General features: G+C 62.1%; 46 protein-coding genes, 1 pseudogene and 2 riboswitches (1 of these 49 running past the window's edge). Of the genes and pseudogenes, 4 read left to right on the forward strand and 43 right to left on the reverse strand.

Annotated features, from left to right (window positions below; genetic code table 11):
• From LKX83_RS23935 to LKX83_RS23955, 5 genes are all read right to left on the reverse strand, one after another.
• Nucleotides 1-978 (reverse strand): transposase (locus tag LKX83_RS23935; RefSeq protein WP_227885357.1); only part of this gene is annotated, 978 nt, incomplete at its 3' end.
• A gap of 427 nt (nucleotides 979-1,405) precedes the next feature.
• A complete protein-coding gene (locus LKX83_RS23940) occupies nucleotides 1,406-3,079 on the reverse strand; it encodes a ribulokinase (RefSeq protein ID WP_227885358.1) in 1,674 nt (557 codons plus the stop codon).
• A 66-nt stretch (nucleotides 3,080-3,145) separates the two neighbouring features.
• Entirely contained in the window at nucleotides 3,146-3,874 is a 729-nt protein-coding gene (gene araD, locus LKX83_RS23945; protein ID WP_304518348.1) for an L-ribulose-5-phosphate 4-epimerase, read from the reverse strand.
• Nucleotides 3,875-4,105: 231 nt separating this feature from the next.
• On the reverse strand, nucleotides 4,106-5,203 hold the full coding sequence (locus tag LKX83_RS23950) for a GntR family transcriptional regulator (protein WP_227885359.1): 1,098 nt from the start codon (nucleotides 5,201-5,203) through the stop codon (nucleotides 4,106-4,108).
• Between the two features lie 156 nt (nucleotides 5,204-5,359).
• Nucleotides 5,360-6,034 (reverse strand): HAD family hydrolase, encoded by a 675-nt coding sequence (locus LKX83_RS23955; protein WP_227885360.1) that lies wholly within the window; start codon nucleotides 6,032-6,034, stop codon nucleotides 5,360-5,362.
• 262 nt (nucleotides 6,035-6,296) lie between these two features.
• Here LKX83_RS23955 and map point away from each other — a divergent pair, with 262 nt between their 5' ends.
• The gene (gene map / locus LKX83_RS23960; protein ID WP_227885361.1) at nucleotides 6,297-7,049 is read left to right on the forward strand and encodes a type I methionyl aminopeptidase; all 753 of its coding nucleotides are present in this window, start codon (nucleotides 6,297-6,299) and stop codon (nucleotides 7,047-7,049) included.
• 126 nt (nucleotides 7,050-7,175) lie between these two features.
• Here the strand turns inward: map and LKX83_RS23965 are convergent, their stop codons facing one another.
• The 7 genes from LKX83_RS23965 to LKX83_RS23995 form a co-directional block, all read right to left on the reverse strand.
• Nucleotides 7,176-7,757 (reverse strand): permease, encoded by a 582-nt coding sequence (locus LKX83_RS23965; RefSeq protein WP_227885362.1) that lies wholly within the window; start codon nucleotides 7,755-7,757, stop codon nucleotides 7,176-7,178.
• 90 nt (nucleotides 7,758-7,847) lie between these two features.
• The gene (locus LKX83_RS23970; protein ID WP_227885363.1) at nucleotides 7,848-8,438 is read right to left on the reverse strand and encodes a TetR/AcrR family transcriptional regulator; all 591 of its coding nucleotides are present in this window, start codon (nucleotides 8,436-8,438) and stop codon (nucleotides 7,848-7,850) included.
• Nucleotides 8,419-9,174 (reverse strand): MBL fold metallo-hydrolase, encoded by a 756-nt coding sequence (locus LKX83_RS23975; RefSeq protein ID WP_227885364.1) that lies wholly within the window; start codon nucleotides 9,172-9,174, stop codon nucleotides 8,419-8,421. The genes LKX83_RS23970 and LKX83_RS23975 overlap by 20 nt, the downstream gene beginning before the upstream one ends.
• Before the next feature lie 284 nt (nucleotides 9,175-9,458).
• On the reverse strand, nucleotides 9,459-10,082 hold the full coding sequence (locus LKX83_RS23980; protein WP_227885365.1) for a hypothetical protein: 624 nt from the start codon (nucleotides 10,080-10,082) through the stop codon (nucleotides 9,459-9,461).
• A complete protein-coding gene (locus tag LKX83_RS23985) occupies nucleotides 10,055-10,492 on the reverse strand; it encodes a DUF4362 domain-containing protein (protein ID WP_227885366.1) in 438 nt (145 codons plus the stop codon). The genes LKX83_RS23980 and LKX83_RS23985 overlap by 28 nt, the downstream gene beginning before the upstream one ends.
• Before the next feature lie 311 nt (nucleotides 10,493-10,803).
• Nucleotides 10,804-11,823 carry an NAD-dependent epimerase/dehydratase family protein gene (locus LKX83_RS23990; RefSeq protein WP_227885367.1) on the reverse strand — a complete coding sequence of 340 codons (1,020 nt, stop codon included), beginning with the start codon at nucleotides 11,821-11,823 and terminating at the stop codon, nucleotides 10,804-10,806.
• 61 nt (nucleotides 11,824-11,884) lie between these two features.
• Complete coding sequence (locus LKX83_RS23995) at nucleotides 11,885-12,097, reverse strand: cysteine-rich CWC family protein (RefSeq protein ID WP_227885368.1); 213 nt, start codon at nucleotides 12,095-12,097, stop codon at nucleotides 11,885-11,887.
• A gap of 257 nt (nucleotides 12,098-12,354) precedes the next feature.
• Between LKX83_RS23995 and LKX83_RS24000 the strand changes: the two are divergent.
• Nucleotides 12,355-13,317, forward strand: a pseudogene (locus LKX83_RS24000) (D-2-hydroxyacid dehydrogenase).
• Between the two features lie 25 nt (nucleotides 13,318-13,342).
• On the opposite strand, the gene LKX83_RS24005 reads toward LKX83_RS24000, so the two are convergent.
• The 6 genes from LKX83_RS24005 to LKX83_RS24030 form a co-directional block, all read right to left on the reverse strand.
• Nucleotides 13,343-17,053, reverse strand: coding sequence for a glycosyltransferase family 39 protein (locus LKX83_RS24005; RefSeq protein WP_227885369.1), 3,711 nt, complete (start codon nucleotides 17,051-17,053; stop codon nucleotides 13,343-13,345).
• Between the two features lie 236 nt (nucleotides 17,054-17,289).
• The gene (locus LKX83_RS24010) at nucleotides 17,290-18,144 is read right to left on the reverse strand and encodes a nucleotidyltransferase domain-containing protein (protein WP_227885370.1); all 855 of its coding nucleotides are present in this window, start codon (nucleotides 18,142-18,144) and stop codon (nucleotides 17,290-17,292) included.
• 125 nt (nucleotides 18,145-18,269) lie between these two features.
• Nucleotides 18,270-20,840, reverse strand: a complete 2,571-nt coding sequence (locus LKX83_RS24015) for a GH116 family glycosyl-hydrolase (RefSeq protein WP_227885371.1) — start codon at nucleotides 20,838-20,840, stop codon at nucleotides 18,270-18,272.
• Between the two features lie 34 nt (nucleotides 20,841-20,874).
• Nucleotides 20,875-21,699, reverse strand: coding sequence for a carbohydrate ABC transporter permease (locus LKX83_RS24020; protein ID WP_227885372.1), 825 nt, complete (start codon nucleotides 21,697-21,699; stop codon nucleotides 20,875-20,877).
• A gap of 15 nt (nucleotides 21,700-21,714) precedes the next feature.
• A complete protein-coding gene (locus LKX83_RS24025) occupies nucleotides 21,715-22,608 on the reverse strand; it encodes a carbohydrate ABC transporter permease (protein WP_227885373.1) in 894 nt (297 codons plus the stop codon).
• Nucleotides 22,609-22,677: 69 nt separating this feature from the next.
• A complete protein-coding gene (locus tag LKX83_RS24030; protein WP_227885374.1) occupies nucleotides 22,678-23,988 on the reverse strand; it encodes an ABC transporter substrate-binding protein in 1,311 nt (436 codons plus the stop codon).
• A gap of 329 nt (nucleotides 23,989-24,317) precedes the next feature.
• Here LKX83_RS24030 and LKX83_RS24035 point away from each other — a divergent pair, with 329 nt between their 5' ends.
• The gene (locus LKX83_RS24035) at nucleotides 24,318-25,304 is read left to right on the forward strand and encodes a LacI family DNA-binding transcriptional regulator (protein WP_227885375.1); all 987 of its coding nucleotides are present in this window, start codon (nucleotides 24,318-24,320) and stop codon (nucleotides 25,302-25,304) included.
• A gap of 346 nt (nucleotides 25,305-25,650) precedes the next feature.
• Complete coding sequence (locus LKX83_RS24040; protein ID WP_227885376.1) at nucleotides 25,651-27,108, forward strand: RCC1 domain-containing protein; 1,458 nt, start codon at nucleotides 25,651-25,653, stop codon at nucleotides 27,106-27,108.
• Between the two features lie 356 nt (nucleotides 27,109-27,464).
• On the opposite strand, the gene LKX83_RS24045 is transcribed toward LKX83_RS24040, so the two are convergent.
• From LKX83_RS24045 to LKX83_RS24165, 25 genes are all read right to left on the reverse strand, one after another.
• Nucleotides 27,465-27,935 carry a hypothetical protein gene (locus LKX83_RS24045; RefSeq protein ID WP_227885377.1) on the reverse strand — a complete coding sequence of 157 codons (471 nt, stop codon included), beginning with the start codon at nucleotides 27,933-27,935 and terminating at the stop codon, nucleotides 27,465-27,467.
• A gap of 481 nt (nucleotides 27,936-28,416) precedes the next feature.
• A complete protein-coding gene (locus tag LKX83_RS24050; protein WP_227885378.1) occupies nucleotides 28,417-31,167 on the reverse strand; it encodes a discoidin domain-containing protein in 2,751 nt (916 codons plus the stop codon).
• Between the two features lie 48 nt (nucleotides 31,168-31,215).
• Nucleotides 31,216-33,633, reverse strand: coding sequence for a glycoside hydrolase family 31 protein (locus LKX83_RS24055; RefSeq protein WP_227885379.1), 2,418 nt, complete (start codon nucleotides 33,631-33,633; stop codon nucleotides 31,216-31,218).
• A gap of 249 nt (nucleotides 33,634-33,882) precedes the next feature.
• Nucleotides 33,883-35,340 (reverse strand): ABC transporter substrate-binding protein, encoded by a 1,458-nt coding sequence (locus LKX83_RS24060; RefSeq protein ID WP_227885380.1) that lies wholly within the window; start codon nucleotides 35,338-35,340, stop codon nucleotides 33,883-33,885.
• 140 nt (nucleotides 35,341-35,480) lie between these two features.
• Entirely contained in the window at nucleotides 35,481-36,350 is an 870-nt protein-coding gene (locus tag LKX83_RS24065; RefSeq protein ID WP_227885381.1) for a carbohydrate ABC transporter permease, read from the reverse strand.
• Nucleotides 36,347-37,270 carry a carbohydrate ABC transporter permease gene (locus tag LKX83_RS24070; RefSeq protein ID WP_227885382.1) on the reverse strand — a complete coding sequence of 308 codons (924 nt, stop codon included), beginning with the start codon at nucleotides 37,268-37,270 and terminating at the stop codon, nucleotides 36,347-36,349. Before LKX83_RS24070 ends, LKX83_RS24065 begins: the two co-directional genes overlap by 4 nt.
• A 129-nt stretch (nucleotides 37,271-37,399) precedes the next feature.
• Complete coding sequence (locus tag LKX83_RS24075; RefSeq protein ID WP_227885383.1) at nucleotides 37,400-38,722, reverse strand: response regulator; 1,323 nt, start codon at nucleotides 38,720-38,722, stop codon at nucleotides 37,400-37,402.
• A 5-nt stretch (nucleotides 38,723-38,727) separates the two neighbouring features.
• Complete coding sequence (locus LKX83_RS24080) at nucleotides 38,728-40,563, reverse strand: cache domain-containing sensor histidine kinase (RefSeq protein ID WP_227885384.1); 1,836 nt, start codon at nucleotides 40,561-40,563, stop codon at nucleotides 38,728-38,730.
• 492 nt (nucleotides 40,564-41,055) lie between these two features.
• Nucleotides 41,056-41,424: a hypothetical protein gene (locus LKX83_RS24085; protein WP_227885385.1), complete on the reverse strand. Its 369-nt coding sequence runs from the start codon at nucleotides 41,422-41,424 to the stop codon at nucleotides 41,056-41,058.
• Between the two features lie 347 nt (nucleotides 41,425-41,771).
• Nucleotides 41,772-42,230, reverse strand: coding sequence for a DinB family protein (locus LKX83_RS24090; RefSeq protein WP_227885386.1), 459 nt, complete (start codon nucleotides 42,228-42,230; stop codon nucleotides 41,772-41,774).
• A 52-nt stretch (nucleotides 42,231-42,282) separates the two neighbouring features.
• Nucleotides 42,283-43,113, reverse strand: coding sequence for a histidinol-phosphatase HisJ (gene hisJ / locus LKX83_RS24095; RefSeq protein WP_227885387.1), 831 nt, complete (start codon nucleotides 43,111-43,113; stop codon nucleotides 42,283-42,285).
• Between the two features lie 275 nt (nucleotides 43,114-43,388).
• The gene (dgoD, locus tag LKX83_RS24100) at nucleotides 43,389-44,537 is read right to left on the reverse strand and encodes a galactonate dehydratase (RefSeq protein WP_227885388.1); all 1,149 of its coding nucleotides are present in this window, start codon (nucleotides 44,535-44,537) and stop codon (nucleotides 43,389-43,391) included.
• A 79-nt stretch (nucleotides 44,538-44,616) separates the two neighbouring features.
• Nucleotides 44,617-45,291 (reverse strand): FadR/GntR family transcriptional regulator, encoded by a 675-nt coding sequence (locus LKX83_RS24105; protein WP_227885389.1) that lies wholly within the window; start codon nucleotides 45,289-45,291, stop codon nucleotides 44,617-44,619.
• 165 nt (nucleotides 45,292-45,456) lie between these two features.
• Nucleotides 45,457-46,620: an iron-containing alcohol dehydrogenase gene (locus LKX83_RS24110; protein ID WP_227885390.1), complete on the reverse strand. Its 1,164-nt coding sequence runs from the start codon at nucleotides 46,618-46,620 to the stop codon at nucleotides 45,457-45,459.
• Nucleotides 46,621-46,637: 17 nt separating this feature from the next.
• The gene (locus tag LKX83_RS24115) at nucleotides 46,638-47,666 is read right to left on the reverse strand and encodes an LLM class flavin-dependent oxidoreductase (RefSeq protein ID WP_227885391.1); all 1,029 of its coding nucleotides are present in this window, start codon (nucleotides 47,664-47,666) and stop codon (nucleotides 46,638-46,640) included.
• Between the two features lie 72 nt (nucleotides 47,667-47,738).
• Complete coding sequence (locus LKX83_RS24120; RefSeq protein ID WP_227885392.1) at nucleotides 47,739-49,103, reverse strand: LLM class flavin-dependent oxidoreductase; 1,365 nt, start codon at nucleotides 49,101-49,103, stop codon at nucleotides 47,739-47,741.
• A gap of 177 nt (nucleotides 49,104-49,280) precedes the next feature.
• Nucleotides 49,281-50,426 (reverse strand): hypothetical protein, encoded by a 1,146-nt coding sequence (locus LKX83_RS24125; RefSeq protein WP_227885393.1) that lies wholly within the window; start codon nucleotides 50,424-50,426, stop codon nucleotides 49,281-49,283.
• Nucleotides 50,423-50,947: an RNA polymerase sigma factor gene (locus LKX83_RS24130; protein ID WP_227885394.1), complete on the reverse strand. Its 525-nt coding sequence runs from the start codon at nucleotides 50,945-50,947 to the stop codon at nucleotides 50,423-50,425. Before LKX83_RS24130 ends, LKX83_RS24125 begins: the two co-directional genes overlap by 4 nt.
• Nucleotides 50,948-51,261: 314 nt before the next feature.
• Nucleotides 51,262-51,654: a glycine cleavage system protein GcvH gene (gene gcvH / locus LKX83_RS24135; protein ID WP_227885395.1), complete on the reverse strand. Its 393-nt coding sequence runs from the start codon at nucleotides 51,652-51,654 to the stop codon at nucleotides 51,262-51,264.
• A 59-nt stretch (nucleotides 51,655-51,713) separates the two neighbouring features.
• Nucleotides 51,714-53,177 (reverse strand): aminomethyl-transferring glycine dehydrogenase subunit GcvPB, encoded by a 1,464-nt coding sequence (gene gcvPB / locus LKX83_RS24140; protein ID WP_227885396.1) that lies wholly within the window; start codon nucleotides 53,175-53,177, stop codon nucleotides 51,714-51,716.
• Complete coding sequence (gene gcvPA, locus LKX83_RS24145; RefSeq protein WP_227885397.1) at nucleotides 53,174-54,529, reverse strand: aminomethyl-transferring glycine dehydrogenase subunit GcvPA; 1,356 nt, start codon at nucleotides 54,527-54,529, stop codon at nucleotides 53,174-53,176. The genes gcvPB and gcvPA overlap by 4 nt, the downstream gene beginning before the upstream one ends.
• Entirely contained in the window at nucleotides 54,526-55,650 is a 1,125-nt protein-coding gene (gene gcvT / locus LKX83_RS24150; RefSeq protein ID WP_227885398.1) for a glycine cleavage system aminomethyltransferase GcvT, read from the reverse strand. The genes gcvPA and gcvT overlap by 4 nt, the downstream gene beginning before the upstream one ends.
• 105 nt (nucleotides 55,651-55,755) lie before the next feature.
• Nucleotides 55,756-55,862, reverse strand: a riboswitch (glycine riboswitch).
• Between the two features lie 3 nt (nucleotides 55,863-55,865).
• A riboswitch (glycine riboswitch) is annotated at nucleotides 55,866-55,961 on the reverse strand.
• An 89-nt stretch (nucleotides 55,962-56,050) separates the two neighbouring features.
• Nucleotides 56,051-56,440 (reverse strand): DUF350 domain-containing protein, encoded by a 390-nt coding sequence (locus tag LKX83_RS24155; RefSeq protein WP_227885399.1) that lies wholly within the window; start codon nucleotides 56,438-56,440, stop codon nucleotides 56,051-56,053.
• Nucleotides 56,437-57,135: a hypothetical protein gene (locus LKX83_RS24160; RefSeq protein ID WP_227885400.1), complete on the reverse strand. Its 699-nt coding sequence runs from the start codon at nucleotides 57,133-57,135 to the stop codon at nucleotides 56,437-56,439. The genes LKX83_RS24155 and LKX83_RS24160 overlap by 4 nt, the downstream gene beginning before the upstream one ends.
• Nucleotides 57,136-57,671: the end of a glutathionylspermidine synthase family protein gene (locus LKX83_RS24165; protein WP_227885401.1), read on the reverse strand. Its footprint extends 661 nt past the window's final position; 536 of the gene's 1,197 nt are visible here — the last part of the coding sequence; the start codon falls outside the window, past its right edge — the gene reads right to left on this strand; its stop codon occupies nucleotides 57,136-57,138.

A 57,671-nucleotide genomic window follows, 5' to 3' on the forward strand; every position in this document is an offset into this window, starting at 1 on the left:
CAAGCTTCGGTCCAGCGATTGCTGAATGGCTTGAGCGTTTTCGAAGATTCGTACGCCAGGCAGATCCAGAGGTGGATTTCCATCCTCGAGCAAAACCGAACGAACAGCTGCCAAGTTATCCTTAGCGATCTCGGCTTCAGGCGTGGTCTCTTTTTCGACTTGTTTTTCGATTTCCCGGATGCCGCGAAGAGTTTTCTTGATACCCGTTTTCAACTTACGATCCGCGTCCACCACGGGCTTGGCGATGTCTTTCAGGTAATGATACTGGCAGTACTGGTAGGGAACATTTGGCCAAAGGCTTGCCATAGCTAGCCGAATCGATTGCTGTCCGTCGCTAACGAGACCAATGACCGGAAATCCGAGATCCTTTACGGGCTGCAGAAGTGCTTGAAGTTCGCTAGACGATCCGCTTTTTAAATTTTGGGCCGCCAAGATCGTGCCGCTGAATACTTCACGAACGACGTAAAGAGTCTCATTGCCTTTCTCGGGCTGAACGCCGTCCATGGAGAGCATAATCCCTCGGTTTTGTTGAACAACACGTTCTAACTCCAAACGGATTTGCTCCGTAACCGAAGCCCTTAGCAGGGTTAGATAGCGCTCGTATAGGCGCATGGAATTGCGCACGGATGTTGCGATTCCGCGTCTCGTAAGCTCTTCGGTGATTTCGGCAATGGTTTGATGATGCTTGAATCGAAGTTCTCCGACGAGAGCCAATACGTCAAAGCCGTATGAGGTATGTTTCATGCAGAGCGCGTCTGCCTCAGCAGAACGAAAATAGCGGGTGAGGTTTCCGCACTCCTCGTGAGGGCAGTGGTAAGCCATATTCCACACTTGAATGACGCCATGGAGCGTGGAAATATTCTTTTTCCACGCGGTATGGTGCCGTCTCAATTTACGGCCGCAGTCAGGGCAATCCTCGATCTCTGCACGAAAGTATATTTTCTTTTCGGGTACAATTCGATTTTTGGGCAAGGGCATAAAGAAGGACCTCCGTCAATGAACTAATAAATACTTCGACAGAGGTCTTGGAATATCCTGTTAGTTAATTGGACATTCGTAGTTTTTTTTCCCCGCAGGCCTCCCCAGATAAGAACGTCATCTTTCCGCCCACACCTGCCCAAGTTTACGGCTGCAGCCCTTGGCAGCTTTAGATTTCGTCATGTATAGGTGACTCATCCAACTGCAACCGCCTCAAATTGGATTCGTGTACCTCAGGTCGTGCGTTTGCCTCCAGCTTCCTTCAGATTCCGCCTCGCGGCGGACACCCTTGCTCTTGGCTAATGGTAGGCGCTTGCCAGCCCCCATTCCGGACTTTCACCGTAGAGATGACGCCCATGCTGGGCGTACCACCAAAAAGCCGCTGCGCCCTCCCGGGCACAACGGCTCTAAGCGTCGCTCCTGCACCTTACCGCGAAGCCTCGTCCTTCAGCGTCCTCAGCCGCTTCATGACGTCGTTCGCCCCGCGGCCGAAGTAGTCGTGCAGCGCGCGGTACTCGGCGTACAGGCGCTCGTAGACGGCGACGTTTTCCGGGATCGGCTTAAACGTCTCCTCCCGCACCCGCGCCATCGCCTTCGCCGCCTCGACCACGTTGTCGTAGCCGCCCTTCGCGCTCCCCGCCGCGACGGCCCCGAACATCGCCGCCCCGACGGCCGGCGTCTGCTTCGAGTCCGCCACCTTGATCTCCCGGTTCGTCACGTCCGCGTAGATCTGCATCAACAGCCGGTTTTTCTGCGGCAGGCCGCCGCAGGCGTACACCTCGCGCACCGGTACACCGCTGCCGTGGAACGCGTCGATGATCGTCCGCGTCCCGAACGCCGTCGCCTCCAACAGCGCCCGGTACACTTCCTCCGGCTTCGTCTGCAGCGAGTAGCCGACGATGACGCCGCTCAAGTTCGTGTCCACGAGCACGGAGCGGTTGCCGTTCCACCAGTCGAGCGCCACGAGCCCCGTCTGCCCCGGCCGATACCGTGACGCCTGCTCGGTCAGCCACTGGTGCACGTCCACGCCCTCCTGCGCAGCCGCTTCCTTCACATACGCCGGCACGCCCTCCTCGACGAACCATTCGAAGATGTCGCCCACCGCCGACTGGCCGGCCTCGTAGCCCAGATAGCCGGGGATGATGCCATCCTCGACGACGCCGCACATGCCTTCGACTTCCACTTCCTCCGCGCCGAGCAGCATATGGCAGATCGACGTGCCCATCGCCATGACGAGCTTGCCCTCGGAGACGACGCCGACCGCCGGCACCGCCGCATGCGCGTCCACGTTGCCTACCGCCACCGCCGTCCCTGCCCGAAGGCCGGTCAGCGCCGCCATCTCCGGCGTCAGCTCTCCCGCCTTCGTGCCGAGCGGCGCGATGTCGCCCCGCAGTTTCGTCGCGGTCAGATCGGCGAGGCGGGGATCCAGTGCGGCGAAGAAGTCCCTGCTCGGGTAGCCCTCGCGCTTGTGCCAGATCGCCTTGTAGCCGGCCGTGCAGCTGTTGCGGATGAGCGTGCCGGTCAACTGCGAGATAACCCAGTCGGTCGCTTCGGTGAACCGGTCCGTCGCCTCGTACACCTCGGGTGCCTCGTTCAGAATTTGCCATACCTTGGCGATCATCCACTCGGACGAGATTTTCCCGCCGTAGCGGGGTAGGAACTTCTCTCCGCGTGCGGCCGCGATCGCGTTGAGCCGGTCGGCCTCGTCCTGCGCCGCATGGTGCTTCCACAGCTTCACCCAGCCGTGCGGGTGATCCCGCCACTGTGGCGTGAGGCACAGGGGCACGCCCTGCGCGTCGATCGGCAGCATCGTGCATGCCGTAAAGTCGATGCCGAGACCGATGACCTCCTCCGGCGGGATTCCGGCATCGCGCAGGACGGCGGGCACCGAGCGGCGCAGCACCTCCAGGTAGTCGTCCGGATGCTGCAGCGCCCAGTCGTGTCCGAGGGGACGGCCGGAGCCCGGCAGCCGCTCGTCGATGACCCCGTGCGGATACGGGGTGACGTGATCGGCGATCTCCCGCCCGTTCGACAGATCGACGAGCACCGCGCGCCCCGACTGGGTGCCGTAGTCGATGCCGATGGCATAATTATGGCTCATGTGATCCTCCTATGCGGATGAAATAATAAATGGGAGCGGTTGCAAATTGGCGAGCGAAACCCGCCGTCAGCGGGACGACTCCGTTCTCCGCGCGCCGCCGCGATCCCCTGGCTGTCCGTAATAAGCGTTCGCCCCGTGCTTGCGCAAGTAATGTTTGTTCAGCAGCGCTTGCTGCATGGAGGGGATCCCCGCGTTTAACTGACGGGTATGATACGCCATCTTGGCCACTTCCTCCAGCACGACCGCGTTGTGCAGGGCGTCCGTCGCATCCTTGCCCCACGCGAACGGAGCATGGCTGTAGACGAGCACGCCGGGTACCTGCAGCGGATCGACGCCGTCGAACGTCTCCACGATCACATGGCCCGTCTCCCGCTCGTAAGCGCCTTCGATTTCCTTCGTCGTCATCGGCCGGGTGCAGGGGATCGTCCCGTAAAAATAATCGGCCTGCGTCGTTCCGAGCGCGGGAATGCCCTGACCCGCCTGCGACCAAACGGTCGCCCACGGCGAATGCGTGTGCACGATTCCCCCGATGCCCGGAAACGCCCGGTACAGTACCAAATGCGTCGGGGTATCGGAAGACGGGCGCAAATCGCCCTCGACGACGTTGCCGTCCGGATCGACCACCACCATCTGCTCCGGTCTCAGCTCTTCGTACGGGACGCCGCTCGGCTTGATGACCATCAAGCCCGACTCCCGGTCGAAGCCGCTGACGTTGCCCCACGTGAACGTCACCAATCCGTACTTCGGCAGCTCCGCGTTCGCCTGGCATACCGCTTCTTTAAGTGCCTCCAGCATAGATACACCTCCATCGAAACGAGCCGTCATGGTCTACGGGAACATTATACACTTGTACGTACATGTATGTCGATAGTAGGTTCGCAAGCAACAGGTTGTCCGATCATGAAACATCGCGAAAAAAACAAAAACCGACCCGCGCAAAGCGGATCGGCACTCCTCTGGCGTAAATGCCGTTGCCTGGCGTCACGCTCGGAATACGGACAGCGCAACGGTCTGCTCGGCTGTGCTCTACGATCGCAAAGGAGCGGTCGACGCCCGCACGACCAGTTTCGGCTCGTAGAGCTTGCCCTGCCGCGGGGAAGGCCGCCGGCCCTCGAGACGGTCCAGCAGCAGGCCGACCGCGTCTTCTCCCATTTGCGCCTTCGGGTGCGCCACCGTCGTCAGCTTGATCTCGGTCGCCGTCGCCAGGAACGAGTCGTCGAAGCCCGTGAGCGACAGATCTTCGGGCACCCGCAGCCCCGCCTCTCGAACGACATCCAGCAGCGCCACCGCGAGCTCGTCGTTGTAGCAAACGATCGCCGTCGGCGGCTCGGCGTCGGAGAGCAGCTGGCGGAGCGCTTCCCCGGGCCTGCCGATCTTGTCCTCGGTCGCATAGCGCACGAGCAGCTCCGGGGGCACGGTAAGCTGCCGGTCCCGGTGGGCTTGCAAAAAGCCTTTCATCCGCTGCACGCCTTGCATATCGTCGGCCTTGAAGAAGCCCGCGATCCGGCGGTGGCCCAGGGCGATCAGATGCTCCGCCGCGAGGCGCCCGCCCGCCGCGTCGTCCAGCTTTACGCAAGGCCAGTCCAAGTCCGGATACTGCTCGTTGATCATGATCATCGGGATGCCGTGATATTCCAGCGCCATATAGGCTTCGAAGTTCGGGTTGCCTTCCGCGCTTTTCGTCGGTTCGACGATCAGGCCGCTTACGCCCTGCGTCAGCATCGTCTCCAGGCTTTCGCGCTCCCGGTCCTTGCGGTTGTCCGTGCTGGATAAGAGCAGGCGGTAGCCCCTCGCTTTGAGGGCGGCCTCGGCTCCGCGCACGATGGACGGGAAAATGTAGTCCGAGATATAGGTCGTGACGAGCCCGATTGTTTTACTGACGCCTGCGGAACGCCGCTCGGCCGGCTGCCGCGACACGAACGTCCCTTTGCCCTGCTCGCGGTTGAGCCATCCCTCCTGTACCAGCTCGCCGATCGATTGGCGGACGGTCTGCCGGCTCAGGCCGAATTGCTCGGACAGCTCGTTCTCCGAAGGCAGCTTGTCGCCCGGCAGGTACCGTCCCCCGGCGATCCAGGATACGAGTTCTTCTTTTAATTGCAAATATTTGGGGGACTGCGCGTTCAATCCGTTCACCTCATGCGAAGGTATTGGCTGTAATGACCATTATACCATACCATGCAACTTGTACGTACATTCGAGTCCGAGCCGCTCTGGCATGAGCGTGAACGCATGAAAAAAAGGGAAGACGTCCGATGGGGACAGCCTTCCCGTTCCTTTCCTTTATCGTGCGCTTCCCGGCGATTGCAGGTGCGCGAGGATCGCGTCCAGCTTCTGGCCGTCCAGCGACGGGACGACGAGGTCCGCCTCGGAGAAGTCCATGTTCGCCGTCATCGGATTAGGCACAACGACGCCGTAGAGACCGGCGCCCTTGGCCGCCCGGAGGCCGTTCAGCGAGTCCTCGATCGCGACAGCTTGACTGCCCTCGAGGCCGAACGAGACGAGCGCGCGCTTGTACAGCGCCGGATCCGGCTTCACCCGCTCCACGTCGTCGGCGGTATGGATCGCATCGAAATACGGCAGCAGGCCGAAGCGCTGCAGATGCGGCTCGATCCATTTCCGGTAGGAGCTCGTCGCCAGCCCGACCTTCAAGCCGAGCCTCTTGGCCTCTTCTAGCGCGTCCAGGACGCCTGGCAGCAGCGGCACGTGATGCACCGCCCCGTAATAATAATCGTTGAACATCTCGTCGATCGCCTTGCGGTCGACGGGACGGCCCGTCCCCGCCTCCAGCTCCCGATAGGGGTCGAACGGACCGTGCATCGTGCCGATCGCCTCCGCCCACAGCGCCAGCGGCAACTCTAGATCGTGCTTGCGAAAGACGTTGCGAAACGCTTCGTAAGCCACCGTCTCCGTGTCCATAATCGTTCCGTCGAAATCGAATACGACCGCTTTGATCAATCTCGCCCACTCCAATCCCGATCTGTCATAGGCGGACGCGACTTACGCGCCGCCTCTTCTTCTTCTCCGCCCCGCCCCCTCATTCCTGCGCAAGCGACGAACCATCGATCCGCTGCTTGACGATTGCATCCCGCAATCGCACCTGGCGGAAGCCATGAATAGGATGGGAAGACGGCAGATCGCCGCGCGGCGGTCGCGCGTTCCGTTGACTTGCGGCTGCGAAAAGGAGTATGTTGGCCCTACCGGAAAGGAGCGAAACGAAATGATCACGTTAAAGTCCCCGGGCGAAATCGAACAGATGAAAGCGGCCGGCGCGGTCGTGGCCGCTTGCCACAAGGAGATCGCGAAAGTCATTCGCCCGGGCGTCACCACTTGGGACATCGAGGAGCTGGTGGAGGACGTGCTGGCCCGCCACGGCGCCAGAGCTTTCACCAAAGGGTATAACGGCTATCGTTACGCGACCTGCGCCTCGGTGAACGACGTTATCGCGCACGGCTTTCCGAACCGGACGCCGCTGAAGAGCGGGGATCTGGTCAAGATCGATATCGTCGCCGAGCTGGACGGATGGCTGGGCGACTCCGCTTGGTGCTACGGTGTCGGGGAGCTGTCGCCGGAGGCGGCGAAGCTGATGCGCGTGACCAAAGAATGCCTCGACATCGGCATCAAGCACGCCGTCGTCGGCAACCGGGTCGGCGACGCGATGCATTCGCTCCAGCAGCACGCCGAGTCGCACGGGTATTCCTGCGTTCGAGAGCTGATGGCGCACGGGATCGGCCGCAAGCTTCACGAAGAGCCCAACTTTATCCATGTCGGAACGCCGGGCAAAGGCTTTCGCTTCAAGGAGGGCATGGTCATCACGATCGAGCCGATGATCAACGCGGGCACGTGGCAGATGACGATCGACGACGACGGATGGACGGCCCGCACCGCGGACGGCAAGCTGTCCGCCCAATTCGAGCATACGATCGCGATCACCAAGGACGGCCCGGTCATTTTGACCGCCCATGACGATTGAGCCGCGCAGGGACGGAGACCGGCAGCCGGCCTGCGATTGTGAATGCGAATGCGAATTAGAACGTGCAAGCCGTCCCCTCCTGACGGAAAAGGACGGCTTGCAGCATGCCGGATTGCTCGCTAAATCTTAACCGACGCCCAGCCAGTCCGAGACGAGCGACAGGACGAGCAGCGCGCCCATCACGCCGCCGGCCGCATAGATTCCGCGGGAAGAGGCGGCGGGCGACCTTTTTTCCCGGTACAGCGAACCGATATACAGGAGAAGTCCGACGGCGATGAGAAGCACCTCCATCGCGCTGGCAACAACGGGATAGCGCCAGAGCCCGAACCCGAGCAGCGGCAAATCCCCCCAGTTCCCGGGCAGGATCGGCATGTCGGCGCGATGCACGAGCAGATCGAGCACCCAATGGCTCATGACCGTGGCGCCGATCGCGATTCCGCCGCGTTTGCCCCACCGCCGCATGGCCAGCCACCCCGCTATGGCGGAGATCAGCAGCGCGCTTAGCAGCGCGTGCGTGTAATCCGCGTGGATGATGTTTCCTCCATAGGAGAAAGTTTCCCCGACCGGCTCCAACGTCTCCACCCCAGACAAGTACAAAGGCGCGAAAATGATATCCAAAAGCTGCGTGCTCACCATGAGGGCCCACAATGGCACCTCGGGCGACCGGGCTTTTACCGCGGCCGCCAATCCGAAATGTCCTGCAAACATCGCTTTACGCTCCTCTCTTCAATCGGGCGCGAACCCGCGCGTCCAACATGCCGCATCCCACGGCGAACAACAGAACGAACAAGATAAAGCTCATCTCGTTTGCGCCTCCTCCGCTTTGGCTTGCATCGCTTTTACGCCTTCCAGAAACGTATCCACCAACAGACGAAAGGTTACGTCCAAATCCAGCTTCAGACCGAATCCTCCCTGCCGTTCCAGCGAAACGAATCCATGCAGCACGCTGCGGATCCCGCGGACCGCGTGAAGCGCGGCGTCACCCTTCAGCCCGTAGCTTTCGAGAGCGATGACCGTCATCTGCACGACGCGCCCGCCAGCTTCCTTCAACTGCTCGTCGTCCGGCTCGGGCGCCCGCTGGATCGCTTCGTACAAGCCGGGATGCGCCCTGGCAAAGGCGAGATAGGCATAGCTGAACGCCCGGACCGAGTCATCCCCGGTCTGCCCCTCGATGGCCCGTTCGAACAGCTCCGTCATTTGCGTCAGCCCGGACAGCGCCATTTGGCGCCGCAGGTCCGGCAGGCCGTTCACGTGGTTGTAAAGCGAGGGCGAGCGAATTTGCAGCTTTTGGGCGAGGGAGGCGAGGGTGACGGCTTCCAGCCCTTGGGCGTCGGCCAGCTCGGCGGCGGCGCGTACGACGGTCGGCAGATCAAGTCCGATTCTTGGCATGGATATCGTTCCTTTCGGGGTGCGTATTCAGCTTGCGTTCCGCGGCGGCGATGGCTGCATCGAGACGCTCCTGCGGGCGTTCTACCATGTTGCCGTGGCCGACGGCGAGCAGGGACGGGTTTAGCGCGCGCAGCTTGCGGGCGGAAGCCAGCGCGACTTCCGCGCTCCAGGTCGCCATCGCGGGGAAGGGGAATAGCGGCTTCATGTGGCCGGAAACGGCCATCCCCCCGCGCGTCTGGAGCGCGTCGCCGGCGATAAGCGCCTGATTGCGCGTATCGAGGAAGGCCATGTGTCCCGGCGTATGCCCGGGAGTCGCGACCGCGAGCAGCGATCCGATCCGGTCGCCGTCCTGCAGCAGCACGTCCGGCTCGGTGCGGATCGCGCCGGGCTTCGGCACGCCGCCGCGAACGGGAGCGGACGGCTCGCTCGGCTCGAGCGAGCCGTCGCCCTTCAGCAGCCTGGCGTCGCGCGCCGAGATGTACACCTTCGCGTCCGGCAGCGCCGCCTTCAGCGCGTCCAGCCCGCCGATGTGATCGCTGTGCGCGTGCGTCAGCACGATTCGCGCGATCGGCTTGCCGATTCGTTCGGCGGCTTTCAGGATGCCTTTCACGCCGAACGGCATCGCGGTGTCGATGAGCGTCAGGCTGTCCGGCTCCTCGACCAAATAGGCATTGACCGGGAAAAAGCGGGGCATGAAGGTAACTTGATATATCGTTTGCTTTTGGATGACGCGCATCGCAATCGCTCCTTTTTTTCGTTAACTAATCTCGTTAGTTTTATAATAACTAATAACATTAGTTTTTGCAAGCGGAAAAATAAAAAAAAGGAGCCTCATTTTGTTGCGGCATCCTCTTCCGTCTCCAGTATCCCCCGATTGCCGAGGCGTTATCCGATTTTGGCGGTGATCTCGGCGCTTCGAACCCCAAATCTCGCTGCGTTATCCCGTATCGACGGACATCTTGGCGCTCCAAGTCCCAAATCCCGGTGCGTTAACCCGTTTCGGCGGACATCTCGGTACAACTACTCCACAACCGCGTTGATGACGATCGCAAAGCGGACGCGCTTCAACGTTTCCGGCGTAAAGTCGACCGATCTCATCGCATTTCTATCCGTCGATTGAAAGCCCCACAGCGGCGTCTTGCCGGCCGGATCGCCGTCGAAGGCTTTGACGTGTTCGATCAAGCCCGAGCCCATGTAGGGGCCGCTGCCTTCAATGATCTCGTTCATCGAACTTAGGCCGTCCTTTACGACGACGACCGTCGTAAAGTCATAGTTCGTATCGGCGCCTTCCGCAATGACCGGCTCGGCAGAGAAAATGAGCTCATGATCGGCGGCATTCGGCTTCTTGTCCGTCTTGCCGTTCGCCGGCTTGTTGCTCATGCTCGTGATTTCAAAAGTTCGCGTCTTTTCCCCGTCTTCCCAGACGTCCGCCTCGATCCGCATCCCGTCCCTGTCGCCCCGGTAGTGGATCTTGACCGATCCGCTGAGCCGCCCCAGGAAAGGACTATACTTTCGCTCCGAACCTTTGAAAAGCTTGACGGGAGTGACGCGCATTTCCTCCGCTTTCCAGCCCGGCGAGCAAGCGCTCAAGAGGAGCAGACAAAGTCCCGCGAGCATTACCGCTTTTCGAATCCGAATAGCCATGTCTCCCCGCCTTCTATCCCCTCGCAGGAGGAAACTTTGAGCTTCTTCTCGCCCCGATCCGGCACGATGTCCGCGTCCTTGCACGTATAGGAGACCGCCTGCTGCGTCCCGAACGGGTCCCTGGAATAATCAGTTCGAATGAAAATGTCTTTGCGGCTCGCGAGCAATTCCGTCACGATGGGCGCCCCTTCGATCGATGTTTCCACCGCGAGCAAATAACCGCCCCGATGCTGCTTGTAGTCGCGGACAAACTTCGTCGCCGTCGCGAGATCGTGCCGGTCGAACCGGACGAGGGTGTTTCCCCCTTGACGCTCCTGCGCGCGGGTGCTGCAGCCCGTCAGGAGAAGCGCGACGACGACCGACAGGGACAACCATTTGAGCCAAATCGCCCACCACGGTACATGAACCATCTACCCACCGCCTTCTCTTGGAATGCGAAATGGAGGCCGAACGCCGCGACGCGGCTTGTACGCCCTTCCTATTCTGCAACGAACGGCTCATCCCCGAAGGAGGGATCCGGGTAATCCGCTCGCACGTGAAAACGTTCAGGCACAAGATCGGGGACAAGACATCCCTTGTCATTCAGATCTATCAGACGGCCGCAGACCTTTACCTGCCGGACGTCGCCATCTTCGCGGGCGGCGAGCAGACCGATCCAGCGCGCTCCGCGCGCTCGGACCGGTCTTTTGGCGTGCCGACACCGGCGTGCCGGCTACGGCTGCTATTCTGCTTCCGCGGACGAGCCTGCGCCCGCCTTCCGCAGCAGCTCCCGTTCCCGCTCGCGCGACATGCCGGCCCGGCGTCCCGCATCCGTTCCCCGCGTAGCGTCCCAATCCGCCGTATCCCGGACCGTCTCCGCGAGCGGCCGGAACGAAAGCCCCTCGCCCAGCGCGCGTTCGATCCCGATCGACATCAGATGGGCCACGTCCGACGTCTCGCCCGTACCGGGAATCCAGAGCGGGATTTCGATCCAAGGGCCGGCGCCTTGCGCGAGCAGCGCCTCGTCGTCCAGCCAGGCGAGACGGGCATCGGCATTCAACGTCTCCGCGCAAAGCGCTAAAAATTCCTGCATGCCTAGCCGCCGCTCCGGCCCGGTCGCGTTAAACGTGCCGGTCCGCCGTTCTTCGGTCATCCGCACAATCCATGCGGCCAGATCGCGCACGTCGATGAACTGGACTTGCGCGTCCGGCTTGCCCGGCGCCAGCACCTCGCCCCCCTGGCGAATGCGGCTCGGCCAGTAGGTGAACCGGTCGGTCGGGTCCAACGGACCGACGATCAAGCCCGGCCGCACGACGAGCGTCCGATCGGGCATGGTCTCTTCGATCGCCGCTTCGCAGGCCGCCTTCAATGCTCCGTAATGCTGGCTGACGTCCTCGGCAGCGGGATCGTCCAACTGAGCGAGAGGCCAGTCCTCATTGGCGCCCGGCCGGCTCAGATCGGCGTAAGCCGAAACGCTGGAGATGAAAACATAGCGGTCCACCGCGTCCCGCAGCAGCTCCGCCGATTGGCGGACGATTCGCGGCACGTAGCCGGAGCAATCGATGACGGCGTCCCACCGTCTGCCCGCGAGTGCGCCCAACCGGCCGTCCCGATCGCCCAGAAGCCGCTCGACGCCCGCCGGCAGCGGTGCCGCCTCCGACTGTCCGCGATGGAAAATCGTCACTTCGTGCCCGCTCGCCAGCGCGGCTTGAACCAAGTGGTACCCCAGAAATTTCGTTCCTCCGAGCACTAGCAGCTTCATCGTCGCCCTCTCCTTCTTCGGATCGTATCCGTTATGCGTTCGGTTCGCCGGGCGCCGCAGTTCAGCCGTTCGGCTTTGGGGCCGCGCCGCGGGTGGCGCAGGCTTGGCAGACGCAGGCTTTGCCCCGTCGCTCGTCCGGAATCGCGGCGAGCAATTCCTTGGGAACTCGCGTGCGCATGCACCAGCACGTCTCGATCGGTCGGCCGGCCAGCAGGGCGCAGCCATTATCCCCTCCGCAGACCGGACAGATCGCGGGATCGATGTTTTCGTTCAATAGGTCATCTCCTCCCCGCGTTCCATCGTCTACAATTAGACGAGAATCCAGGAAAATAGTTCCTCCCCCGCGCGTCGTCCCGGCAAATCCGAACATAAGGTAAACGTCTGAAACCCGGCCCGCGATACGCCCGACGGCGAGCAAGGCCATTAGCGGTTGTCCTCCTCTTCTCCCTTCGACTAGAATGGGGAAAAGCCGATCCGCCGCGCCTCCTCCGGGAGGACGAGGGGATCGATAAGGAGGCTTCCTGCAAAGCGATGAATATCGTCATTTTGGACGGTCATACGCTCAATCCCGGCGACCTCGGCTGGGAAGGTCTTGAGGCGCTCGGCTCGCTCACGGTATACGGCCGGACGTCCCCCGAACAAATCGTCCGCCGCGCGGCAGGCGCTTCGCTCGTGCTCACGAACAAGACGCCGCTGCGGGCGGACGTATTGGCGCAGCTGCCCGAGCTACGCTATATCGGCGTGCTGGCGACCGGCTACGACGTCGTAGATGTCCGTGCCGCCGCCGAACGGGGCATCGTCGTGACGAACGTGCCGGATTACGGAACGGACTCCGTCGCGCAGTTCGTTTTCGCCCTGCTGTTGGAGCTGTGCCACCGGACCGGCCTGCACAGCGACTCGGCGCATCGCGGCGAATGGGCGGCCAGCGCGGACTTCTGCTACTGGCGCACGCCGCAGACGGAGCTCGCCGGCAAGACGCTCGGCATCGTCGGCATGGGCCGCATCGGCGCCCGCACCGCCGCGCTGGCCGACGCGTTCGGCATGCGCGTCCTCGCGTCGGGCCGCAGCGTGGAGCCGCAGCCGGGAGATCCGCCGTTCGCGCGCCGCGCCGACCTGCAGACGCTGCTCCGCGAGGCGGATGTCGTCAGCCTTCATTGCCCGCTTACGCCGTAGACCGAGCGGTTGATCAACCGCGACACGCTCTCGCTCATGAAGCCGGGCGCCTACTTGATCAACACCGCGCGAGGCAAGCTCGTCGCCGAGCGGGACCTGGCCGAAGCGCTGCGTACGGGCGCGATCGGCGGAGCGGCGCTCGACGTGCTGTCGCAGGAGCCGCCACCGCCCGATCACCCGCTCGTCGGAGCGCCCAACTGCATCTTGACGCCTCACATCGCCTGGACGTCGTTCGAAGCGCGCAGCCGTCTGCTGCTGACCGCGACGAGCAACGTCGCGCGTTTTCTCGCAGGCGCGCCCGCGAACGTCGTCGGCCGCTGACGCGCCCGGCGGCGTCTCCTCGCGCTTACGCGCCGAAGTACCAGGAGGAGAACCATTGTAGCGCATGCGCTACATACGTTTGCTTCACCGTCGCGCCCGACAGGATCGGATAGAAGAGTGCGAACAGCCCGAGAACGACGCCCATATAGACGTATACGGCGAAGCGCGACAGTTGACGACGCTCGCGTCCGAGCTTGATCAGGTAGACGGTAAGCAGAATGAGGAACGGTACGCTCGCAAAGAAATGATAGATGAACGTCAGCCGTTGGACGCCCACCCACGGCAAATACTCCGCCGCCAGGCCGATGAGCAGGAACGTGAGCATCGGATCCGGCTTGCGCAGACGGACGCCGATCGCGACGAGCGCGGCCGCGGATCCGACCCACCAGACAGCCGGATTGCCCAGCGCCGAGATGCTCGACACGTAGCCCGCCGCCACCGATCCCGCGTAGTACCAGATCGGCTTCACGATCAGCGGCCACTCCCACCAGCTGGAGGCGAACGGGTGCGTCGCGACGAGGTGGCTGTGGTAGTTGTACATGAACTTCTGATAGCTCAGCATGCCGTGCAGGTCGTGGCCCGGCCCCGGCACGAGGAAGAACGGGATGTAGCTGAGCGTGTAGATGACCGCGGGCACCAGCAAAAACGCCAAGCAGCACCAGCCGACGATCTGCCGCACGTACTTCGTCTCCTTGAAGCGCCGGAAAAGCGCGATCGCCAGGATGACGGCCAAGCCCGCCCCGGCGTAGATGTCGATCCACTTGGACGCTGCTCCGATCCCGAACATCAACCCCGCCAGCCCCAGCGGCATCGCGCAAGCGCGGAACGACGCGCCACTCAAGCTCCGGACGTAGAACTTGTACATATAGAAGTACATCATCAGGATGAAGAACACGCCGTACACGTCGATCGTGGCGATGCGCGTTTGCGTGAAATGCATGAAATCGAACGCGATCAGGAACGCGGCCAGGAAGGCATATTCGGTCTTGCCGAACAGCCGCTTGGCGAACAAGTACATCAGCGGGATCATGGCGATCCCGAACAGCGTGCCGACGATGCGCCAGCCGAACGGATTCATGCCGAACACGGCGACACCGAGCGAGATGAGCACTTTGCCGAGCGGCGGGTGGGTTGTTTCGTACGGCTCGATGTGATGCAGAAATTCGTATGCGGTTCGCGCGTGATAAATTTCGTCGAAGTACATGCTGTTCAAATAGGACGGTTTGGCGGGCACGGAGCCGGGCTCGTCCACGAGGCGGCTGCCTTCCGACGGATCCGTAGCGGCAGTCGCCAGCGGCTGCCGCCGCTCGTCCCGGAACGCGAGCTCGTAGAGCGTCGCGCCGGGCTTGGTGGCGGAAAGCCGCGCGTAACGCGCCGTGAAAGCGGCCTGCTGCTCCTTCCACTGGAAGATGGTGCCGCCGTTCATCTCGAACTGCAGCGCGGGTGTCCAGTTTTGCCCGTCCGTCGACTGCGACAGCTCGAACGCACCGTCGCCGATCCCCCCGTACCAGAGGACGCTGCCGACGGTTACAGGCTGCCCGAAGTCGAAAACGACGGCGCTTCCGGCTGCTTTCGGCTGCCAGGCGGTGTCCGGGTTTTTCCACGTTCCCAGGTTGATTAGCGCCAGGATCGCATATACCGCCGTCAGTCCGGTGACGAGAAGTCGGTCGATCCGCTGCAGGCGCCGGTCCCCGTGCCGCGCCATTTCCTCGCGGAAGTCGGTTTCCGCGGAGGCCGCGCCGCGAGTGCCCGGCCGCGCAGCGGACTTGCCGCTCCGGGAAGCGTCCTGCGGCTTTGCCGGCGCCAGCGCGGCAGCCTTCGCCGGCGTCCAGCCGACGTAGACCGCGTAGCCCGCGATGACGAGATTGCACAGCGAGAGGAAACGGAACCAACCGTCCTTCGCAGCCAGGTAATACTGTTGGTCCAGGCTGAACTTGAAGACGTATGCGACGTCGCCGAAGTGGGTAAACGTGAGCGCGAAAAACATCCAAAGCATCCTCCGGTCCTTCAGCAGCGCATAAGCCGCCAGCGCGAGGACGACGGCGGGATAGCCGTAGCGTTCGTGCATATTCGTCTTCAGGGCGAAGATGAGCACGTTCGCCAAGAAGGCAAGATAAACATAGTGCGAGAGCGGCCGCTGCCGGTACCGGTAGGCGAGGACCGCAAGCAGGGCCACGACGAGCGCGACGAACAGATAGCTCCAGAACGTCAGCGCGCCCGTCATCCGGGCGGCGTTCAGCCCGAGCAAGCCGTACAGATTGGCCGCGTTCAACGTCGCGTAGGGGTAGCTCTCGAACATCGCCAGGTAACGCCGGACGATCCAGAGCGGCTCCTGTCCGATCGAGAAGGGCAGAACGAGCAGGACGAAGGCGGCCGCGCCGTAGAGGACGGAACGCGCCCAGGTCTTGACTTCTTTCCGCTGCCAGAGGGCGAGGAGAACGACGGGAATGAGGACGACGGCCTGAGGCTTGATCAGGATCGCGATCACGAGACAGGCCGCGGCGCGCGCCCGCTTGTTGTCCGCGATCAGCCAGACGGTCAGGAGGACGAAAAGCGTGAAGACGGAGTCGATCTGTCCCCAGACGACCGAGTTTTGGAACACCATCGGATTGAACAGATACAGCGGCGCCAGCAGGAGGGCGGCGCGGGCGCCGGCGTGCTTATACGCCAGCTTGTACACGATCGCGGCGGCCAGCAAATCGGCGACGATGGACGGCAGTTTCAGGAGAATAAGCGAAGCGCGCGACAGGTACTCGAGCTCGAAGACGTGCTGTAGCAGGCCGATGACGTACAGGATGTAAATATACCCGGGCGGGTAGTCCACGAACATATCGGCGGTGTAAAAGCCGGGCAAACCCGCCTCGTAGGCATGATTGGCCCAGGCATAAAAGTCGAGGATGTCGATGGGGTGGCCCGCGAGAAGGGGCGCGCATAGCACGCGCAGCGCCAGAGCGGCAGCGAAGAGCGGCAGCGCAAGGCGCAGCGCGTTGCGGGCGTCCGTTCCCTGCAGGCGGCCTTCCGGCCGGCGCAGGGCGGCGACCGCCCGCCAGGCGATTAGCGCGTAGCCGACGGCGAGCGCGAACATCGCGACGACGTAAGGCGCATGCGACGGGGAGCCGCCGCCGGTTCCCGCCGGAGGCAGCTCCGCCGGCGTCAGCGACAGCACGGTCGCGCCGGCCGGCGGCGCTTCCACCGCTTCGAGCGCGACGTCGTCGAAGTCGGCGGTCCCCGCGTTCAGGTTGCCGTAGCCGCCGAGCCGCACCGCGACTGCGATCTCGCGTTGGTCCGGACCGGTGCGCCCGTACATTTCGAGCGGCACCCATTGGCCGGCCGTATCCTTCACGTCGGCCGACGTGTTCCCGATCCCCAACACGGAGACATTCGCCCCCGTCCGGGCGGGATCGGCGCCCGACGCGCGCACCCATGCCGACAGCCGGTAGACGGTATCGGGCTCGACCGCCACCGTCTGCACCCATCTGGCGTCGTTGGGCTCGGGGCTCGCGATGCGCAAATAGCCGCTGCCGCTATGGCCGCCGTCGGAGCCCAGCGTCAGCGAGCTCGTCTCCGCGCCGATACTCTGCGCGTACGTCTCTCTCGTCCAGGGCGCGGGCTCGCTCCCGTTCGCCTCTTCTGCGCCGCCGTTGCGGATGAGATTGTCCGCCGCCTGCCCTTGGGCCGCCGACGCGAACAAGAAAAATAGGAGCAGCGTCCATACGAGCGCGAAGCCTCTTTTCATCATGGCACCTTCCGATAATCGACGCCGCACAGGAATGCCCCCGAACGATAGGCTCATTAAGGGGCATTCCGGCTGGGATCTATGAATGGTTTGAGATTCATTCTTTTTCGACGCCCGCGGCGAATTTTCCTCTTTTGGGCGGACGGTGGCCATTTGGCAGAGGGTTCGCTCTCGGAACCCGGACGAAAAGCAAAAGGACTCCGTCGTCGGAGTCCTCAGGCCTTCCTATGACATGTCTACCGATTCGCCTCGATTAACGCCTCTACCTCGTTGATCAGCCGCTCCAGCGCCCCGACCGCATCCGCCAGTCCCTCCGCGTCGGGAGAGAGGCTGGCGAAGATGCCGTCGACCGACGACCGGAAATGCGGAAGCGCGAGCGGGAGCGACTGCGCTTCGCTGACGGCGCCCTTCTCGTTCATCAAGTACTTGCCGTTCAGGGCGAACAGCGTCTGGTTGAGACAGGCGACGGCGCGGAAGCAGCAGCCCGCGACGTAGTTCGCGTCCAGCTTGCCGACGGCCTTGCGCGCGTTGGCGGCCGAGAAGGATGCTTCCCAGCCGAACTTCCCGATCACGCCGTCCCGCAGCGCCTGCGGATAAGGTCGCGTCTGCGCCTGCAACCGGTCGACGGTCCCGTCCGGATCCCACAGCGGGCGGCAGGAGGCGATCTCCGCCATATAGATCGTATTCACGAATCCGTGTGGATGCCCCGGCTGATAGTCGATCGTGACTTCGCCGCGCGTGCAGTCCGCAATGACGCGCTCCACCCGGGAGAGGTCCCGGTAGAGGAAGTCGACCGGAAGGCCGCCAATATGCAGCCACCCGCCGCCGTTAATCCACGGTCCCCATTCTCCGATAGGGGTAATTAGGTCCCCCCTTCCCCCGTCGTCCAGCGCGGAAGCCAGCCGGCCCAGCGCTTCCAGATCCAGTCCTTCGTCCGGGCTGTAGTAAATGCCGATATCGAGATCCGATTCGGGCCGATGCGTCCCTTTGGCCCTGGAGCCGCCGAGCACGATCGCGCGCACGCCCCGAACCGCCGTCAGCCCCTGCACGATGCGGTCTATGATCTTCTCTACATCCCGATGGTCCGCCATCTTCGTTCACCCACATTCTCTTTATTTTCGCCTGGCAAACAAGGCCCCGGCGATGCAGCGGCGGATCGGGCAGACCGGGCGTCAACGCACAAGCCAGCAATGCCAAGGCTTCGTGATCCGCGCGCTTACCGCGCCTCGATCGTCAACGTCTCTCCGGCAGCGAGACGCACTCGCTCCGGGAAGACGAGATCGTCGCCCTCCCGCTCGCAGACGACGGGGCGTCCGTTCACGGCGACCGCCGCGGCCGTCTTGCCCGCGAGCAGGTCGGAGCGGAAGCGCCCGACCGTAAGCTCGCCGTATGCGACCGTCAGGCGCAGCTGTCCGTCCGCATGCGCGAACTCGCCCCATCCCCGGCCCAGCGACCAGAACGTCCTGAACGCTTCGCGGTTCACGACCGGACTGAACCCGATGAGGCCTTCCTGCGCCTGGTCATACTCGAACCCGCTCAGTGCGGTTAACAAAGAATAAGACGCCATGGAACGCACATAGTTGCTGCCGCACTCGAATTCGTTCCACGGATTGCGGCGTTCCCCGTCGTAGCGGTGCCGGATCGCCCGGACGACCGCAAGCCCCTCCTCCACGAGACCTTCGTAGATCATATGGCTCGCCGCCTGGTACTCGAACCCGTTCATGCACTCGTCGGCATACGGCACCGGCACCTTCGGCGCGCCCCCTTTCGGGTACGTGGCGATCAGGAGCCCGCGCTCGTCGTTTAGCCCGTAGATTCGGCAGGCGTTCGTATAGTCCCGCAGCACCGGAATGAAGTTGTACTTGTAGATCGCGCTCACCGCCGCGCGCGCCTGCTCGCGGTCGAACACGTAGCCGAGCCCGACGACGTGCGCGTGCCATTGGCCCAGCACCTGGTCGATGTGGCAGGCTTCGCCGAACTGGTACTTGATCTCGCCGAGCTCGGGATCGACGTCGAACCGTTCGTCCTTCAGGTCGATCTGCTGCGTGAAGTATTCGCCGTTGAACAGGTGGTCGCTCACCCAACGGCGCCCCCGCTCGTACAGCTCCCGGTACTCCCCGGCCGCCGCGTCGCCGAGCGCCTCGGCCATGACGGACGCCGCCAGCAGCGCGCCGTGGTACATGCCGGACAAGAAAGCGTTCGGTCCGTACGCCTCCTCGTCCAGCGTATGATGCTGCACGCCCTCCATGACGCCGTCGCGGTCGCGGTCCCACCAATCGTCGTTCGTCGGGTCCCAGGCGTATTCGAGCGACTTCTTCACCTGCGGCCAGATGCCGCGCAGCCAGTCTGTATCGCCGGAGATGCGCCATTCCCGGTACGTCTTCACGATGTCGGCCATCTGGCCGTCCGCCGCCGCGTGGAACTTGTTCTCCTCGCGCGTCCGCTCGGGCGGCAGCATGAGACGGAACGCGACCTTGCCGTTGTCGAACTGCGCGTGCCGATAGTGATTGTTCCGCATCGACCGGGCCAGCTCGGGGAACAGGAACGGGGTGACCTGCTCATAGCCCCACACGTGGGTGCAAGAGCCTTCGCAGGAGCCCTCGTTCGTATGAACGCCCTCGAAGCCGTAGAGGGAGCCGTCGGGCAGGCGGAGCACCGTCGGCGATTTCAGGATCGAGATGTTGGCCGAGACGGCGTCCACCACTTCGTGCGGCAGCGTCGAGCCGAACAGCAGGTCCTTGAACGCGCGCGTCTCGCGTTCGAGGCGCGGCAGCTCCGCGAACACGTACGCGGCCGTCTCCTTCGAATCCTTGAACTGCGTCGCGTAGTAGTTTTTCCACGTCGGATACGGTCCGTGCTCCTTGCCCTTGCCCGGGTTCCAATCGTTCACGTAGTTCGGGTAGCTCCAGGAGAGGATGAACGTGAACTTGCCGGTTTCTCCCGGCGCCAGCGTCCGATGCCCGCTGAGCAGGCAGACGTCCCGCCACTGGCGGGCATCCTCTCCGAGGGCGCTGACGTCGTCATAGTGCCGCTCCTTGAACTTGCCCGGAGCGGTGAATTCCTGCCAGAACACGACGGCGTTGTCGAACCAGCCCCCGCGGTACCAATAGCTCTGGTAGCTGACGTCCTCGCAGTCCGTCGCGAGCGTCAGATCTCCGTATGCGGCCTCCTCCTCGGCGTAGGCGTTCGAGCGGAGCTTGAAGCCCCGGAATCCCGCCTCGTCGAAGTAACTGTTCATGGCGCCCCGCTTGGCGGGGTTGGTCAGGTTGCCGACGACGCTCACGTCGAGCGGCTCCGCCGACCGGTTCGTCACGGCATAGGTCAGCACGGCGGCCGGCAGCGAGGAGTCCTTGGCGTTCAGCGGGATGAGCGGATTGAATGCGGTCAGCTTGACCGAGATCGGATCCCCCGCGTCGTCGAACGCGATTTCCGCGAACGGATATTCGCCGCGGAACGAGGTGCTCGCGAAATGCGGGAAGCCCGTCATGTTCTCGCGCTTCGGACCGTAGCCGTAGCCTTCGAACTTGCCCTTGCCTTCGCCTGTATAGGGAGCTTGGAGATCGCCGTGCAGCACCTTGGACAGCTTCACTTCTCCCTGCGCTTCCGCCTTGACGGCGAAGAAGGAGAAACCGTTGTGGCTCAGTTTGTTCGGCTTGTTGAAAATCTCCCAATCGATGAGCCTGCCGTTGCCCGCGAGGCCGATACAGCCGCTGCCGATGCCTCCGAGCGGGAACGAGATTTCCTTCGTTTTGTAGCCTGCGTATACGAATGATCCGGATGTCGTCATGATGGATCTCCTTTTTGCCGCTATCGGCTGTGATTTAGACCTTCAGTCCGCCGCCCGCGATGCCTTCGATCAGATACTTCTGCCCGAAGATATAGAAGAGCATCGGCACGATCAGCGTGATCGTCACCCCCGCGAGGATCGCGGACAGATTGCCCGCCCCGAACTGGCCGTTCAGTACGGTCATGCCGATCGGGAGCGTCATCTTCTCCGCCGTATTCAGGAAGATGAGCGGCCGGAAAAAATCGTTCCAATGCGCGATGAACGTCATCACGCTCGTCATGGCGATGACCGGTACGGACATGGGCAGGATGACGTTGAGATACCCGCGGACGCGGCCCGCGCCGTCGATGAACGCCGCTTCCTCGTAGCTCGGGGAGATCGTCATCATCATCTGCCGGATAAGGAAGATGCCGAACGGGTTGATCAGCGCCGGCAGGATGAGCGCCGCGTGCGTATCGACCAGATCGAGCTTCGACAGCAGGATGAACTGCGGGATGATCGTCACCTGGCCCGGGATCATGAGTCCGGACAGAAAAATGAGGAAGATGGCGTTTTTGCCGGGAAAAGAAAGACGGGCGAACGCGTAAGCCGCCATGCTGGAGATGAACACATGCCCGATCACGATCAGTCCCGCGACCTTGAGACTGTTCACCATGAACGCGAGCAGCGGCACTCGCTTGAACACTTCGCCGTAGTTGTCGAAGTTGAATGTCGTCGGGAAAATCGCCGGAGGCAAGTCGAAGGAGTTCTGCGGCAGCCGGAGCGACGTCGAGACGATCCACAGGAAGGGCGCGAACATGAACGCCGCGACGATCAGCAGCGCGCCGTCCGTCAGCCATCTGGCGCCGTATCGCTTCATCGGCCTTCCTCCTCTCTATTCTTGGTTATAGGACACCCACTGCCGGCTGAACCGGAATTGGAGCACGGTCACGAGCAGGATGATGAGGAACAAGCTGATCGAGACGAGGGAGGCGTAGCCCATCTCGTGGTGCTGGAACGCGACCTCGTAGATGTACATGTTCACCGACCGCGAGGCGTCGCCCGGTCCGCCGCCGGTGATCAGGTAGGGCTCGTCGAAGATCTGCGTCGCGCCGATCAGCGTCGTGACGAGCACGAAGAAGATCGTCGGCGACAGCATCGGCAGCGTGAGCCGGAAGAAGGACTGCGCGGCGCTCGCCCCGTCGATCTCCGCCGCCTCGTACAGCGTTCTCGGGATGTTCTGCAGCCCGATTACGTAATAGAGGAAGGCGTTGCCGACGAACTTCCAAAAGCTGTAGATCGCGACGGCCAGGTAGACCCACTTCGGCGATTGCAGCCAAGGAATCCGCTCGATGCCGAGCAGGCCCAGCAGGTAGTTAAGGACGCCGAAGTCGTTGTCGTAGATAAAGCTCCAAGCAACGGCAACGGCCGCCGAGGTGACCAGCACGGGGAAGTAGTAGGCTGTTCGGTAGAAGTACTTCCATCGGCTCGAGATGCTTCGCGTCGCTCCGAGCGCCAGGAGCAGCCCCAGAATCATGTGCATGGGGACGAGAATGAGGACGTACTTCAGCGTATTGCCGTACATGAGGCCGAGGCGCTGGTCGTGCCAGAACTGGCGCAGATTGTCCATTCCCGTCCACCGGTGCGGGGTAATGACGTTGTACTGGGTGAAGCTCAGATAGACGGAGACGACGAGCGGCTCGGCGACGAACACGATGAACAGGAGCAGCGCGGGAAACAGGAACAGATAGCCGGCGAAGCCGTCCTTGACGGACCGACGCATTCTCATGAATACCTCCTCGGAAGCCGCCGGGAGCTGCGGTCCTGGGCCGCTGCGCCCCCTTCGGCTTCCGCTGGATTATTTTTTGGCCAGGGCGGCGTCGATCTCCGTCTTCGCCTTTTTCATGGCCGTCGCGGCATCCATCTGGTTGGAGAGGATCGACGACATGTAGCGGTTGAAGATGCCTTCGATCTCGCCGTACTGCATCGGCGCTTCGACCGGCTGGGCGATATCGGCGCTGTCCGCGTACACCTGCCAATGCTCGGCCGGCGTCTTCGGCAGCACTTCCTTCATGACCGAGATGCGGGTCGGGATCGAGAAGTTCGACAGCGTCGTCTTCTGCGAGAAGGACGAGGACAGGAACGCCGCCAGCTTGAACGCCGCCTCCGGCTGCTTCGTCGACTTCAGGACCGGGAACGCGCCGGAGCCGAAGATGACCTTTTGCGTCTTGAACTTCGGCAGGAGCTGAATGTCGATCGCCTTGAACTTCGTCTTGTCATAGGTGCCGAACGGCCACTTGCCGGCGGAGATCATCGCGACGCGGCCGGAGATCAGGTCGTTGATCATGTCGGACTTCGGATTCGGCACGGGCGAGACTTTGTATTTGTAGATCAAGTCCTGGAAAAACTGCATCATCTCGATGGCGTTCGGGTCATCCAGCTTGCTCGACGTCATGCTCTCGTCCAAGACGCTCGCTTCGTTGTTGAACAGCCAAGCCGATGCCCCGAAGTAGTAGTTCGGGATGGCGAAGCCGAATGTCTTCTTCCCGCCTTTGTCGGTCGTGAGCGCTTGGGCGTAGCGGAGAAAGTCGTCGCGGGTCCAGTCGGACGGGGGAACGGGCAGCCCCGCCTCCTTCAGCAGATCGGTGTTGAAGTGCATGACCACGTTGTTCCAGTCCCAGACGAAGCCGTACGTCTTGCCGTCGAAGACGAACGGGGATTGCAGCTTCGGGTGCAGGTCCTCGTAATTCTCCAGCGCGTCCGGGAACTTCTCCATGTAGTCGTCGAGCGGCAGCAGCAGGTCCTGCTTCGCGAACATCTGAATGCCTTCGATGGCGACCCGGATGACGTCCGGGGCTTTGCCGCCCGCGATCATCGTCTGGATCTTGTTGAAGTAGTCGGCCCAGCCGTTGCTCGTCACCGAGATCCGGTTGACCTTGATGTCGGAGTTCTTCTTGTTGAACTCTTCCAGCAGCACCTTCAGCTGCTCGTTGCTGACGTCTCCTTCGTTCCAGACGATCGTGACCTCTTGCTTGCCCTTGACCGCTCCGCCCGTATCGGCGGACGCGGAGGCTTCCCCGTTCTTGGAGCCGCCTGCGCATGCCGCCATGAGCGAGACTAACAGCGACAGGATCAGCGCCAGGACGGCGACGCTTCTCGTTCTTCTCATCGTGGGTCGCTCCTTCTCGGAAGGTTGATCGTTTAAGCGCTTACAAAACGACCTTTAGAAAAAAACCCATGCCTAAGTTACCGCGGTCATCCCCTTGATTCTCTTCCTTGCCATGAACCTAGATTCTCCCGCCGCTAGCGAATATTGGTCACCGTGCACGTGAACGGCTTAAATATAGCACAGGGCAAAATGACTGTAAACAGAAAATCGTGCACGTGAACGCATTTATTTTTTCGCTATTTTTGCATATAATCGAAATAGCAGGCATATTCCGTCCTAAGTCCTCGGCTTGGGGCTTACTCTACTGATTCGTTTAGGAGAACCAGACCATGAGCAAAACGAGCCAGCAAATCGCCGAAATCTGCGGCGTATCGCGCGGCACCGTCGACCGGGCGCTGAACAACCGCCCTGGCATCAATCCGGAGACCAAGGAGAAGATCCTTCAGGTGGCGGAGCAGCTCGGCTATCGGCCGCACTTTCTCGCGCAGAGCCTGGTGAAGGGCAGCACGCGCTCGATCGGCGCCGTCCTGTTCGACATCAACAACCGTCTCTTCCCCCAGCTCGTCAACGCGATCGAGACGAGGGCCAGCGAACTGGGCTATTTCCTGTACTTGACGCTGACGAACAAGGACCCCGAGAAAGAGAAGGACTGCCTGCAGCATCTCGTCGACCGCAAGGTGGATGGGGTCCTGCTCCTCTCCGTCAACAAGGGCGAAGCGTTCGAGCGTTTCCTCGGCAAGCTGGGCGTGCCCGTCGTTACCTTCGGCAACCTGGTCTCCGACGACATCCCCTACGTATGGGTAGACGACCGCGCGGCGATCCGGGACGCCGTACGGCATCTGGCCGCCCAGGGCTACGAAGAGATCATCTATCTCAGTCCGCCGATGGCGCTGGCCGGCAAGACCAATCTGTACGCCGTCGAGCAGCGCTACCTCGGCTTCGAGGAGGCGATCGCGGAGACGCCTGGCCTGCTGACCGATATCGTGCTGCACAAGGGCTATCTGGAGGAGATCGACGCGCTCCTGCAGCGGGGGGACAAGAAGAAAGTGATCCTCTGCACAAGCGACAAATATGCGCTGAAGGTGCTGCTGCATCTGAAGCAGAAGGGCATTCGCATTCCGCAGGACGTCGGACTGATGGGCTTCGACAATATCGACACGCTGGCTTATATCTCGCCGGCCTTGTCGACGATCGCGTATTCGTCGGACGATGTCGGTACACGGGCGGTCGACCTGCTCATCGACCGGATCGCGGAACGGGACGTGCCGATGCGGACGACGATTCCCCATCGCATCATCCAGGGCGAATCGATCTGACGCACGGATGCGGAGGCCGCTCTAAGCAAGGAAGAACGGCTTCGCCGTCCTCGGAAGAGGGTGATGCGTTTTTTAAGAAAACGACGCGATCTGACGCATTTTCATCATAGCCTGTGACCCGGCAGGGTCACGAACGTTTTTATCGGAGACCATTCGAAAGGGATAAGCGTGAAACCTCTACATTCTAAAAGGTCGTGACTGGCGGTGCGTCCGGCAGTCGTGATTTGTCGTTATTTTCCAGCCGGGCGCGCTTCTCTCAAAACTTTTTCCGCCGATCCTGCGTCTAATAGACTAGTTGCAATCATCGAAAGACGCTGCCCGTTCGCGGGAGCGGAAGGAGTTCGGTATGATCAAACAAGCGCTCGCGCTAACCCTATCGGCCGCTATCGCGCTCTCTTCGGCGGCTTGGATGGGGCATGCGAAGGCGGAGGCGGGCCCCAAGGTAGAACGAGTCAAGCCTGGCATGCTCTACAAGGAAGACGGCACGGCGTGGCGATTCGGCGACGGCACGACGCTGCCGACCCGGGTCCTCGCGCTCTCGAACGTCCGGGAGGCGTTCGGCTGGCGAAGCGACGCCTTCTACGCCTGGCGATTGGACGGGACCGTCTGGCGGTATCCGACCGGCACGGGAGAGGAGCCGGAGCAAGTCGCCAACCTGACGCACGTCATCGACGTGTCCGATGCGGACGGCTACGCGTTTGCCGTCCGGAAGGACGGTACCGTGTGGGCGTGGGGGAGCAACCGCTTCGGTCAGCTTGCGAACGGCAAGCTGGGGAATCAGGATGTCGTCAAGCCGCAGCGGATCGCGGGCTTGTCCAATATCATCGCCGTCTCCGCCCAGCGCGGCAACAACATCGCCTTGGCCAGGGACGGAACGGTCTATACGTGGGGGCAGCTTATCGCGCCGCACAAGGAATGGTACGACCCGCTCTCCGCGAAGGACATGCAGATGCGTCCCAAGCGTATTCCCGAGCTGCGCCATATCATCAAGATCGATGGGACCTTCGCTCTTCGCGAGGACGGCACGGTATTTGCGTGGGGCAACAATTATTACGGACAGCTCGGCATCGGAGCGCCCAAGCGAACCTACGTCGCGACGCCGCAGCCCGTCTCCCTGCTGGCGGGTCAGGTTCGTTCCCTGTCCGTCTCGAGCAGCTTTGCCTTGTTCATGACGAAGAAAGGCGAAGTGTGGGGGGCCGGCCTCGATCTCTCCGGCCAATTGATGGGACAGACCTCGCACGGCTCGTCGAACTTGCCGCTGAAGCTTCCCGGCCTCCACGGCGTGAAGCAGGTCGCGGCCGGAGCCGGTTACGGTCTGGCATTGTACGAGAATGGCAGCGTCTATGCGTGGGGACTGAACCGCCGCGGGGAACTCGGGATCGGGTCGGCGGGCTATCCGGTGCGCGAAGCCGCCAGCTATGCCAGAGCCCAGCGCGTCGCACATACGGTATCCATTCGCATAGGCGGACAGGAGCAGGCCGAGCCGGCCTTGATCCGCGACGACACGGCGTACGTGCCCGTCAAGACCGTCGCGGACGCCGCCGGCGCGGTTATCGCGTGGACGGAATATTCCCGCAAGCAGAAGACGATGGTCGTCCAATATGGCGGTCGACTCCTGCAAGGGCAGATCGGCTCGACGCAGTTGATGATGGATGGGCAGCCGGTGACGCTCAAGACGCCCCTCTCCGTCGTGAACAACCGCGTCGTCCTCCCCGCGCGGCTGCTCGCCGAATGGTTCGGGACAAGCATCGATTGGGACGCGAAGACGGGCGAGGTCCGCTTCGACGCCATCCCGTCGAACTGACGCGGCGAAGCAAAGGAATGATGCTTCCGTCGATCATTCGATTGACATCTCTTGATCCTTTGGATGGGCTTCGCGCCGATCCTGTCCGATAGTGCGAATTCGCCCAACGGGCAGACCCAAACGAACAAGCCTCAGGTTCCGGACCCTATCCGGCGCCTGAGGCTTGTTGCGATTCGAGGATCAGCGCGTCGCGCGCGAGGCTCCCTTTCCGTTTCCCCGGCCAAGAACGGGCCCGGCGCCCTTTTGCAAGTTATTGCTTTCTCGACGAGCGTACGTTGGCCCCGCGTTGAGAAATATAGGTTAGGTTTACGTTAAGGGGCCATCCCTCGACCACGGGACGGCCCGACCGTTACTTCTTATTTGTCGTAGGAAACACTAAATGTATTATTTCGTTCAATGACTACATTAGCGGATTTACAGTTTGGAGGAAATTGGATGGGATGCGAAAATACAGAACCCGCATCGAGCACTTCCCCTTGTTGATAATGACCAAATGTGATCCTATATTCCGGATTAGCGGCGAACTTAATCTCTTGGTTCGGAAAAACGGTCTGTACCAACGTGCTTGATCCAGACATTCCGACTCCTGCAGCGGCATAGTAAATCGGTACAGTGTGTTCTACTTGAATGAGCAAATTTCCTTTTGCGCTTGCATCCGTCGTCCTGCCGTGAAATGCGAGCCCGTGACCAAAGGTAAGGCTAATTCGATTGTTGTTCGGCGCGGCCGGATCTGTCTGAATCATTTGATCGGGGCTAAATACCAACCCAGGCTCTAACCGACCACCCGTGAAGCTCCATACAAAGCTATAATCCTCATTCCACTTCATTTCGACCGTGTCCCCTTTCCGGCATGATTTAACTAACCACGCTAACGGAAATAACCCCCGAGTCATATGTTGATGAGGCTCCGTCTGAAATAGGACTGCGTTTCCGTCGATTAAGGATTGATTGGTGAAGCGAACGGAATAAATAGACATGAGTAACGCCTCCAGCATGGATAATAATGGACCCTTCTTCTAAGTATAGAATATCGTCCATTCCAAGGAAGCGAAAATGCGCTCATCTGTACGATTTTTCGCATACAAAGACCTCTTTGCCGCGAGAAGGCACGATTGTATTCGATTTTTCATGCCTATTTTTCGATTTTACGAATTCAGGAATCATTCTGTATGAAATTTCGAACAGATTTCCACGAAGGTTGTTCGGCCGCTGTTCAGCCATCCTCCCCCAGTCGAACTAGGCATTTTCATCCCAACAAACGAAAACCCGCGGCCCTCATACAGACGCCGCGGGTCTTTGTCTTCTGCTTTACTTGCCGTATACTTCGAATTCCGAGATCTGCGCGGCCGCCCAGGCCGTGTTGTCGGAGACGGTCAGCCGGACGTACCGGACCTTGGCGGGCGCGTCGAGTGCGATCTCGACCTTGTTGCCCGCCTTCGGGTCGAACGTGCAGGGACTGGTCGGCGACAGCGTCGCGAAGGTCTGACCGTCCTCGCTGCCGAGCACCTCGATCGTCTGGTCCCGCTTCTCCCACGCGTCCTGCGGCGGGAGGGAGAGGACGACGCGCTGCACCTCGTGCGGCTCGCCCAGATCGACGGTGATCGACTGCGGGAACTTCTTGGCGACGCTCTCCCAATACGTATACGGATCCCCGTCGTTCGCAAGCTTCGCGGGGAATTCCTTGGCCGTATCGGTCGTCGACAGAATGTCCTTGCCCGCGGCCAGGTTCGTCTGCAGCTTCACCTTTTCGAACGTTTCCTTCGCTTCGCTCGGCTTGGCGGACTTGGCCAGCGCCACGTATCCGACCTTTTGCTCCTTGACCAGAGCGACATAGTCGAACTTGAGGAAGTCGCCTTCCTCGGTAACGACCAGATCGGCAATCTTCGCGCCGCCCGCCGTATAGGCCGTCGCCGTCGCATGCGCCCACTTGGACCCCTTTTTGATACGCAGCGTCGTATCGGTGCCGTAAGGCTGGTAGACGCGGATCTCGTCGTCCGTCCGCACCTCCACGAGATCATGCTCGCCCGGATCGAGATCGGCGCCGTTGTACCGGACGTAGTTGCCCGCGCGTACCTTGCCGTCCGGGGACGAGATGTCGAAGCCGCCCGGCGACAGCGCCGTCGCGGCATCGAGGGCGTAGGGCTGCGTCTTGTCCCAGTTCGCCGTCACCTGGCGGCTGCCGAAGTCCGTCCGGGTCACCGCGTCCGTCACTTGGACGTATCCGCGCACCGGCTCGCCGACGTAGTCCGCCAGAACGTAGCGTTGGTAGACGCCGGCCAGATCGACCCACGGGTTGTTCACGCCGTTGAACAGGTCCGCGCTCAGGCTGTAGCCCATTGCGGCGTTCCAGCGCAGCATGTCCTGGTTGTCCGTCATCGTCTGGGAAGCCAGATCGTGCTGATAGAGCATGACTTTGTCGCGCGCGAGCATGCCGATCATCGGATAGTAGTCGGTATAGGCCGCCGTCTTGACCCGGTAGCCGAGCAGGTCCCACAAGTAGTTCGAGCCCATAAAGCCCGTCGCGTCGTCCGCCAGCACGTCGAAGCCGTCCTCCGTATACATCGGGTGCTTGACGGAGGCGAAGTAGTCGCGCACGCCCGCCATATACGCCGTCGAAGGATCGGTACCGGCCGGATTGCTGGCGTTGTAAACGAACGGGACGTTGCGGATGCCCCACTGGTCCTCGAAGACGCCGTCGAAGCCCGCGTCCATCAGCTTGCGGTGCTCCCCGTCGATCCGCTCGCGGACGTATGGATGGTTGATGTTGGCGACATAGCCGCTGTGCTCGCCATAGTCTTCCTTGACGATCGTCCCCGTGCGGTCCCGGACGACGACGTCCTCCAGCTTCACGCCCGCGGGCAGCGCGGCCAGCGTCGGCGAGCGAACGCCCCACCACGAGAAGTTCGTATACGGCACGACCTTGTTCCCCTTCGCTTTCGCCTCCTTTACGAATGCCTGGAACGCGTCGTCTCCGCCCCACTTCGGATCGGGAGGCAAAAAGTCCGGGTAGTTCTCGTCATGCCCGCCCGTCTGGAAGCCGACAAGATGGAGCACGCCCGGATAGGCGAGCTGGTCGGCGTACTTCGTCTTCAGCACGTCCCAACTCGCGTCCTTGAGCGCCGAGACGTCCATCTTGTAGAACGGGAGCCGGGAATACGTCGACAACGACTTGCCGAGCTTCCGATCCAGCGTCTTGTAGTCCCGAATGCCGTTCAACTCCCCGTACGAGGCGATCGAGTCGGGATAGTCGCCGCCGATCTCGAGCACGATCTCGGGCGTACGCCATTTGGCGTCCGGCGCCAAAGCCGTCGCGTAGTCGTGCACGATGGCGGTCATGCCGGGCTCCTTGACCTGGGCTTTGAAGCCGAGATTCGCCGTCGCGACCGTCTTGCCGTGGACGTCGTAGACCGCCAGATTGCCGTTTGCCGTCCGGACCGACGCGTACGAGGCGAACAGAACGCCCGGGTATTGGTCCTCGAAGGAGGCGTTGTCCTTGAAGAAGGCGTCTTTCAGCCGCGCGCCCGGCAGCATCGGCAGCAACCCGTCCTTGACCTGGTCGGACTGCACCTTCAGCTCGTAGGGGAACCGGAACGACTTAAGCGTCTTGCCCGTCCCGTTGGCGACCTCCGCCCGCATGGAGATTCGGCCTTTCGCCTCGAAGCGAACCGTCGCCTCCACCTTCAGCGCGCCGCCGTAATGCAGGCTGAGCTCGCCCTTGCGCTTGTTCCAGCCGTACGCGAACGAATCCGCCTTCGCCCCGCTCAGCGCGCTGTCGTCTTCCAGGAACGCCCACCACAGCGCACCGTCGCGGTTGCCCGCCGAGAGGTCGGTCTTCGCCTGCTTGTCGCGCAGGTAGGCGATCCCGCCGTTGTCGGCGCGGAAAGCCGCCTCGTATCGTCCGTTGGATACGACCAGCAGCCCGTCCGCCTTCTTCAGGCTCGCCGCGTTCCCCGGCACGGCGGCCGGATAGAGGGCGGCGGCGCCGGCGATCACCACGATCGCCGCGATGCCGATCCATAGCCATTTGCCGCTCCGCTTCTTGCTTTTGCCGTTTGCCATCGGTACACCCCTTCTCTCTATTGGGAGCTTGCCGGACCGGGTCGCCTCCTACCGGATCGCGATCGACCAGTCTCCCGCGGTCTCCAGCGAGACGGCGAGCGATTGCCGCTCCTCGTCGTAGGACCAGGAGAGGACGGTTGCGTCCCCGGCCGCCGCGATGTCCGCCGGCTTCGTCCGCAGGTGGCGGATCTCCGCCTGCAGCCGCTCCGGCGCCGAAGCGAGCCCGTCGTGCATGCCTTCGCTGCGCAGCGTCCGCGCTTCTTCGTCCCAGACGAACGACCGGAGGCGGTAAGCGCCCAGCTCGTAGGCGTATGTCTTGCCGTCATCTTCGTACAGCCGCAGGCTGCCGCTCTCGCCCGCATAGACGCGCAGCATCAGCGGAGCCTCCGCGGTGTCGGCCTCGCCCGCGTCGCCGGCGTGCTGGCGCAGCGGCTGCTCCGGCACGATTGCACCTGCGCGCACGTAGATCGGAAGCGTCTCGAGCGGCGCCTCCGCCAGCATCTGCCGGCCGCCCTCGTGGCGCTCGCCGGTCCAATAGTCGTACCAGACACCCGCCGGCAGGTAGACGGCTCTTGCCTTCGTGCCGGGACGCAGGATCGGCGCGATCAGCAGATCCGGCCCGAACAGGAATTGGTCGCACAGGTTGTATACCTCCGGGTCGTCCGGATACTCGAGCAGCAGCGGCCGAACGATCGGCAGGCCGGAAGCCGATGCCTCGTGGAACAGCGAGTAAAGCAGCGGCATGAGACGATAACGCAGGCCGATATAGGTTCGGCAGACGTCCTCCACCCGTTCCCCGAACAGCCAAGGCTCCTGGCGGATCGTATCGATGGCGCTGTGGTTCCGGCAGAACGGGATGAAAGCGCCCATCTGCGTCCAGCGGGCCAGCAGCTCGCCCGACGTATGGTGCGAGAAGCCCCCGATGTCCGGACCGGCAAAGGCGATGCCGGACAAGCCGAGATTGAGCACCATCGGGATGCTCATCGCCATGTGCTCCCAATAGCTGCGGTTGTCGCCGGTCCATACGGTCGCGTAGCGTTGGATGCCCGTATAGCCGGCGCGGGTCAGCACGAAAGGCCGCTCGCCGCCGAGTCCTCGCTTAAGCCCTTCCTGCGTCGCCTTCGACATCAGCATGCCGTACAGGTTGTGCCACGCCTCGTGCGTCTTCGGGTCGCCGTTGTTGCCGTGGACGACGTCGGGATCCATCGTCTTCGCGTCGTTGAACACCGAAGGCTCGTTCATGTCGTTCCAGATGCCTTTGATGCCGTGATCGATATAGTGGACGTGCTTGTCTCCCCACCACCGCGCCGCCTGGTCGTCCGTGAAGTCGGGGAAGGCGCTCGGTCCCGGCCATACCGGTCCGATGAAGATCTCGCCCTCGAGCTTGCGGCAGAAATAGCCGTTCGCGACGCCTTCCTGGTAGATCGGAAAGGTCGGGTCGCGCTTGACGCCGGGGTCGACGATCGGCACGAGGTGAAAGCCGAGCTCCGTCAGTTCCGCCATCATCTCCTTCGGCCGCGGAAAGCGGTTCGGGTCCCAAGTGAACACCCGGTATTCGTCCATGTAGTGGATGTCCAGGTACAGGACGTCGCAGGGGATGCCTTTGCGCCGGAACGTGCGGGCGACCTCAAGCACTTCGTCCTGGCTCATATAGCTGTAGCGGGACTGCTGGTAGCCGATCGCCCACTTCGGCGGCAGCGGCGTCTTGCCCGTCAAGTCCGTCAGCCGGGAGACGACGTCCTTCAGCGTCGGACCTCCCAGGACGTACAGATCCAGCTCGCCCTTCTCCGCCGCAATCAAGTACCGGTCGCCATGGGTGCGCATGTCGAACGAGGTCCGACCGGGATTGTCCAGCAGGACGCCATACGCGGGACGTCCGTACCGGAAGTGGATGGACCACGGAATGGACTGGTAAAGCGCGTCGATATCGGGTACGTGCGGCGCGTACACGTCGCTGTTCCACATGTCGTAGCGCTCTCCCTTTTTGTCCAGGAAGCCCGTCTTCTCGCCCAATCCGTAGAAATGCGACTCGTCCGTCATGGCCAGCGCGATCGACGCGGCCCTCTTCTCGTTCCACGTGATGCCCTTCTCCTCCAGGACGAGCTCGCCTTCCGCGTCGTACACCTTCAACGCGAATTCGTCCTTCGCCACGACGGCGCGCAAGGCGCCCGTCCGCAGCTCGTATGTCCCCTCGTCCTCCCGCAACTCTGCGCCGGCGCCATCGAACGTCTCGCGCAAAATCGCGGGCGTCGTGCGGGGATCCGGCTCGCCCTCGCCGATCTTCAGCTTGATTCGGAGCGTCCGCGAGCCGACGAATGCGACCAGCACGCTCGCGTATTCCCCGCGAAACAGCATGGCTCCGTCACCCTGCCGTTCCGCGCGCACGACGCGGCCGATTCGATAAATCGAGGAAAGAGCAGCATCCGACCCTTGCTGGTCGGGATGAATTGCTTCGCTTGTCAACATGATGAAAGGCCACCTCTGCATTCGATGATGACCTAATCATACAAAGGCCGTCGGACGATAACGATTCGCAGCCCTACGCATCCTATGTGCAGTTTTACGGAGTTCGCGGCTTCTCCTTCTTCGGGTCCGTCGATTGTCGAAACCGCTTCGATCGGTCGCCTCGATCGGATGTCCTAACCGATGCGCAACGCAAAAAAACCGGCCTCGAAGCGTTGTTCGCTTCGGGGCCGGTTGGCGTCGGAACGTCGATTATTGAACCTTGATGGAGTCGTAGAACTTCGTTTGCACCGTTTTGGCGGCGGCATCCAGCTGCGCTTTCGCGTCGGTGCCCTTTTTGGAGAACACTTCTTGAACGACATTCGTCATCGTAGCGTAGTAGTCTTGCGTGTTGAACTGCGCTTCCGGCTTGCCGTCCAGCAGCGCGACCGCGTTGGCGTCGTACTGATAGACGTTGTCGTACTTCGCGAAGAGCGCCTTCGCTTTTTGGCCGTACTCGGAATCGTCTTTGTAGTAGTTCAGCATTTGCGGCACGTAGAACTTGCCGTCCTTCTTCCGCGCTTGGATGTTCGTCTCGAGGGACTCGAGACCCTTGTCGGAGAAGTAGTCGAAGGTCGCATAGTAGAATGCGATCGCTTGCTCGTCTTTGGTGGCGTTCGGGTTGACGACGAGGAAGTCGCCGCCCAGGATGCCCGCGTGCTTGCCGCCTTTTTCGGCTGCCGGCATCGGATAGATCAGGACGTCTTCCGGCTTCATGCCGCCTTGGTTGATCGCTTGGTCCGCGAGGTCGCTAGGTCCGGCGATCGCCATGGCCGTGCGTCCTTGCGCGAAGGCGCCGACTGCGTCGCCCCAGCCGAGCGCCCAGTCTTGCGGGATCGCGTTGGCTTCCCATTTCAGCTTTTGGTAGAATTCCATCGCTTTGACGCCGGCATCGGAATTGAACGTTGCCGTCACTTTGCCGTCCGCGACGCTCTGAATGTCGCCGCCCGCTTCGAACAGGAAGTTGGTCCAGTTCCAGCCGGCTTCGTTGCCCTTGCCCATCGGCGCGATGCCGGAGATGCCTTTGCCCGGGTCGGCGACGCCTTTGGCCGTGTTCAGCATGTCGTCCCACGTCCAGTCGTAAGCCGGCGGCGTGATGCTTTTGGCTTCGAGCATCTTCTTGTTGACGCCGGTCGCCGTGATGTAGCCTTGCTGCGCGATGCCGTACACTTTGCCGTCGAGGATGAACTGATCCTGCAGCAGCGGATTCATCTGATCTTTGAATTCGTAGTTGTTGAACAGTTCGGTGATGTCGGCCGCCCAGCCTTTTTCCGCCAGGAATTTGCCTTCGGTGGCGTACGTGTTGAACAGCGTCGGCGCTTCGTTCGCGCCCATCTTCATGCCGATTTCGTTCGGGTTGTACTGCCAGTCGCTCTTGACGATCGTCACGTTCGGGAACTTCTCGTTGAAGCGCTTGATCTTGTCGTCCTCGAGCGCCCGCAGCTCGGGCTTGTCGGGCGTCGGATAGTAGATGCTGATCGTGACCTTCTTGGAGGTCAGATCGTCCGCCGATGGAGATGCCGGCGTGCTCGCTTCCGGAGAGGAAGCCGAGGGAGAAGCGGGGGAGTTGCTTGGAGATGCGTTGCCGCCATCGTTATTTTTGCCGCCGCATGCCGTGAGTACCAAGCTGAGCGCCATGATACCGGATGCTACTGTTGTCATCTTACGCATGGATTTTCCCCTTCTCGTTTCATGTATTTGGTTACAGGATCATCATAATGGAGCCGTTTACATCGGACGATGTGTATTCCTATTCCGATTGTGTGCAACTTTACGATGTCCGCCGAACGGTCCGTTCGGCGAACCGGCGATCAGCCTTTGATGCTGCCGACGTTCAACCCGCGCACGATAAACCGCTGGAAGATCAGGAAGACGACGATCGGCGGGAGCATGACCATCGTCAGAATGGCGAACCGGATATTCGTCTCCAGCCGCCGCGCGTCGATGACGAGGCGCTTGATGGCGGTTGCGAGCGGATAGTGGTCGCCGCTCATGACGAGCGAAGGCCAGAACCATTCGTTCCATGCCGTGGAAAAGACGAAGATGGCGAGCGTTGCGAAGATGGGCACCGACAGCGGGAACGCGAGCTGGAAGAAGCAGCGCAGCTCGGAGGCGCCGTCGACCCGGAACGACTCGAACAGCTCCTGGTTGATCCCGTCGAAGAAGCTCTTCAGCAGCAGCAGGTAGAACGCGTTGGCCGCCGCCGGCAGCCAGAACGCCCAGTAGGTGTTGATCATGCCGAGATCCTTCAGGTTGATGAAGTTCGGGATGATATACGTCGTCGGCGGGATGAACAGCGTCGACAGGAAGAAGTAGTATACGCCCTTGCGCATCGGCCACTCCAGCTTGGACAGGCTGAAGGAGGCGAGGCCCGACAGGACGACCGTGACGACCATGCTCCCGGCGAAAATAAGCAGCGTATTTTTGAGATACTTCACCAGATCGATATACGCCCAGCCCTTTTTGTAGTTGTCGAAATGCCATTCCTGCGGCAGGAAATGCGGCGGGAACGTATTGACCTCTACGTTGGACTTCACCCCGTTGAAGAAGGCGACGGCGATCGGATAGAGCATGGAGACGACCATGACGGCGATCATCAGCACCATCAGGATGTAGACGATTCGGTTGACCGGCTTCTTCAGATCGTAGGCGGAGATGATGCCGCGTTCCGCGGTTTTCATGCTGCGTTCCCTCCCCTGCCCGAGATGCGGTGCTGAATGACGGCGAGTACGCCCAGCACCAGGAACATGAGCACGCCAAGCGCCGAAGCGACGCCGTAGTTAAAGTTGTTGAAGGCGTTGCGCACGATGTACAGCGCGTACGTCAACGTGGTGTTGTTCGGTCCGCCGTCCAGCATCGCGAACTGGGATTGGAAGCCTTGGGAAGTTCCGATCAGCTGCAGCATGAACAGCAGCGCGATCTGATTGCGGATGGACGGCAGCGTGACGTGCCAGATGCGGCTCCAGACGCCCGCTCCGTCGATCTCGGCCGCCTCGTACCAGTCCCGCGGAATGCTCATGATGGCGGCGAGATAGATCAGCAGCGCCGACCCGAACTGCTGCCACGTCTCCATGATGACGATGGAAATCATCGACCAGCGCGTATCCGTCATGAAATTGATCGGCGTAATGCCGAGCCAGCTGAGCGTGGCGTTAAACGGTCCGACCGGATCGTACAGCCATCTCCACAGACCGTATAGGACGACGACCGGCACGACATAGGGCAAATAGGCCGCGATCCGCGCAAAGCCCTGAAACCGCTTGAGCTCCGAAATCGAGATCGCGAACAGGATCGGCACCCAGAACCCGATGACGATACAGAGGCCCATATAATATAACGTGTTCTTAACGGCCTTCCAGACGTCGGGGTCTTTGAAAATATACTTGTAGTTGTCGACGCCGACGTAGCTGTTGCCTTTGACGAAGTCGACATGGTAAAAGCTGAAGACGATCCCCTTGACGATCGGCATCCAGAGGAAGACGAGAAAGATCGCGACGGAAGGAAGCACGAATGCGTATCCCCAGAAGTATCTTCTCCATCTCCCCCTCGCCCGCGACGGCTCCGCGGCGAGCGGGCGTGCGGAAACGGTCGTTTGATTCATACGGTCTCCCTCATTCCTTTTCTATCGGTCCATTTCCATTGTAGGAAAAGGCGGAAGACGTGAACATGTGCGTATCTATGGGGATCGTGAGCGATATTACGGTGCGCGTCCTCCCCGCAGCCGGCTGCCCTATTTCTTCAGCTCGCTGGGGCTTACGCCGTAGTATTTCTTGAATATTTTGCTAAAATGTTCCGGCGATTCGTAGCCGACGCGCTCCGCGATTTCGTACCGGCGGAGATCGGTCTGCTGAAGAAGGCGCTTGCTCTCCTCCATTCGCAGCTTGATGACGTACTCCCACAGATTGAAGCCCGTGTTCTTTTTGAACAGATAGCTCAAATAGTTGGGGCTGACGTGGTTGCGCTGGGCGACCTCGTGGAGGGTCAGTCCCTTCTGCGCGTAGTTCGTCTGGATATACTCCATCGCCTTGTCGACGATCTGGTTGTTCTGCTCGGTCAACTCCTCCTCCGTCGGCTCCGCGCCGAACAGATTCCACTTGAAGTCGCCGTAGTAGAAGACGAAATGGTCCTTGTGCTCCCGGTTCCAAAGGATCGCCTTTCGGGCCTGCTCGTTCAGCGCGGGCAAAAAGCCGGCCCCCTTCAAAATCTGGCTGATGCCGACCACGCAGGGCAAGTCCAAATACTTGTTGATATTGTGATGAAGGCTGCGGCCGATCATCTCGAGCTGGTTGATCTTGTCGACGCTCGAGTCGCCGTAGGCTGCCTCGTCCCACTCGACGAGGATGCTGATTTCCCGGCCGGGAGAATAGAACGCGGTATGGTTCCATTCCTTGCCGAGCAGCTCGCTGACGATATTGAGCGCCGCGTACCGCATCAGCTCCTCGTCGCCCGCCTGCAAGCGTCTGCTCGCCGATGCGGAATCTAAGTCCAGTTTCACCTTGATCAGCGCGAAGTAGGGACCATGGAGCCCGAGCGCCGCGAGCTCCGACGCCTCCGGCTCCGGACTTTCGCCTTCGGCTCCGAGAAGACGATTCAGCCGCTCCATCTTCTGCGGCTTCGGCGCCTCCATCTGGAAGTGCTCCCGCAGTTGGGACATGTATTCGTCCTCGGCAGGGATCGGCTTATCCATATGAAGCAGCACGTTGCGCACCGAGTCGAGGAATTGTTCGCTCTTGAGCGGCTTGATCAGGTAATCCTTCGCCCCGAGCCGGATGGCGAGCTGCGCGTACTGGAACGTCTCGTGTGCGGAAATGATGATCGCCTGCACCCAGGGCTTGATGATTTTGGCCTGGTGCATCAGCTCGATGCCGTTCATGGCGCCCATCTGGATATCGGTCACGAGCAGGTCGATGTCTTCGATCCGGAGGTAGTCCAGCGCCTCGTGGCCGCTGTGCGCGGTAAAGATCTGGCCGATATTGAGGCCCGACGTCTGAAGCAGATTGGCGAGCCCGCGGCAGATAAGCGGTTCGTCGTCGACGATCAGGATGTTGTACATGCTCGTTAATCCTCCTCTGGATCGGTTTGCGCCCGGATCGGAAGCGCGATCGTGACGATCGTGCCGCCGCCTTCCCCCGGCCCGTAATGTAGGCCGTAGGAGGGGCCGAAATGCAGCTGGATGCGCTGGTGGACGTTGCGGATGCCATAGCCCGTTTTCGGCTGTTCTTGGTCAGCCGACAAGGTGCGAACGATCGCCTCGTAGTCCACTTCCTTGTAGCCGTTGTCCGCGATCCGGATGACGATGCGGTCCGTTTCGCTGCGGGCGGTCACGGCGATCTCGCCGTCCTCGCCCATGTTCCGGACGCCGTGGATGATCGCGTTCTCGATGAGCGGCTGCAGGGTAATTTTCGGAATGAGATTGTCCAGCGTGTCCTCCGCCAGATCCCACGTCACTTTGAACTCGTACTCGTACCGCTTTTGCTGGAGATTCATATAAGCCTCCGCATGCTCCAGCTCCTCCGAGAGCGGGATAAGCTCCCTGCCTCGGCTCAGCGCGATGCGCATCAGCGTGGCGAGCTCCTTGATCATCTCCGCCGATTGCGAGTTGCCCTCCAGCGCGCTTTTCCAGTAGATGCTCTCCAGCGTGTTGTACAGCAGGTGGGGATTGATCTGCTGATAGAGCACCTGCAGCTCGATCTCCTTTTGCTTGATCTCCATCAAATAGCGGTCTTCGATGAGCGAGTTCATGCGCCTCGCCATCCCGTGCACCGCATGGATCAGTACGCCGACCTCGTCGTTGCGTCCGTTCTCCACGCGGTCCGGCACTTTTTTGCCCGGCTCGTAAGCGCGGGTAAACACGGCCAGACGCTGCATCGGCGTGAGCAGCGACCGCCAGAAATACGCCATGACGGCGAGCCCGAACAGGAAGTAAACGGCGGAGATCAGTTGGATGACCTGCTTGAGCTCGCTCGACTGCTGAAGCATCGACCGGATCGGGATTTTATATATGAGCTTCTGCTGGGACGCATAGTGATAGTGCTCGACGTAGATATAGCTCGAATCGATGACGTCCACGGTGCCTTCGGGGTCGTCCCCGGTGACCAGATTGGCCGGCAGCTCCAGCGTGTTGCCGATTTTGGAGGTCGAAGAGGCGAGCACGCGGTTGTCGTAGTCGGTCAGATAGATCTCGCCTTCGTCCGGCAGGGAGACGGGCTGCAGCGACTGTTCGATCTTCTTGTTCATGTTCGTGGCGACCAGGACGCCGATCGTTTTGTTGCCCTGCACCGTGCTGTTGACCGCGCGGATGTAGCCGAGCGTATTTTTGACGGAAGCGGAGCTGAGCTCCTTCACCAGCTTCAGGTAGCCTCTGCCCTTGAGCTCGGTCGCTTCGTCGATCCATTCGGGCTTCGTCTCGTCCGAGTAGAAGAAGACGCCGCCGTTTTTGTACTTGGACTGCGGGATCGGGGCGAACGGATACTGGCCGTCCGGGTCGTAGATGTAGAGGTAGTAATATACCGCTTCGCCGCCCGTCATCCCGAGCGAATAGTTATTCAGCAGCCGGTCGGCCGCTTGGTACTGCTTGACCCGGTCGAACGTCTCGTCCGGGTCGTCCGGGAGGTCGAACGGCTCTACCTGATGCTGCAGGCTCTGCGTCACCGGATTTTGGATGATCGTCGTCATGATCCGGCTGATCGTATCGATATCTCGGGCAATGAGCGAGAAATTCTGCTTGTTCAGCTCCGCGTATGCGTTCGTCACATGACGTTTGAGAATTTCTTCGGCTCTCGTATTGGCGTACCAGTTCAGCAAAATGACCGGGCTGACCAGCACGAAAAACAATAGGATGAGTTGGTGCTTGACGCGCATGCGGGTCAGCGGGTTGGTCATTTTGATCTTCAAGGCGAGCCCCTCCGGCGTCATGGGCATGATGAACAAGGTAAGCGCTTGCGTCGCGGTCCGACCGGACCGGCGCGCCCGCTAGCAACCGTGCCATTAGTATTAGGGAAGCGCGGCGGTCCCGCCAGCGCCGATCGCAAACATCGTACAATCACGCCTAAAATGCGTGGATACGCACACCTTTAGGCATATTGTCGCCCTCCTATTCTATCACCATCGCCGCTTTCGTGGTTAGACAAACTGTGTACGCGTATCCCTTGATGGGGGACGAAAAAATGCTCCTACTACGCCACCAAAGCCGCGCCTCTCTCGCTAGTTGGAGCAAAATGCTCCTACGATGCCTCCGATGCAGCGCTCACCGCGCCAGTTGAAGCAAAACGCTCGTAAGCCCAAAAAAGTAGCCTCTCTTCAATGTCAAATAAGCCCCCGACAGGGGGGCTTATTCGGATCGGGGCGGTGAGGGCGAAGTGGGTACACATCGGGATCAGATGACACTTATACGCCCATGTGCAGTAAAATCTTCCGTACATCCGGGGCAAACGACGCTTGAACGCCCATGTGCAGTAAAATTCTCCGCACATCCGGGCCAAACGATGTTTGAACGCCCATGAGCAGTAAAATCTTCCGCACATCCGGGTCAGACGACGCTTGAACGCCCATGAGCAGTAAAATCTTCCACACATCCGGGCCAAACGACGCTTGAACGCCCATGTGCAGTAAAATTCTCCGCACATCCGGGCCAAACGACGCTTGAACGCCCATGAGCAGTAAAATCTTCCGCACATCTGGGCCAAACGATGCTTGAACGCCCATGAGCAGTAAAATGTTCCGCACATCCGGGTTAGACGACGCTTGAACGCCCATGAGCAGTAAAATTCTCCGTACATCCGGATAGTCGATGCTTGAACGCCCATGAGCAGTAAAATCTTCCGTACATCCGGGCCAAACGACGCTTGAACGCCCATGAGCAGTAAAATTCTCCGTACATCCGGATCAGTCGATGCTTGAACGCCCATGAGCAGTAAAATGTTCCGCACATCCGGGCCAAACGACGCTTGAACGCCCATGTGCAGTAAAATCTTCCGCACATCCGGGCCAAACGACGCTTGAACGCCCATGTGCAGTAAAATCTTCCGCACATCCGGGCCAAACGACGCTGGATCGTCCATCTACGTCCCGCTCCCGCGCCGGTTGATCGGCGGCCAGGGCGCTTAGCGATCTCCGAAAATTTGCCGGAGATGATGCTTCAGATGATCGACGTAATCTTCGAAGAGCCATCCCAGCGCAACGATCGTCCCGTCCGGTAGCCGGCAAGGACGCGCCAACTGATCGTTGCTCAGACCTTGGACGACGCGGACGACCGAGCCGTTCAAGGCGCTCCACAACGCCAGGACTTCTTCGACGCTTGCCGCTTCGCCGTACCGCTGGACGGCCACCCAAGCCTCCTGGTCGTAAGGCTCGATCGGCAGCGGACCCGGCGCCAGCGATGCGCCTTTTACGAAGCGCGCCAAGTTGTTGACGGCCGAATCGCACAGGTGGCCGAGGATTTGCAGCCGGGACCATTTGCCCGGCGCGCGGGGCTGCGTCGCCTCCTCCGCGGTCAGCGCGCGAAAATCCTCGGGCACGCTTCGCAGCAAGCTATCCAATGGAGCGGTCGTTTCAAGCGACATGCGCTCGCCTCCTTCGGTCATTGTTCGTAACCGGCGCAGCGTACGATCGCGCTCAGCTTCGCGCGCCCAGCACGTGCTCTGCGTACCAATCCCAGTCCGCGCCGACATGTTCGGGGCGATGCGTATCCGAGCCGTACACGAGCTCGACACCCGCTTCGCGGCATGCGCGGATGAGCGCGTCCGGCACGTAGCTCTCGCCGCAGGTCGCCACGCGGAAGCCCGCTACGTTCACGTCGACGCCTACGCCCGCTTCGCGCAGCTTCGGAACGAGCGCGAGGAGCCGCGCTTCGACCTGCGCGTCGTCGATCGGCGGCAGCGCGCGCTGGAACTTGCGGATGAGGTTCGGGTGTCCGATCCGCTTGCGCATCGGGAGCGTGGAAGCCCAGGCGATGGCGTGTTCCACATGGTCGAAGTAGGTGTCGATAATGTTCGTCATCGAGCCATACTTCTCCAGGAACGCATCTTGGAAATCGTCGGGCGTGAAGTCGATGCAGCGCATGCCGCCCCGTCCGGGGAGGTAGTGAACCGATACCACGACGTCCTCCAGCTTATCCAGCCAAGGCGCGAGAATCCGGTTGGAGTAGGCCTCGTTGCCGTGCAGATAGTCCATCTCCAGCCCGAGCGTCACCTCGATCCGATCGGCGTAGCGCGCCTTCATTTCCGTAATATAGGCAAAGTAGTCCGGCAGCTCCGGCTCGGGCATCGCAAGCTCGGCCATCAGCTTCGGATTGTCGATCCACCCGGCCGGGAGCGGCGGATGCTCGCTGATCGTGTAGCGCTCGAACCCGAGCGCGATCGCGCGTTCCAAATATTCCGGCGTCTCCGCCTTGTTGCCGTGGTAGCAGAATTTCGTGTGCGTATGACCGTCCCATTTCAGCGTCATCGAGCTTGCCTCCACTCTGCCAGATCTTTGATGCGAAATTGCGGCAGTTTCTTTTCCCCACATTGTAACACCTCCGCCGGGCAGTGGCGACGTTTCCACGCGAAAAAGTAGCGGCTCCGGCTAGGGGCCAAGGGGAAAGGAAAAGCGGGGAACGGATTCGTCCGAAACGCGCATGCAGACCGTCTACAATCGAGCAGCCGGGATGATACCAGCGAATGCGCGCATGCAGGCTCCCTGCATTGACATTCCCGGCGCCGCAGACCGCCTCCCCTTCCTCACCACTCCGCCACGCTGCCGTCCGCATGGCGCCAGAGCGGATTCCGCCACCGATGACCGATTTCCGCCATCCGTCGCACCTGCTCTTCGTTAACCTCGATGCCAAGCCCCGGGCCTTGCGGGATCGCCACGCAGCCGTCCTCGTAATGGAACACCGACCGGTCCGCAACATAGTCCAGCAGGTCGTTGCCTTGATTGTAATGAATGCCGAGACTCTGCTCCTGAATAAAAGCGTTGTGGCACGTCGCGTCCACCTGGAGACACGCGGCCAGGGCGATCGGTCCGAGCGGGCAGTGCGGCGCCAGCGCCACGTCGTAGGCTTCCGCCATCGACGCGATCTTCTTGCATTCGGTGATGCCGCCGGCATGGGACAGGTCCGGCTGGATGATGTCCGCATACCCGTCGGACAGCAGCCGCTTGAAGTCCCAGCGCGAGAACATCCGCTCTCCCGTCGCGATCGGGATCGACGTCGCGCCCGCGATCTCGCGGAGCGCCTCGTTGTTTTCCGGCAGCACCGGCTCCTCGATGAACATCGGCCGCAGCTCTTCGAGCGCCTTGGCCAGCACCTTGGCCATCGGCTTGTGGACGCGCCCGTGAAAGTCGATGCCGACGTCGAAGCGCGGCCCCGTCGCCTGACGCACGGCCGCCACCCGCTCGAGCACCTGGTCGATCTTGGCGTACGAGTCGACGTACTGCAGCTCCTCCGTGGCGTTCATCTTCACGGCGCCGAAGCCGGCGCGCTGCGCTTCCATGGCCGCCTGCCCCACCTCGGCCGGGCGGTCGCCGCCGATCCAGGAGTAGACGCGGATCTTGTCCCGGACGGCTCCGCCCATGAGCGCATGAATCGGAGCGCCGTGGTACTTGCCCTTGATGTCCCATAACGCTTGATCGATCCCCGCGATGGCGCTCATCAGGATGGCGCCGCCCCGGTAAAATCCGCCGCGGTACATCGTCTGCCAATGGTCCTCGATGAGCAGCGGGTTTTTGCCGAGGAGGACGTCGCCGAGCTCCCGCACCGCGGCCTCGACCGTGTGGGCCTTGCCTTCGACGATCGGCTCGCCCCAGCCGGTAATCCCTTCGTCGGTCTCGATCTTGAGGAACAGCCAGCGGGGAGGAACGATAAACGTTTCCAGCTTCGTGATTTTCATCGGATTTGAGCTCCTTTGGATTGAAGTGGGCTTAACGCGTCCAACCAAATGGTCGAAATCGTCGCGATCGGCGCCGGCACTAGGACCAAGCCTGCTTCACGGCGGCGATCATGTCTTGGATGTGGGATTTCATCAGCAGGCGCGCCTGCTCCGGCTGCCGCTCCTCGATGGCGATGGCGATCAGCGAATGGTAGTGCCGTGCCTTCTCGCTCATGAGAGGCAGCCGGTCCGTATCGCGCCGTCCCTTCGCGGACAAATCGGAAACGACCTCCAGCATCTGGGCGAGCAGCGGATTGTTCGCCGCCTCGGCGATAGTCCGGTGAAACGCGACGTCGGTCGCGAAATGGTCGCCGCCGTCCCGCATCTCCTCGGCCATCCGATCCGCCAGTTGGCGGATCTGGCGAGCTTGCGGCGTCGTCGCCCGCTCGGCGCAAAAAGCCGCAAGCTCCGGCTCGAGCACGAGCCTCGCCTCCAGCAGCTGCAGGAGCGAGCTGCTCGTCAGCTCGCGAAGCTTGCCGGCCGGATCGGCCGCCAAGGCGGGGTCGTGCCGCAGGAAGATGCCGCGTCCGTGCTCGATGCTGACGACGCCCTGCGTCTCGAGCACGCGAAGCGCTTCGCGGACGGCCGTCACGCTAGTGCCGAATTCCTGCGCGAGCTGCGGCATCGTCGGCAGTCGGTCGCCGGGCCGCCATTCGCCGGCTTCGATCTTGCGCCGCGCCCGCTCGATGATGGCCTCGTGGGCAAGCTTTTTCATCGCATGCGGTCCTTTCTTCTGACTTTAAAAGATATGATCTTTATAATAAAATAATATGATCTATTTTGATCGATGTAAAGCGCTTTCTACTTCCCGCAACCGCGAAAAAAAGACCGACGGATGCAGGGACAGCCCCTGCTCCGCCGGTCTTCGCCGATCTTCCGATTACAAACTCAGCTCCAAAATGCGCTTCACGTCTTCCTTCTCCAGCTTTTTGAACGATCCGATCGCGCCGTAGCGGACGGCTTCCTCCGCCATCCGGTCCAGTTGGTCGGCGCCGATGTCCAGCTCGCCGAGCGTCGCGGGAGCGCCGATGCGCGTGAAGTAGTCGCGCGTCGCCTGGATGCCCGCCCGTGCGATCTCGTCGTCGCTCTTGCCCGCGGGATCGACGTTCCAGACGCGCACCGCGAACTGGACGAAACGGTCGACGCGCGCTTGGTAGACGTACTTCATCCAGTTCGGGAAAATGATCGCGAGCCCCGCGCCGTGCGGGATGTCGTAGATCGCGCTCACCTCGTGCTCGATGCCGTGCGTCGCCCAGTCCGTCACGACCCCGTTCAGCAGCGTGCCGTTCAGCGCGTAGGTGCCGGCAAGCAGCAGGTTGGCGCGTGCATCGTAGTCGGAGCCGTTCTCGATCGCCTTTTCCCCGTTCTCGATGACCGTCTGCAGCACCGATTCCGCGAACCGCTCCTGGAGCGGCGTGTTCGTCGTCTTGGAGAAATACTGCTCGAACACGTGCGACATGATATCCACGATGCCGTTGACCGTCTGGTCGCGGGGCACGGTGAACGTCAGCTCCGGATCGAGAATGGAGAACTTCGGATAGACCAGCTTGCTCCCGAGCCCTCGCTTCAGCTTCTCTTCCCAATTCGAGATGACGGCGTTGCCGTTCATCTCCGACCCGGTCGCGGCCAGCGTCAGTACCGTTCCGAGCGGGAGGGCGTCCTCGATCCGCGCCTTGCCGGTGCAGAAGTCCCACGCGTCTCCGTCGTATTTCGCGCCCGCGGCGATCGCCTTGGCCGCGTCGATGACGCTGCCGCCGCCGACCGGCAGGATGAATTCGATGTTTTCGCGCCGGCAGATGTCGACGCCTCTATGTACCGACGACAGCCGCGGATTCGGCTCGATGCCGGACAGCTCGTGGACGGTCGCTCCGATGCCGGCCAGCTGCGCCAACACCTGGTCGTAAAGCCCCGAACGCTTGATGCTGCCGCCGCCGTAGACGAGCAGGATGCGGGTGCCGTAGGGCCGGACGAGCTCGCCGAGCCGCGTGACCGTGTCCTTGCCGAAGACGAGCTTGGTCGGATTGTACAATTCGAAGTTGTTCATGGAAGGTGGCCTCCTGTCTACGATTCGTGGATCACCGCCGCTTCCGCGAAAGCTTCCTTCAACAGTTCGAAGGAGCGCAGACGCTTCGCGGCGTCCTTCACCGAAGCGATCGCGACGATCTCCCCGACGCCGCAACGCTCGGCCAATGCCGATACTTGCCGGAATACCGATTCCTTCGTCCCATGGACGACGTATGCCTGCTCCACTTCGATCCGGAACGGCTCTTCGGCCTGCCGTCCGTATTCCTCGGCGTGCGCGACGCTGCCCACAGTTATCGTACGGCCGCTCTCGAGCCAGATCCGCACGACCTTGTAGTCGTCGGAGAGGCGGCGCGCTTCGTCCTCGGTATCGGCTACGATGACCGGCAGCGAGAGGATCGACTCGGGCGACGAATCCGCGAAGCCGCTCGGCCGGAAGGCCTCGCGGTAAACGCGGATCGCCGCCTCCGCCTCATCGGGGTCGCCGTTGATGAACTGTGCGAAGACATAGGGCAGTCCGAGACTCCCCGCCGTCCGCGCGCTCGAGACGCTTGCGCCGAGCAGGATGAGGTCTGCCGGGTGGTCCGGCACGGGGCTCGCCACGAGTCCCGCGAAAGGACTATCCGCCTCGACGCGATCGTGGAGGAATTGTCGCAGCTCGCCGATCTTGTCCGGCAGCGGCTGGGCGTCGGAATGCCCCTTTTGCAGCGCCTTCATCGACAGGGGCAGCCCACCCGGCGTCCGGCCGATGCCGAGGTCGACGCGGCCCGGAGCCAGCGAGGCCAGGACGTTGAAGTTTTCCGCAACCTTGTATGGACTGTAGTGCTGCAGCATGACGCCGCCGGAGCCGACGCGGATCCGTTCCGTCAAAGCCAGCAGATGCGAGATGAGCACCTCCGGCGACGAGCCCGCCACCAGGTTCGAATCGTGGTGCTCCGAGACCCAGAAGCGATGGTAGCCCCACCGATCCGCGAGCCGGGCGAGCTCGATCGTATGGCGCAGCGCATCGGCGGCGCCCTCGCCGGGACCGATGACCGACTGGTCCAGGATGCTTAGTTTGATCGCCACTTGGGGACCTCCTCTATTATACAATTCCGATGGTTGAGAAGCCATTCCCGAGCGCGGCGGACGCGTCGCCCGTCAGGTTCGCGCCTGGCCGCTCGCCGCTTTCTCGTAGCGCGTCGTCGGGTGCGGTAGATGAAAGTGCTCCCGCAGCGTCGAGCCCTCGTATTCCGTCCGGAACAGTCCTCGCGCTTGCAAAATCGGCACCACGTGGTCGACGAAGTCCTCAAGACCGTCCGGCAGCTGCGGCGCCATCAGCATAAAGCCGTCGGCCGCCCGGTCCAGGAACCACTCCTCGAGCGTATTCGCGATTTTCTCCGGCGTGCCGACAAGATGATCCCCGCTGAACGAGCCGGTAAGCAGGGAGTAAACTTGGCGCAGCGTCGGATTTTCCCGGGAAATGACGGCTTTGTGCTTTTTGTAATCGGATTTGGCCAGATCCAGTTCGCCCAGCCCTGCCTCGCTTGCGCGGGCGTCCAACGTCAGCCCGGTAAAGTCGACGCCCGGGAAATAATCCCGCAAAAAGCCGAATCCCGTCTCCTCGGAGATGAGCGACTCCAGCGCGGACAGCTTTGCCCGGGCTTCGGCCTCCGTCGCCCCGATGACGGGCGAGATGCCCTGGAGAATATAGACGTCGTCCGGCGAGCGGCCGAAAGATGCGACCTTCTCCTTGAATTCGCGGTAATAGGCCTGAGCGTCGGATTTGTTGTATTTGATGGAAAAGGCGATCTCCGCCACCCGCGCGGAAAACTGCTGCCCGGGACCGGAGTTGCCGGCCTGCACGAGGACGGGGTGACCTTGCGGGGAAGGCCCGATGTTGAGCGGTCCCTCGACGGAGAAAAAATCTCCCCGGTGATTCAGGCGATGCAGCTTGCCGCGGTCGAAAAACACGCCCGATTCCTTGTCACGAACGAATGCGTCCGGCTCCCACGAGTCCCACAGCCCGCGCACGACGTCGATGAATTCCTCCGCCCGCTTGTAGCGGTATTCGTGCTCGTAATGATCCGAGCCCCCGAAGTTGCGGGCCGTATTGCCGGACAGGTCCCGCGTCGTGACGATGTTCCAGCCGGCGCGGCCTTTGCTGATGTGGTCGACGGACATGATAAGCCGCGCCATGTTGAACGGTTCGATGTACGAGGTCGAAGCGGTGGCGACGACGCCGATCTTCGAGGTCGCGGAGGCGAGCGCGGCGATGAGCGTGATCGGCTCGAACCGGTTCAGGATGTTCGGGTGCGACGCTTCGTTGATGGCGAGACTGTCCGCGATGAAGGCGATGTCGAATTTGCCGCGTTCGGCGGTTTGCGCGAGATGCCGGTAAAAGTCGATGTCGATGCTCGCTCCCGCATGGGCCTGCGGCGTGCGCCAGGAAGCGACGTGCATCCCCGTCCCGACGAGATAGGCGGACAGCTTGATCTGGCGGCCGCTTGCGCGTGGCTTGGTCATATGACTTTCCTCCCCATTCCGTCCCAAACGAAAAGACACCCGTCTCCCGAGGCGCGGGAGAGGGTGCCTTTGGCGGTCCAATCGGCACGGATCATTATCCGAGTTATTCGGTTGGAATTATTTCTTTCACTTTACCACTCGCGCCTGGGAGCGTCAACGGCGAATTCTCGCCGTCCCTTATTTCAAATCCACGACTCTCCCGGTAATGACGCCCATGTCGTCTCTCGAGAAGATAAGCGCCTTGAACCGCTTGCCGTCGCCGCTGAACTGGACCGCATTCGTATCGCCGGTCTGGCCTTCCTCGAACAGATCGGCGACGGGGAGACGGGCGCTCCAGCCGTCATATTCGTATTGAATCCACCCTTTGTCGTCATAGGTGACCACTTGAACCGAATCCGGAATGACGGTGCCCTCGGGAATTTTGTTCCTCAGCTTCTCGATCTGACCGGCCAAGTCCGCCGCCTCGTCCGACGCTTCACCGGCAGGCTCGCCGGTCGACTGTTGTTCCGGCTGCAGAAGCTGGCGCAGATAGGCCTCCGCTTTGGCAGGATCGGCTTTGGCTCTGTCCAGCGGCAGGTCGAACAGCGCCGAGACGCCCTTGTAGTCCTTTCTCGGGGTGATGACGCCTGTCTGATCATCGTAATCGAATGCGTCTTTGTTAAAGAACGGGGAGCCGCTGCTGATGGCGAGGTACGCTCCGCGGTCCGCGAACATCTCCACGCCGTCGCACTCGATCAGCCTGTACATGATGCCGTCCAGCACCGTTTCGCCGTAGCCGCCATTCATCGTGACAATGTTGACCTGCCACGGCTTCAAGCCTTTAATGAGCGGGGAGACGAAGAAAGGCTCCTGCCCGTAGGACGGATCGCTCGTGGCAGGCATGGGGCTGCCGTCCTGGCGGGCGATGGAGACAACCGCGTACGTCCGTTCGGGGCGAATGTCGTGCGACGGACCGTCCAGCTCCCGCAGCCCCGCGCCGGAGACGATGCCGTGGAGCGTCAAGTTGTAGCCTCCCGACGCGACCGTTTGGTTGATCGGAACCGCGTCCGCGCTCCGGAACGCGGCGGCCAGCCCCCGCTCGCCGAGACGTTCGGCCACCTGCTGCGAACTGTACAGCTTGGCGGCCGCAAACGCCGTCACGGACATGCACAGCGTAAGAACGGCGACCATCGCCGCGACCGACAGCCGTTTGCGACGGACGCGGCGCGCCGCCTTCCCTTCCCGAATCCGCTGCAGGACGCTGCGGTTCAATTGTTCGTCGGGCTCCGCCGCCGGCGCCAGCGCCTGCCGGAGCAGCCCGTCCCACTTCTCTTGATCGTTCATCTCGTTTCGACCTCCAACCGCTTTTTCATCTTCATCCGTGCCTTGTGAAGCCTGCTCTTGACCGTGCCCGACGGGATGCGCAGCGCCGCTGCGATCTCGTCGATGGACATGTCCGCGGTATAGTGCATGTACAACGGTATTTTCAGCTTGTCTTCCAAGCCGTCGACGGCGGCTTGGACCGCGCCGCGCAGCTCCCGGGACAGCACCTCGTGCTCCAGGGCAACCGTCGCGTTCGTCGCGGCGTTCCCGCCCGCCGCTTCATCGAACGCGGCCGTGGGCGCGATTCTGCGTCTCCATGCCCATTTCCGGCGGCTGTTTTTGCGCAGCCGGATCGCGATGGCGACGAGGAATCCTTTGGCGTTCCGGTCCGCGTCCATGCGATGTCGCAGCTCCACGGCTTTGAGGAACGTCTCTTGATAGAGATCGTCCGCGTCCGCCTTGTTGCCCGCGAGCTTGTAGCAAAAACCGTAGAGCGCTTTGCCGTGCAGACGGACAAGCTCGCTCAGCTCTTCGATTTCCAATGGGCTGCTCCTTTCTGAATGGCCATTCGCCTATGTATTGTCATAACTCTACGATGGGTTCGCGGACGGCGTTCCATTTCTTGCGGCGGATGGCGGACGCCTCTGCCATGAGCGGCACAACAGATGATGAAGAATGGGGTAGGGAAGACGCGTGGAGTCGGGTTTGCGGAGGCTGTAGCGAAAGTTTCTTTCGTTGCGGCGGAGGCGCCGGGGTTTGCGGTACCTTTTTCTAACAAAAAGAAGCCGCCCTCTCGACCGGAATCGGCCGTACAGGGACAGCTTCTCCTTGCGCGGCGCGTCTGCTTCGCTATCCGCTATGCCGTGTGCGCCCGATACTGCTCCGCCGTGAGCAGCCGGCCGAGCGCTTCTTCCGTCTCGACTTCGACCTCTAACTCCGCGATCCAGCCCTCGTCGTAGGGCGACTCATTCACCCGCTCGGGGTGTTCGATCAGCGCCTCGTTCACCCGCACGACTTTGCCGGCGACCGGGCTGTACAGCTCCGAGACCGTCTTCACCGACTCGATCGCGCCGACGCTCGCTCCCGCTTCGACCGCCGCGCCGACCTCCGGCAGCTCCACGAAGACGATGTCGCCCAGCTGGCTTTGGGCGTGATCCGTGATGCCGATCCGGACGATCCCCCCTCCGGCCTCCGCCAACGCCCACTCGTGCTCCTCGGAATACCGCAATCCCTCTCGAATTTCGCTCATCGCGTTTCCTCCGTTTCCTGTGCGATTATTGAACAAATAAAAGCCCCGTCATGCGAAACTCACTCGCAATGGCAGTTCAGCACCGGCCGCCGCGCGGCCGTCGCCTCGTCGAGCCGCTTCACGATCGTCGTATGCGGCGCCTGCAGCAGCAGATCCGGCTCCTCCTCCGCTTCCCGGGCGATCCGGATCATGACGTCGATAAAGCCGTCGAGCGTTTCCTTGCTCTCCGTCTCCGTCGGCTCGATCATGATGCACTCCTCTACGTTCAGCGGAAAGTAAACCGTCGGCGGATGATAGCCGAAGTCCAGCAACCGCTTGGCGACGTCCAGCGTGCGGACGCCGAACGCCCGAAGCCGCTTGCCCGACAGGACGAACTCGTGCTTGCAAACGCCGGGATAGGCCACCTCGTAATAAGGCGCCAACCGGTGCATCATATAGTTCGCGTTCAGCACGGCGCACTCGGACACGCGCCGCAGTCCCGCGGGGCCGTAGCTGCGGATATAGGCGTACGCCCGCACGAGGATGCCGAAGTTGCCGTAGTAGGGCTTCACCCGGCCGATCGACCGCGGGCGATCCTCGTCCCAGTAGTACGTGCCGTCGCCGCGGCGGCCGACGACCGGCTTCGGCAGGAACGGGGCGAGGCGCGCCTTGACGCCGACCGGTCCCGCTCCCGGGCCGCCGCCGCCGTGGGGCGTGCTCATCGTCTTGTGCAGATTCAGGTGCACGACGTCGAAGCCCATGTCGCCGGGCCTGGCGATCCCCATGATCGCATTGGAGTTGGCGCCGTCGTAGTAGAGCAGCCCGCCGGCCTCATGCACGATGCGCGCGATCTCGGCGATCTGCGATTCGAACCGGCCGAGCGTGTTCGGGTTGGTCAGCATGAGCGCCGCCGTATCGGCTCCGGCCGCCGCCCGAAGCGCGTCCAGATCGACGAGTCCCGACGCGTCCGAAGGGATCGTGATCGTCTCGAACCCCGCGGCCGTCGCGCTCGACGGATTCGTCCCGTGCGAGCTGTCCGGCACGATGACTTTGGTCCTCGTCTCTCCCCGGCTTTCATGATAGGCGCGGATGAGCATGAGCCCGGTCCACTCGCCGTGCGCGCCCGCCGCGGGCTGCAGCGTCACCTCGTCCATGCCGGTGAGCGCCGCCAGATCGCGCTGAAGCGTGTAGAGCAGCTCCATGGCGCCCTGCAAGCTCTCCTCCGGTTGATACGGATGGATTTTGGCGAAGCCGGGGAGGCGCGCGGCGTCCTCGTTCAGCTTCGGATTGTACTTCATCGTGCAGGAGCCGAGCGGGTAAAAGCCGTTGTCCACGCCGAAGTTGCGCCGAGACAGCTCCGTATAATGCCGGATGACGTCAACCTCGTACACCTCCGGCAGCGCCGCCGGCTCCGTGCGCAGCAGCCGCGCCGGAACGACCGACGAGGCTTCCACCTCCGGCACGTCGCACGCGGGCAGCGAGTAGGCGACCCGCCCGGGCTTGCTCATCTCGAAGATCAGCGCTTTGTCTCGATGGCCGCTCATAGGCTCGCCTCCCATGCTTGGACGAATCCGTCGATCTCTTCTCTCGTTCTCCGTTCGGTGACGGCGACCAGCAGATGTCCGGACAGTTCGGGGTAGGTCCGGCCCAGGTCATAGCCGCCCCAATAACCCGCGGCCAGCAGCTTCGCCTGAAACGCGGCGACGTCCGTGCCGGCCGGCAGCTTTACGGCGAACTCGTTAAAGATCGGCGACGGGAACGCGATCTCCACGCCCGGCAAGGCGCCGAGCCGGCCGAGCGCGTAGCGGGCTTTGCTCAAATTGAGCGAAGCGACCTCGCGGATGCCCGCCCGTCCCATGACGGACAAGTAGACCGAAGCGCACAGCGCGAGCAGCGCCTGGTTGGAGCAGATGTTGGACGTCGCCTTCTCCCGGCGGATATGCTGCTCCCGCGCCTGAAGGGTGAGCACGAAGCCGCGACGGCCCTCGGAATCCGTCGTCTGGCCGACGATCCGCCCGGGCATCCGGCGCATGAGCGCCTCCGTGACCGCGAAAAAGCCGCAGGTTGGGCCGCCGAGCGACATCGGGATGCCGAGCGGCTGCGCATCGCCGACGACAATGTCGGCGCCGAGCGCGCCCGGCGACTCCAACAATCCGAGGGAGAGCGGGTTCACGCTCGTCACGAGCAGGCCGCGCCGGTCGTGAACAAGCGCCTCGATCGCGGGGATGTCCTCAAGGCAGCCGAAGAAGTTCGGCGTTTGCACGAGGACCGCCGCCGTTTCCGCGTCGACGGCGGCGGCCAGCGCCCCGAGATCGGTGACGCCGTCCGCGCAGCCGACCTCGACGATCTCGAGCCCTTGACCGCGCGCCGAAGTGCGCAAAATATCGCGGGCTTCCGGGTGGACGGCGCGGGAGACGACGATCCGCTTGCGCTTCGTCGCGCCGCTTGCGAGCGCCGCCGCTTCGGCGAGCGCGGTCGCACCGTCGTACATGCTGGCGTTGGCGACCTTCATGCCGGTCAGCTCGCAGATATAGGACTGGAACTCGAAGATCGCCTGCAGCTCGCCCTGGCTGATCTCCGGCTGGTAAGGCGTGTAGGCGGTGTAGAACTCCGAGCGGGAGATGACATGCTGGATGACGACCGGAATGTGATGATCGTAAATGCCGGCCCCAAGAAAGCTGACGTGGCGGTCGGCATCCGCGTTGCGATCCGAGAGCGCCCGCAGATGCCGGAGCAGACCGGCTTCGTCCAGCGCACCCGACATCGGGAGCTCGCCGGAATAGCGGACGGACGCCGGGATGTCGGCGAACAGGTCCTCCGTCGAGGACGCCCCGATCACGGCCAGCATGTCGGACTCGTCCTGCGCGGTCATCGGCAGATAGCGGTGTCGCTTCATGTGCGGCCTCCTCCTTCGACTAGCTGCCGTCTGTAAAACGGCGTCGCGACCACGGCCGCACGGAGCCGCTTGTCGCGGATCTCGACTTCGACCTCGGTACCCCGCGCCGCGTAGGCTGCTTCGACAAGCGCGAGCCCGATGCTTCGCTTCAGCGTCGGCGACTGGGTGCCCGACGTGATCGCCCCGATCTGCCGCCCTTCCGCGTACACGGGATAGTCCGCGCGGGGAATGCCGCGGTCCAACAGCTCCACGCCGACCAGCTTGCGCGGCACGCCATCCTCCTGCTGCCTGGCGAGCGCCTCCCGGCCGACGAACCCGCCTTCCTTGGCCAGCTTCACAAACGGCGAGAGCCCCGCCTCCAGCGGCGTGATCTCCTCCGTCAGCTCATGGCCGTACAGCGGCAGGCGCGCCTCCAGGCGCAGCGTATCCCGCGCCCCGAGCCCGACCGGCAGGAGGCCGTCCGGCGCGCCGGCTTGCAGCAGACCGTCCCAGACGCGCAGCGCGTCGCCGGCGTCCACGTAGATCTCGAAGCCGTCCTCGCCGGTATAGCCCGTGCGCGAGACCAGCGCCCGGACGCCGCATACGCGCGCGTCCGGGACGAAGCGGAACGGCGCCAGCTCCGCGACACGCGCCTCCGCCGCCCGCGACAGGATCCGCTCGGCCAGCGGCCCCTGCAGGGCAAGCAGCGCCGTGTCGTCCGACCGGTCTCGGAGCGTGACGTCCCCCTCCAGATGCCGGCGCAGCCAGGCTGCATCCGCTTGCGTATTCGCCGCGTTCACCACGAGCCCATACCGGTCCTGCGCGAGCTTGTAGACGAGCAGGTCGTCGATCACCCCTCCGTCCGGCTTGCAGAACAGCGTATACTGCGCCTGCCCGATCGCGAGCCGGGAGACGTCGTTCGTCGTTAGCCGCTGAAGGAGCCGCTCCGCATCCCGGCCCGTCACCTCCAGCTCGCCCATATGGGATACGTCGAACAGCCCTGCCCGCGTGCGTACCGCCTCATGCTCCTGCTGGATGCCGTAAAACTGCACCGGCATCTCCCAGCCGCCAAAATCGATGCATCTGGCCGCCGGGTAATCCGCGTACCGGGGGTACAGCGGCGTTCTTCGCGCTTCGCTCATTCGCTCACCTCGTCGTCGTAGTGGCACCGCCCCGATGGACGCAAAAAAAGGACAGGCAAAAAACGTCGCGCGCTTCGCCATTGGCGCGAAACGCGTCGTTCTTCGCTCTGTCCTTGGTACCTGAGAGTTGCCTTGCGGTGCCGGTCGCACTCGGGAACGGTCCACCGCAAGTATCCCCTTGGGTGATCCCGCGCGCGGGATGCTCTCCAGAGGCGCGTCCGGCAGAGGTCCTTTTGCCTGAGAGATTCACCTTTCGGCTTACTCCTTCGGCGCCGCCCCTTCATGCAGGCAATCTCTCCCGCTGCCTTCATCCGCTTATTCATTTGTCTTCCTCAGTCTATGCGGCGCACGAGCCCGCGTCAAGCAAATCCTTACAGTTCTGCCACGCCCCGAACGACCGTTAGACGATCAAGCTGCTGATCGCGAAGCTGGTGCCTATGTAGACGCAAGCCAGCAGGATGCCGACGGCGACGTTGCCCTTCTGCAGATGCTCGGACAGCTTGAGCCCCGGCGTCGCCCAATCGAACACCCAGTATGCAAGGACAAGACAAACGTAGCCGACCGCGAACCAAAGCATCATGTGCCAAATCGAGCTGTTCGTGTAAGCCGACACGCCGAGCACGATCGCCGTGGACATAAATTTGCCGCCCATCGCCAGCCCGACGGCCGCATTGCCCCGTTTCAGTTCCTCCAGATCGTTAAAGGGCGTCATCCAGTTGAAGACGACCATGCCGATCAGCTGCAAAACGATGATGACGACGACGCTGATCCCTATATCGACCACGATCACGCGGCCCACCCCCGAAACTTGGCATACGCCAAATCATAATGGCTATAATCGTGCACTTCCTCCAAAACGACGCCGACCTTCTTCAGGGGCTTCAGCTTCGCATAGCGGTCCTCGTCGATCGGCTGCTTCACGATCTGGCCGGAAGGGAGCTGAAGAATGGCGAACTCGCGCGCCGTGCCCTGATAGGTCGTCTTGTAGACACCGATCAGATCGACCTCGGTCTTCAGATCCAGCTTCAGCTCCGCCAGATCCGCTTCTCCCGCCGTCTTCGTCTTGTACGACTTGATCGGCTTCCAGGACGTCAGCGTGATGTCGGCGCGGTTGTCCGCCCCAGCCTTCAGGACGGCGCCCATATACGACAACACCCAAATCTTGTCGCCGGTCCCGTAGTTGTCGTCGTTCGGCATGAGCTCGTTTCCCGGAAGCAAGGTCATATCCCCGCCGATCAGGTCGCCTACCGTCGCCTCGGTCAGCTGATAATCCCACGGGACCGTCTCGTCCGCGTCGCCCGCGCTTTTGCCCGTCAGCTTGCTCGCCCAAGACAGCGCCGAAAAACCTTCGCGCTTGGCACAGGCGTTCACGAAGATGCCTAAAACGACGATGCAAAGGATGCCGACCACGAGAATCGGGACGATCCGCGAGGAAGAGGACGGGCCTTGCCGCCGCGGCTGGCCCTGGTTCCAATGGTTGCTCATTTATCTCACTCCCAGCGCTACAAAATGGCTCGCGTTGCCCGTGATCGGCCCGCCGGCCCGGCCCAGCAGGCCGCACGGCTCTCCGTTGATCACGAACTGGCCGACCAGCAGATGGAATACGCCATTCGCCAGCGTCACCTGCGCCAGCTCCGCCCGCTTCTGATACACGAGGGGGAAAAGCCCGCTCGTGTCGAAGCCGTCCACGTCCTTCGTCTCGAGCCGGCCCTCCGCGTCGAAGAGCGAGACGGAGCCGCCTTCTCGTCCGAACATGGACTTGGAGACGAAGCTGCCGTCGAACACGGCTTTGTTGTACGTCGGCAGCATATAGCGGCCGATCGTCTCCCGCTCCGCCGGGGTGAAGACAAGCCCCAACTCGTACAGCCCCCAGATGAGCGCCTGCAGCCCTTTGGACTGAAGCAGGATCGCGTGCGGCGGGTTGAACAGCTGCAGCCGCTCCGTCTCCAGCGCGTAGGCGAGGGCGTCGCCGCCTTCGTCCACGGCCATCCATTCCTTCGGATAGAGGGCGAACATCCGGC

The sequence above is a fragment of the Cohnella baijiui genome, assembly GCF_020731285.1.
In the GTDB taxonomy this organism is placed as follows: Bacteria; Bacillota; Bacilli; order Paenibacillales; family Paenibacillaceae; genus Cohnella.

Excerpts from the sequence above, each read along its gene's own strand:
- LKX83_RS23940 (WP_227885358.1), bottom strand. The coding sequence starts at position 3,079 with ATGAGCCATAATTATGCCATCGGCATCGACTACGGCACCCAGTCGGGG.
- araD (WP_304518348.1), bottom strand. The coding sequence starts at position 3,874 with ATGCTGGAGGCACTTAAAGAAGCGGTATGCCAGGCGAACGCGGAGCTG.
- map (WP_227885361.1), top strand. The coding sequence starts at position 6,297 with ATGATCACGTTAAAGTCCCCGGGCGAAATCGAACAGATGAAAGCGGCC.
- LKX83_RS23965 (WP_227885362.1), bottom strand. The coding sequence starts at position 7,757 with ATGTTTGCAGGACATTTCGGATTGGCGGCCGCGGTAAAAGCCCGGTCG.
- LKX83_RS23970 (WP_227885363.1), bottom strand. The coding sequence starts at position 8,438 with ATGCCAAGAATCGGACTTGATCTGCCGACCGTCGTACGCGCCGCCGCC.
- LKX83_RS23975 (WP_227885364.1), bottom strand. The coding sequence starts at position 9,174 with ATGCGCGTCATCCAAAAGCAAACGATATATCAAGTTACCTTCATGCCC.
- LKX83_RS23980 (WP_227885365.1), bottom strand. The coding sequence starts at position 10,082 with ATGGCTATTCGGATTCGAAAAGCGGTAATGCTCGCGGGACTTTGTCTG.
- LKX83_RS23985 (WP_227885366.1), bottom strand. The coding sequence starts at position 10,492 with ATGGTTCATGTACCGTGGTGGGCGATTTGGCTCAAATGGTTGTCCCTG.
- LKX83_RS23990 (WP_227885367.1), bottom strand. The coding sequence starts at position 11,823 with ATGAAGCTGCTAGTGCTCGGAGGAACGAAATTTCTGGGGTACCACTTG.
- LKX83_RS24005 (WP_227885369.1), bottom strand. The coding sequence starts at position 17,053 with ATGAAAAGAGGCTTCGCGCTCGTATGGACGCTGCTCCTATTTTTCTTG.
- LKX83_RS24010 (WP_227885370.1), bottom strand. The coding sequence starts at position 18,144 with ATGGCGGACCATCGGGATGTAGAGAAGATCATAGACCGCATCGTGCAG.
- LKX83_RS24015 (WP_227885371.1), bottom strand. The coding sequence starts at position 20,840 with ATGACGACATCCGGATCATTCGTATACGCAGGCTACAAAACGAAGGAA.
- LKX83_RS24020 (WP_227885372.1), bottom strand. The coding sequence starts at position 21,699 with ATGAAGCGATACGGCGCCAGATGGCTGACGGACGGCGCGCTGCTGATC.
- LKX83_RS24025 (WP_227885373.1), bottom strand. The coding sequence starts at position 22,608 with ATGAGAATGCGTCGGTCCGTCAAGGACGGCTTCGCCGGCTATCTGTTC.
- LKX83_RS24030 (WP_227885374.1), bottom strand. The coding sequence starts at position 23,988 with ATGAGAAGAACGAGAAGCGTCGCCGTCCTGGCGCTGATCCTGTCGCTG.
- LKX83_RS24035 (WP_227885375.1), top strand. The coding sequence starts at position 24,318 with ATGAGCAAAACGAGCCAGCAAATCGCCGAAATCTGCGGCGTATCGCGC.
- LKX83_RS24040 (WP_227885376.1), top strand. The coding sequence starts at position 25,651 with ATGATCAAACAAGCGCTCGCGCTAACCCTATCGGCCGCTATCGCGCTC.
- LKX83_RS24045 (WP_227885377.1), bottom strand. The coding sequence starts at position 27,935 with ATGAAGTGGAATGAGGATTATAGCTTTGTATGGAGCTTCACGGGTGGT.
- LKX83_RS24050 (WP_227885378.1), bottom strand. The coding sequence starts at position 31,167 with ATGGCAAACGGCAAAAGCAAGAAGCGGAGCGGCAAATGGCTATGGATC.
- LKX83_RS24055 (WP_227885379.1), bottom strand. The coding sequence starts at position 33,633 with ATGTTGACAAGCGAAGCAATTCATCCCGACCAGCAAGGGTCGGATGCT.
- LKX83_RS24060 (WP_227885380.1), bottom strand. The coding sequence starts at position 35,340 with ATGCGTAAGATGACAACAGTAGCATCCGGTATCATGGCGCTCAGCTTG.
- LKX83_RS24065 (WP_227885381.1), bottom strand. The coding sequence starts at position 36,350 with ATGAAAACCGCGGAACGCGGCATCATCTCCGCCTACGATCTGAAGAAG.
- LKX83_RS24070 (WP_227885382.1), bottom strand. The coding sequence starts at position 37,270 with ATGAATCAAACGACCGTTTCCGCACGCCCGCTCGCCGCGGAGCCGTCG.
- LKX83_RS24075 (WP_227885383.1), bottom strand. The coding sequence starts at position 38,722 with ATGTACAACATCCTGATCGTCGACGACGAACCGCTTATCTGCCGCGGG.
- LKX83_RS24085 (WP_227885385.1), bottom strand. The coding sequence starts at position 41,424 with ATGGGCGTTCAAGCGTCGTCTAACCCGGATGTGCGGAACATTTTACTG.
- LKX83_RS24090 (WP_227885386.1), bottom strand. The coding sequence starts at position 42,230 with ATGTCGCTTGAAACGACCGCTCCATTGGATAGCTTGCTGCGAAGCGTG.
- hisJ (WP_227885387.1), bottom strand. The coding sequence starts at position 43,113 with ATGACGCTGAAATGGGACGGTCATACGCACACGAAATTCTGCTACCAC.
- dgoD (WP_227885388.1), bottom strand. The coding sequence starts at position 44,537 with ATGAAAATCACGAAGCTGGAAACGTTTATCGTTCCTCCCCGCTGGCTG.
- LKX83_RS24105 (WP_227885389.1), bottom strand. The coding sequence starts at position 45,291 with ATGAAAAAGCTTGCCCACGAGGCCATCATCGAGCGGGCGCGGCGCAAG.
- LKX83_RS24110 (WP_227885390.1), bottom strand. The coding sequence starts at position 46,620 with ATGAACAACTTCGAATTGTACAATCCGACCAAGCTCGTCTTCGGCAAG.
- LKX83_RS24120 (WP_227885392.1), bottom strand. The coding sequence starts at position 49,103 with ATGACCAAGCCACGCGCAAGCGGCCGCCAGATCAAGCTGTCCGCCTAT.
- LKX83_RS24125 (WP_227885393.1), bottom strand. The coding sequence starts at position 50,426 with ATGAACGATCAAGAGAAGTGGGACGGGCTGCTCCGGCAGGCGCTGGCG.
- gcvH (WP_227885395.1), bottom strand. The coding sequence starts at position 51,654 with ATGAGCGAAATTCGAGAGGGATTGCGGTATTCCGAGGAGCACGAGTGG.
- gcvPB (WP_227885396.1), bottom strand. The coding sequence starts at position 53,177 with ATGAGCGGCCATCGAGACAAAGCGCTGATCTTCGAGATGAGCAAGCCC.
- gcvPA (WP_227885397.1), bottom strand. The coding sequence starts at position 54,529 with ATGAAGCGACACCGCTATCTGCCGATGACCGCGCAGGACGAGTCCGAC.
- gcvT (WP_227885398.1), bottom strand. The coding sequence starts at position 55,650 with ATGAGCGAAGCGCGAAGAACGCCGCTGTACCCCCGGTACGCGGATTAC.
- LKX83_RS24160 (WP_227885400.1), bottom strand. The coding sequence starts at position 57,135 with ATGAGCAACCATTGGAACCAGGGCCAGCCGCGGCGGCAAGGCCCGTCC.